This is a genomic window from Streptomyces sp. NPDC002044 (assembly GCF_040296725.1).
GTDB lineage: Bacteria > Actinomycetota > Actinomycetes > Streptomycetales > Streptomycetaceae > Streptomyces > Streptomyces antarcticus.
The window spans coordinates 1-56,748 of the sequence record NZ_JBEOXU010000030.1 but is presented as its reverse complement, the minus strand read 5'-3'; the positions used below and the strand labels follow the sequence as shown (position 1 = coordinate 56,748).

The following is a 56,748-nucleotide window of genomic DNA, read 5'->3' as shown; positions in this document are numbered from 1 at the left end:
CGACCGGCCGCACGTCGTGGCCCAGCTCGCGCAGCGCCCGTACGGTCTCGCGCAGGGCCCGCACGTGGTCGGGGTGCGGGGCGGCCCGGACCCGGCCCCCGCCCCGGGCCGGTCCACGCGGGCCCTCGTCGGGGAACTCCTCGCGCTGCGCGGCCAGGGGCGTACCGGGGAAGCGCACGCCCTGCTCTGCGAGGCCGCCGCGTGGCCCGCCGACCGGCTGTCCGGACTGGCCGCCGAGCTGGGCCGCGCCGGGCTCTCCGCCGACTGGTCCACCCTGCTGTGGGAGGCCGCGGCCTCGCTGCCGCCCGAGCGGCTCGCCGAGCTGGCGGCCGCCCTCGGCGAGGCCGGGCGCGAGGCCGACCGTGACCGCCTGCTGCGCCAGGGCGTGGCCCGGCCCGCCGCCGAGATCGCCGACGCGGCCCTCGCACTCGACGCGGCCGGCCGGGGCCGGGAGGCCGAGGCCCTGCTCGACGCCTTCGTACGCGTCCGCACCGCCGAGGAGGCCGCCGCCCTCGCGCGGCGCGCCCCGCAGTGGTTCGCCCCGCGGCTGCTCCGGGCGGCCGAGGCGCTGTCCGGGACCCGTCGGCGGGACCTGGCCCACGCGCTGCGCGTAGCCGGCATCGCCCCGGTGTAGGGCGTGTGCGGGACGTCCCGCCCGGTTCGCGGAGCCCGGCACCACGTCCCACACGCGCCCTTGCCGTCCCCACCGGACCAAGGGGCCTAAACCGGCCGCCCGGTGACCGGAAACGACCGCGGTCCGACGTATCTTGATCGACTACTCCAACCGCGCACGGCGCTCTTGCCCCACGCTGTGACGCGGCCTACGTTCTACTCCCTACGTACTCCGTCTACGTGCGTAGAGCCGTGGAAGTCGACGTCGGTTCCCCGTCGCGAGGAGCAGCTCATGGCCCAAGTCGTCCGCGCCGCACTGGTCCAGGCCACCTGGACCGGAGACACCGAGTCGATGATCGCCAAACACGAGGCGCACGCCCGCCGGGCCGCCGCCCAGGGCGCGAAGATCATCGGCTTCCAGGAAGTCTTCAACGCCCCCTATTTCTGCCAGGTCCAGGAACCCGAGCACTACCGCTGGGCGGAGGCCGTCCCCGACGGCCCCACCGTCCGCCGCATGCAGGACCTCGCCCGTGAGACCGGCATGGTGATCGTGGTCCCGGTCTTCGAGCTCGAGTCCGAGGGCTTCTACTACAACACCGCCGCCGTCATCGACGCCGACGGCAGCTATCTCGGCAAGTACCGCAAGCACCACATCCCCCAGGTCAAGGGGTTCTGGGAGAAGTACTACTTCCGGCCGGGCAACCTCGGCTGGCCCGTCTTCGACACGGCCGTCGGCCGGGTCGGGGTCTACATCTGCTACGACCGCCACTTCCCGGAGGGGTGGCGCGCGCTGGGCCTGGCCGGAGCCCAGCTGGTCTTCAACCCGTCCGCCACCTCACGCGGTCTCTCCGCGTACCTGTGGCAGCTGGAACAGCCCGCCTCCGCCGTCGCCAACGAGTACTTCATCGCCGCCATCAACCGCGTCGGCCAGGAGGAGTACGGCGACAACGACTTCTACGGCACCAGCTACTTCGTCGACCCGCGCGGCCGGTTCGTCGGCGAGCCCGCCAGCGACAAGGAGGAGGAACTCCTCGTCCGCGACCTCGACTTCGGGCTCATCGAAGAGGTCCGCACCCAGTGGGCGTTCTACCGCGACCGCCGCCCCGACGCCTACGGAGGGCTCGTACAGCCGTGACCAACCCGATCCCCCTGCACAGCCGCCACCGCACCGTCCTGCCCGACTGGCTCGCGCTCTACTACGACCGCCCCATCGAGCTCACCCACGGCGAGGGCCGCCACGTCTGGGACGCCGACGGCAACCGCTACCTCGACTTCTTCGGCGGCATCCTCACCACGATGACCGCCCACGCCCTGCCCGAGGTCACCAAGGCCGTCGCCGAGCAGGCCGGGAGGATCATCCACTCCTCCACCCTCTACCTCAACCGGCCGATGATCGAGCTGGCCGAGCGCATCACCGCCCTGTCCGGCATCCCCGACGCCCGGGTCTTCTTCACCACCTCGGGCACCGAGGCCAACGACACCGCCCTGCTGCTCGCCAGCACGTACCGCCGCTCCAACCAGATCCTGGCGATGCGCAACAGCTACCACGGCCGGTCGTTCTCCACCGTCTCCATCACCGGCAACCGCGGCTGGTCCCCGACCAGCCTCTCGCCGCTCCAGACGTACTACGTGCACGGCGCCGTCCGCAGCCGCGGCCCCTTCGCGGCCCTTCCGGACGCCGAGTTCACCGCCGCCGCCGTCGCCGACCTGGAAGACGTACTGGGCCAGGCACGCGGGGGAGTGGCCGCGCTCATCGCCGAGCCGATCCAGGGCGTCGGCGGGTTCACCTCGCCGCCCGACGGCCTCTACGGCGCCTTCCGCGAGGTCCTCGACCGGCACGGCATTCTCTGGATCAGCGACGAGGTGCAGACCGGCTGGGGGCGTACGGGCGACCACTTCTGGGGCTGGCAGGCCCACGCCCAGAACGGCCCGCCGGACATCCTCACCTTCGCCAAGGGCATCGGCAACGGCATGTCCATCGGCGGCGTCGTCGCCCGCGCCGAGGTGATGAACTGCCTCGACTCCCAGTCCATCTCCACCTTCGGGGGTTCCCCGGTCACCATGGCGGCCGGTGTCGCGAACCTCGCGTACCTCCAGGAGCACGACCTCCAGGGCAACGCCCGCCGCGTCGGCGGCCTGCTCCTGGAGCGGCTGCGCGCCGTCGCCGCGGCCGCGCCCGCCGTACGGGAGGTCCGCGGCCGGGGCCTCATGGCCGGTCTGGAGCTGACGAGGCCCGGCACCGACGAGGCCGACCCGCAAGCGGCCGCCGCCGTCCTGGAGGCCGCCCGCGAACGCGGCCTGCTGCTCGGCAAGGGCGGCGGGTACAACACGAGCGTGCTGCGCATCGCGCCGCCGCTCTCCCTCACCGTCGCCGAGGCGGAAGAGGGCGCGGACATCCTCGAACAGGCCCTGCGCAGCGTCCAGTAAGGGAACTCCATGAGCATCCGCACCCTCATCCGCGGCGGCCTGGTCGTCACCGCCGCCGACGAACTGCACGCCGACGTCCTCATCGAGGACGGCCGCGTCGCGGCCCTGGCCGCGCACGCCTCGGCGGCCGCCGGGGCCTGGACCGCCGACCGCGTGATCGACGCGAGCGGGAAGTACGTCATCCCGGGCGGCGTCGACGCGCACACCCACATGGAGCTCCCCTTCGGCGGCACCGCGGCCTCGGACACCTTCGAGACCGGCACCAGGGCCGCCGCCTGGGGCGGCACCACCACCATCGTGGACTTCGCCGTGCAGACGCCGGGCCACGCCCTGCGCGAGGGCCTCGACACCTGGTACGCCAAGGCGGACGGCAACTGCGCCATCGACTACGCCTTCCACATGATCCTCTCGGACGTCAACGAGGGCACCCTGAAGGAGATGGACCACCTCGTCGGCGAGGGCGTCACCTCCTTCAAACTGTTCATGGCCTACCCCGGCGTCTTCTACAGCGACGACGGGCAGATCCTGCGGGCCATGCAGCGCGGCGCCTCCAACGGCGGGCTGATCATGATGCACGCCGAGAACGGCATCGCCATCGACGTCCTCGTCGAACAGGCCCTGGCCCGCGGCGAGACCGACCCGCGCCACCACGGCGAGGTCCGCAGGGTGCTCCTCGAAGCCGAGGCCACCCACCGCGCCATCCAGCTCGCGCGGGTCGCCGGCGCCCCGCTGTACGTGGTCCACGTCTCGGCGGAGGAGGCCGTCGCGGAGCTGGCGGCGGCGCGGGACAAGGGGCTACCGGTGTTCGGGGAGACCTGTCCGCAGTATCTGTTCCTGTCCACGGACAACCTGGAGGAGCCCGACTTCCAGGGCGCCAAGTACGTCTGCTCCACGCCGCTGCGGCCCAAGGAGCACCAGGCGGCGCTGTGGCGGGGGCTGCGGACCAACGACCTCCAGGTGGTCTCCACCGACCACTGCCCGTTCTGCTTCCGCGGCCAGAAGGAACTGGGCCGCGGGGACTTCTCCAAGATCCCCAACGGGCTGCCGGGCGTGGAGAACCGCATGGACCTCCTCCACCAGGCGGTCCTGGACGGGCACATCAGCCGCCGCCGCTGGATCGAGATCGCCTGCGCGACCCCGGCCCGGATGTTCGGCCTCTACCCGCAGAAGGGCACGATCGCGCCGGGTTCCGACGCCGACATCGTCCTCTACGATCCGCACGCCGAGCAGGTCATCTCCGCCGAGACGCACCACATGAACGTGGACTACTCGGCGTACGAGGGCAGGCGGATCACCGGACGCGTCGACACCGTGCTCTCCCGCGGGGAACTCGTCATCGACCGGCGCGAGTACACCGGCCGGGCCGGTCACGGGGCCTTCATCCCCCGCTCCACCTGTCAGTACCTGTAAGGAGAGTCCCCGCATGGACTTCGGCCTCGTCCTCCAGACCGACCCACCGGCCTCTCAGGTCGTCAGCCTCATGAAGCGGGCCGAACGCAACGGCTTCCGCTACGGCTGGACCTTCGACTCGGCGGTCCTCTGGCAGGAACCGTTCGTCATCTACAGCCAGATCCTGGCCAACACGCAGAAGCTGCGCGTCGGCCCGATGGTCACCAACCCGGGCACCCGCACCTGGGAGGTCACCGCCTCCACCTTCGCCACGCTCAATGACATGTACGGCAACCGCACGGTCTGCGGAATCGGCCGCGGGGACTCGGCGATGCGGGTGGCCGGCCGGGCGCCCAACACGCTGGCCCGCCTCGGGGAGGCCATCGACGTCATCCGCGACCTGGCCGAGGGCCGCGAGACGCAGGTGGACGGCAAAGCGCTGCGCATCCCGTGGATCAAGGACGGGAAGCTGCCCGTCTGGATGGCCGCGTACGGGCCGAAGGCCCTGGCCCTGGCCGGGCAGAAGGCCGACGGGTTCATCCTCCAGCTCGCCGACCCCTACCTCACCGAGTGGATGATCGGGTCCGTCCGCGAGGCCGCCGTGGCGGCCGGCCGCGATCCGGCGGAGATCACCATCTGCGTGGCGGCTCCCGCGTACGTGGGCGACGACCTCGCCCACGCCCGCGACCAGTGCCGGTGGTTCGGCGGGATGGTCGGCAACCACGTCGCCGACCTGGTCTCCCGGTACGGGGAGCACTCCTCGATGGTTCCGGAGGAGCTGACCGAGTACGTCAAGTCCCGTCAGGGCTACGACTACAGCCACCACGGCCGCGCCGGGAACCCGTCCGCCGACTTCGTCCCGGACGAGATCGTCGACCGCTTCTGCCTCCTGGGCCCGGCCGAGGCCCACATCGAGAAGCTGCGGGTCCTGCGGGACCTCGGCGTCGACCAGTTCGCCGTCTACGACATGCACGACGCGCGGGAGGCCACGATCGACGCGTACGGCTCTGACGTCATCCCGTCGTTCGGCTGACTCCCGCACGCGGCGCGGGGCCCCGCGCCGCGCGCGGGGCCCCGCTGTGGACCCCGCGGGCCCTCAGCCGCCGGCGGCGGCTCTCAGCCGACGCCCGATCTGCACGTCCGTGTCGAGCGTGCTCAGCCGGACCGGATCCCGGGTCTCGTCGAGCACGATCACGTGCAGTACGGCGCCGACGAGGGAATCGTCGGCGGCCGAAGGCCAGACAGGGGTCTTGGCCTGATCGATGAAACCCCGGCTTCCGTCCGGCGATTCGACCTCCAGACCCCAAGGGCGTACCGCGGTAACGGTGACGTCTGTTTCGCCGTGCAGGACGAAGTCCATCTCGGTCATCCCTTCTTGCCCTGGATCCACTCGCGGTGCACCGTGAGCTTGTTGAACTCCTTGATCTCGCCGACGGGGATCACGAACTCGATGCGCACGCTTCCGCCCGGACCCTTCCGGTCGTACCGCTCCGCGTACTTGCCGAACGTGGCGAGGAACTCGGGAGCCATGTCGTAGCGGATCATGCCATCGGCGAACGGGCCCGCGCCAGTTCCCACGTACTCGGCAGCGATACTGCGCTCGCCGAAGTAGACGGCCGCGTCTCCGGTGGTGTGTGCGGCGGGGTTGGGGCCGTTCTTCTTCTCGTACTCCTTGTCGACCATTTTCGGCGTGCGGTAGATGGAGAGGCCGATCTCCGGACAGTCGTCGTCGTCCCCCTTGGGCTTGTCCTTGCCCGCGGCCGCCATGCGCATGAGGGACTGCGCGTGGGAACCCTTCCGCGTGTCCTTGTCCTTGTAGCGGTCCGCCAGGCAACCGGGGATGCCTCGCTGGACCTTCTCGACGATCTTTTCGCCCTTGGAGACGATCTTCTTCGCGCGGGCGACCTTGTCGAGGAAGGTGTTGATGCCGGCGATGGCCTTGGCGATCCGGGGGATCTTGCTGGCGATCTTGAGGACCTTGACCGGACCCAGGTTCTGGACGATGGCCCAGAGACAAATCGGGATGTCGGGGTCGTCGATGCAGGCCCTGATGTCTTCCAGGAAGAGTTCGACGAGGATCTCCCCGCCGTTCTCCAGCAGGTAGTCGATGAGGTTCTGCCCGGCGAGGGCACGGGCGGCGGCCAGTTCGTCGGCGGTGATGCCGGCCTCGTCGAGCGCCTTGCGTTCAAGGTCCGTCGGTGTGACGGGCGGGGCGGTCGCAGGCTCCTTCGTCCGGGCGGCCTCCTCGCGTTCCTTTCGTTTCAGCTCGCGCTGGTATTCCTCGGCCTTCTTCGCGGCGGCGTCGGCGTCGCGGGCGTGCTGGTTGGCGTTGGCGGCCGCCGTCTCCGCGGACTTGGCGTGCTGTTCCGCGGACTCGGCGAGGGTGGCGGCGTCGGCGGCGTCCTTCTCCGCCTGGGTGGCTGCGGCCCGGGCGGTGCTCGCCTCCTTCTCGGCGAGGGTGGCGGCGCTGAGCGCGGCGGCGGCCTGGTTCTCCGCGTCGGTGGCGGCGGCCCGCGCGCGTTCCGCCTCGGCCTCGGCCTGGGTGGCGGCGGTGCGGGCGGCCGCCGCGTCGGCGTAGGCGGCGTTCGCGGCCTGGCGAGCCTGCTGGGCGTCGGTCTGCGCCTGGGCATCGGCCTGGTTGGCCCGGGCTCCCGCCGCCCTGGCCTTGGCTCCGTCCTCGGCCGCCTGAGCCGCCGAAGCCGTCGCCGCCGCCGAGGAGCGCGCGGCGTCCGCGGTCGATCGTGCCGCCGCGGCGGCGGCCTTGAAGGCGGGAGCCACCTGGGCGTTGGCCCGGTTCGCGGCGGCCTCGGCGGCCTCCGCCGCCTTGACGGCCTCGGTGGCCTTCGCCTCCGCGGCGGCGGCCTGCTCCTTGCCCATCTTCAGGGCGGCGTTGGCCACCGTCACGGCGAAGTCGGCGCCGACGTCCGTACCCGCGAAGGGCGCTGCGAGGGCGATGGCGGTGTTGGCCGGGTCGGCGATGCCCGCGGCCGTGGTCCGGGCGGAGAAGGCGGCCGCCACCGCTACCCCGGCCTGGACCTGGGCCATGGCCGCCTCACGGACGGCCCCGTCGGCCTCTTCCTTCGTACGGTTGGCGGCCTGGAGCCCCTGGTTGGCGTGGAGGGCGGCGAGGCCGGCCAGCCGGGACGCCTCGTGCGCGGCGATGCCCGCGCGGCCCTCCTGCGCGGTTGCTTCGGCGGCCTTGCTGTTCGCCCGCTGGGCGGAGGCGCGTGTGAGGGCGGCTTCGCGCTCGGCCGTGTTCGCCGCGGCGTTCGCGGCGAAGGCGGCGGCCTCCGCCTTGTTGGCGGCGGCGTTGGCACGCGAGGCGTGCGCGGTGGCCTCACTGGAGGCGGCCCGGGCGCGGGCGGCGGCCCCCGAAGCCTCGATGGCGGCGGACCGGGACCGTGTCGCGGCGTCCGAGGCCGCGTTGGCCGCGCCGCGGGAGGCCAGCGCCGCCTTGCCGGACGCGTTGGCGTCCGAGCGCGCCTGGTCGGCGGCCTGCCGGGCCAGCTGGGAGTCCGAGGTGCCGCTCGCCGCGGCGGCCAGGGCCTCGGTGGCCTTGGCGCGGGCCTCGTCGGCGTTGTGCTGCCGTTCCGCCTCGAAGGCGGCGTCGCGCGCGTTGCGGGCCTTGGTCTCCTCCGCCTTGGCGTTCCTGTCCGCGTCGGCGGCCTTGCCCTCCTGCGTGGACGCCCGCGCGCGCATCTCGGCCGCGGTGGCCGCAGCCACCTGAGCTTCGGCCCGCTTCGCCGCAGCGGTGCGTGCCTCGGCTTCGGCCCGGGCCCGTGCCTGGGCCGCGACCTGCTGCTCCCGCTCGGCACGCTCGCGCGCGGCCGCTGCCAGGTTCCGTTCGCGCTTGGCGATGACGCGCTGTTCGTCGGCGATCCTGGCCTGGCGCTGAGCCTCCAGCCGGGCGTCCCGGGTCCGCTGGGCGTGCTCCCAGGCCGTCTTCTCGGCCTGCTCCGCCTCGATCCGGGCCTGGCGGCTCTTGGCCGCCGCGTCCGCCGCGGTCTTCGCCTGCTTGGCGGCCGAGGCAGCGAGACCCGCTGCCGCCTTGGCGTGCTGTTCGGCGTTGGCGCGCCACGCCTTGGCCTGCTTCTCGTGCAGTTCGGCCTGGTGCTGGGAGTTCAGACCCGCGGCGTCGGCCGCCGTGGCGTCGACCGCGTGCTGGGCGCTCTGCGCCGCCCGCGACGCGGCGTCGGCCGCCGCGTGGAGGCCGGCGGCGACCTCGGACCACTGGACCCCGTACGTCAGACCGGTCTCCACCAGGATCTCGGCCTGCACCTTGGCCTGCCCCGACGCGACCTGGGCCTGCTGGGCGGCGGTGTCGGCGAAGCCCACCTGACGGGCTACGTCCTTCTTGACCTCCGTGTAGTCCGACAGGCGCTTGCCCGCCCGGTCCGCCGCCAGCATCCGGTCGGCCTCACGCGAAGCCGAAGCCGCCAGACTCATCGCGTTGGAGGAGTTCTTCAGGGCCCGGACGGCATCCCCGTGCACCGCGATCAGCCTGGTACGGGCCTCGGCGGCGCGGGCGGTGTTCTCGGCCAGCCTGCGCAGCCGCTCCGCCGCCTCCAGAGCCTCCTTCTGCGCCTTCTCCTGCGCGGCCCGGTCCTCAGCGTCCTTCCGCGCCGCGACCAGGTAGCCCTTCTCCAGGAACTCGGCGATCACCCGGGCGTCACCGGAGGCCAGCGCCGTCTGAGCGGCGCTCCTGACCTGCGGCCCGCCCATCGCGGCGAGCATCTCCACCCGCTTGCGGTTCTCCGCCGCACGCTGCTGCTCGTTCTGCTCGGTGGCCTTGTCCCGCTGACGGGCGATGTCCGCACCGAACGCGAGGAAGTCCGCACGGTCCCGCGCGGTCCCGCCGAGCACCCGCTCGACCTCCGCGTTGAAGTACGGACCCCCCGTCCCCCGCAGAGCCTCCACCGCACGCCGGTTCCCGGCATCAGTGCTGTCCCGCTTGTCCTTGGCCCGCTGACGGGCTTCCGCCTCACCCCGCTCCAGGAACTCCCGGACCGCCTTCGGATCGGTGCTCTCCAGAGCCTTCCGCGCGGCTTGACGGACCTCCTCCTCGTCATCGAACTCGGCGTAGTCCTCCACCAGCTGCCGGTCCCGCTCGTCACTGACCCGCTCCAGCTCGGACCGGGGAGCCACGGGCGGAGCAGCCGCCCGCGCCCGGGCCAGCGCCGCGTTCCCACGCTGGACCACGTCCAGGGTCCGGGCGTCCAGAGCTCCGACCGCCGACCCCTCGGCACCAGCAACGGAACCCTGCCCCATCAGGCCCGTGAGCAGGGCCACGGCCATCGCCGTGGAAACCGCCCGGACTGCCATGCGTACGCGGCGGGGCCGCCACCTTCCGGCCGGAAAGTGGAATGGCTCTCTCATGGATGAATCCCCCAAGAAACGAAATGTCGTAGGCCCGGGCCCGGTGTAGGGCGCATGCCGAGCCGACGGCCGGCCCGCGCGCCTCGCGGGCGCGGGCCGGCCGTTGCTGTCATCGGGTACCCGGCCTCCGTGCGCCGCCCCGGCCGGCGAGAGACGCGCCGGGTCACGGTGGTGCCGATGACGGCGCGCATCTCGGCTCGGCGGACGGCCGTCGGCCGGTTCGTTGTACGGCGGGCTCCCCCCGGAGCCCGTGGTCGGCGGTGGGTGCGACGGCAGCGTGCCGGATAACACCCCGCCGTGGACAAGTGGTTGGTCAAGCCACCTACATGGACCATATCAACGCTCAGCGGATACCAGTGATCGATTTTCGGACACGACCTGGCGCGGCGGACCTCGCGCACGCCCGCGACCCGTGCCGCTGGTTCGGCGGCACGGGTCGGCAACCAGAGTCCCCGGCCCGCGCCGGGGCCGGGTCATTCCGCGTAGTCGTTGCCCTGGAGGTGGAGCGAGCGCAGGGCGGCCTCCAGCGCGAAGCGGTGGTCCGGGTCCGTGATGCGGTCGCCGAGGTGGGCGTCCAGGTTGCGCAGGCGGTAGCGGACCGTCTGCGCGTGGACGCCGAGCAGCTCGCCGACCTGTTCGGCGGGGGCCCGCGTGGCGATGTGGACGCGCAGCGTCTCGACCAGGCGGCCGCGCCGGGAGCCGCCCAGGGCACTGAGCGGGGCCAGTTCGCGGGCCGCGATGTGCGTCACCAGACCGGGGTCGGACAGGAGCCACAAGGTGGTCAGATGGTCTTCGCAGTGCACGACCGGGCCGTCGGGCACGATCCCGTCGTCGATGAGCTGTAACACCTTCCTGGCCCACCGGATGGAGTCGGCGGCCTGCGGCGGTGGCACGGTCAGGCCGATGACGGCCGGGGCGCCCGCGAGGGCGGATTCGAGCATCGCCAGGCGTTCGGGGGTGAGCGGCCCGGGGATCAGCAGGTGCGGCTGGGGGATGCCGAGGTCGGCGAGCACGTCCCGGTCGAGGCAGGCCCGTACGTGGTCGGGGGCCGGTGCGCGCAAGGCCACCAGCGTGCACTGCGAGGGGAGTTCCCAGGACGCCTGCTCGCACAGCTCGGCGATGGTCGCCTGCGGCAGGGGGGACCCGACCAGGATGAGATGGAGCAGTTTGCGGCGTAACGCCGATAACTCGGAGGGCGCACGCTCCTGGACTTCCGCGTATCCCTCGCGCGCGACCGCCTCCAGCTCGTCGACGTAGGCGAAGAGCGCGTCCGCGAAGGCGAGGATCAGCGAGGGGGACAGGTTGTACTGGCGGCCCATGGTCTTGGCGCGGCGCAACGCGATGCGTGCGCCGAGCCGGTAGGCACCCTGGAGGGTGTCGAGGTCACGGCCCTCGTACGCCTCCACCCGGCCGAACTTGCGCAGGAGTTCGTCGCGCAGGACCGAACTCGTGCCGGGGTCGGCGACGCGGTCCACGAACGTGGCCAGGGCCTGCTCCACGCCCTGTCGGATGGCGTCCGCGTTGGGGCCGTTGAGAAGGCGGGCGTACACCGGATAGGCGCGCTGGACCTCGACCCGTATCTCTTTGATGAGCCCCGGGACCTCGGGCCTCATCAAGGCCGCGAACTCCTTGGGGAGCGGGTCGAGCGGTTCGCCGAGGTCCGGTGGTTCTGGCATCGAGGGCATGACTGATCCCTTGCTCTCCTGCGCGCCCGGTGGGGGAGCGGCGTGACGGCGCCCTGCTGGCTGAAGGGCGCCGCGCGGCCGTCAGGTGCATACCTGTGTGAGGTGCTGACGCTAGGTCAAGTCCGCTGTGCTGTACACCGTTTGAACAGGAGATGCGCAGGAGGGCGGGTGGAGTCCGGCGAGTCGGCCGGGAATCGTCGTTGACTGACCGTTAGTTGACTGCCGAGTGCCAGTTGCGGGCGAGCTGCTTGCCCGCGTCGGGGGCGATCGTGCCCGGGGCGAAGAGCCCGCCCAGGTAGGTCTGGGTGTTGTTCAGGGTCAGGCTGTTCTTGCCCGCCGCCGACGGCAGGCCGGTCTTGAGGTTGACCGCCGCGTCGATCAGGCCGAAGAGCCCCAGCCCGCAGCCGCTGGCGCCGGGGACGGCGAACGTCGTGTCGTTCTGGGTGGAGCCGAGGAGGTTGAGGCGGCTCATCTCGCCCTCCTCGCTCGCGGTGCCGTCACCGTCGAACCGCTCCACGGCGAACGACGGGTAGGTCAGGTTCTTCGGCTTCAGGACGATCGGGTTGTTCTTGGTGCCGATGTAGCAGTTGCTGCCCAGGAACGGGTTCTCCAGGTGGATGCGGACCGGGATGTTCACGATCGTCTGGTCGGTGACGACACCCGCGATCTGGTCGAAGTCGTACGGGGTGCCCACCGACTCCAGGGTCGCGGTGATCTTGTTGAGCTTGCCGTCCGTGAGCTGCTTGCAGATGGCGGTGATGCCCGGGATGTTGCTCGGGCACATCAGCCCGAGGAGACCGCCGGGCACCGTCGCGGAGGCGGCGATGATCGCGCCGGAGGCGGGTGCGACGACGGTGCTGGTCCCGTCGGAGTTCTGGACGACGCCCATCTGGAGGTTGCTGTTGCCGGTGATGACCGTCGTGTTGCCGAGCTTGATGGACCCGCTGGCGGCGTAGGAGACGACGCACTGCGGTGCCTTGTCCAGGCCGTCCGCCCCGAGCATCGTCGCCGAGTCGACGGGACAGCGGGTGAACGGACCCCACGCGCCGTTGAGGTCCGGCGTGGCGGCGGTCGCCGTACCGAGGGAGGCGAACGCGCCGAACGCGGTCAGCGCCGAGACGGTGGCGAGCCGGGTACGTGCGGAGGCGAGTGGCATGGACGAGCCTTTCGGTGACGGGGGACGTTCGGGTCTGTGGTGCGGGGGTGCGGAACAGGGGACGGATCAGGGGTGCGGATCAGCGCTCCGGGGCGGGGACCACGTACGGCTGGCGGTCCTCGGTGCACTGGCCCTCGGTGGGGACCTCGACGCCCACCGCGCACGTCTGCCCCTGAATCTGCTTGACGTAGTTGCCGGGGCCCGAGATGGACGCGGTCAGCAGCCGGTCCAGGTCCTCACCGCCGGCGCCGCAGCCGGTGAAGGGAGGGATGGTCACCTCGCCCGTCAGCGGCCCGCCGGAGGTCAGGACGTAACCGGTGGCGTCCGTGCCGTTGATGAGCTGTCCCTTCCCGAGCATCACGAGGTGCGGGCCCGGGTACGTGGCGGGATCGGGCTCGGGGGAGCTGAGTGGGGTCTGCGTACGGCACGACGGGCCGACGTCCAGCGGCGTGCCGTTGACCTTGACGTCCAGGACGCGCAGGACCAGCGGGGCGCGTACGTACGTCTCCGCGATGTTGTCCGGGAAGACGAGCAGCACGTCCGACGCGACGGTCATGGGCCCCGCCTGCTCCAGGATCATGGTCGCCGTCGTCGGGGTGAAACCGAAGGTCAGGAAGGTGGACTGGAACGGCGGGGTCTGTTTGCGGCCCTGGTAGTCGAGATATGCCTCCGACTTCTGGAGCAGGTGGATGCTCCCGTCCGGAGGGAAGGCGATCTCCGGGTCGCCCTGCTCGATCTGCACGCACGACACCGGGATCAGGGAGGCGCCGCCCAGTTTGCGGACGTTGGAGTAGCCCGTGATGTACGCGTTGAGGGACTTGTCGGTCGGGTTCTGCTTGACGCAGGGCGGCGCCGGCGCTCTGGCGGCCGACGCGCCGGCGCGGGCGTCGCCGATCTTCGGAGCCTTGTCCTTGTCCTTCCCCTTGTCCATGCCTCCGTCCGCCCGGTCGGTGGGAGTTCCGGGCGCCGCCGGCCCCTTCGGGGTGCCGGGGGCCGTCGGGGACGCCGGCTCCGTCGGGCGCCCGGACGCCGGGGCCGTGGGGGCCGACGGGGAGGGCGAACCGCTCGGGGCCGGGGTGGAGGTGGCCGGAGCGACCGGCACGGTGGCCAGCAGGCCGTGGCCCTCCGCGTCCTTCACCAGGGTGCAGGTGAGGGAGAGGGACGCGGGCGTGGCGGGCGCTCCGTCGGCCGTGCCGAGGGCGAGGTCGATGCCGAGGTCCGCGGCCGTGAAGGTGAGGTCGCCGTCGGCGGCCGCCGTTACGGCCGGGGCGTCGCCGGTGGTGGTGAGGGTCAGCGGGCCCGTGGCGGGAACGGCGACGGGCGGGGCCCCGGCGGTGCCGCGCCAGAGGGCCTGCGCCGAGGCCCCGCGCTGGGCGACCTGGAGCGCCAGCCTGGTCTCGGGCAGCACCGTGGCGGCCTTGAGGGCCGTCAGGTCGGCGACGGCCGCGGCCGGCAGCTCGACCGCCGTGGTCACCCCGGTGGGCAGGATCTTCTCGCCGGCCGTGGCCCGGCCGGGGAAGGTGGCCGTCACCCGGACCGCGGCGCGCTGGTGCCCCGAGGGCAGCGCGCAGTCGTAGGACAGCTTCGCGGTGATCTCCTGCGAGTCCACCGCGGCGGCCGCCGACGGGATCAGGGGGGCGAGCGCCGCGAGGGCGGCGAGCGCCGCACCGCGCGCGCGGACGCGCCGTGTCTCCGGGACGGGAGGGTGGCCTCTCATCGCTTGCTCCGCTCGGGCGTCGTGCGGGGCGCCGACGGCCGGCGCGGCCGGTCGGCGTGTCTGGTCGGCGTGTCTGTTCGGCGTCGAGGGGCGGCGCCGAGGGGCGGCGCCGAAGGCCGGCGTCGGGGGTCGGTGTCGGGAGTCGGCGAACGCCCGGCCGGTGTCACCGGCCGGGCGCACGGACCCGGGGGAGTGCCGGTGGCACTCCCGCACGCCTTACGGGTTGGTGCCGACGATGGTCGGGATGATCGCGGTGCCGGTCTTCTTGACCAGGTAGGCACCGGTGAAGATCGGCTTGGCGCCGACCGGGACGGCGCTGCCGCAGTTGGTCGACGAGACGACGTTGAGCTGACCCGAGGTGCTGGCGACCGCGAGCTTGCCCGTCGAGTTGGTATACGTGGCGGCCGCCTTGCCCGTCACGCGGAAGACGCAGGCACCGACGGTGACCTTGGCGTCGACATTGCCGATGTAGCCCTTGGTGACGCCGGTCGCGGCGGTGTAGTCCTGAGCCACCACGGTCCACGGGGTGGTCGGAACGGTGGTCACGTTGCCCAGGACGCTCGTGCAGGGCGAGCCGCTGGCACCGAAGTTGATGGCGCTGATCGAGCCGACGGTGGCCGGGTTGCCGGTGGCGCTGGCCATCGTGCCGGAGGCACCCGACGTCGTACACGTCATGGCGATGCCGTTGACGCTGAGGACGATGTTCCCGCTGTTCGTCGCCGTGTAGGTCGACGGGGACGGGTTGACGGTCCACGTGGTGGACGGCACGGCCGATGCCGGGCCCACGGTCAGGGTGAACGCGGCGGCGGCGGCACCGGTGACGACGGCGAGGTTTCTGATGGTCTTCTTCATGGCTCTGGGACTCTCCTTGGGGATTGACCGGCAGAGGTGGGCCGCAGCTGTGCGATGGGGGAGACACAGAGGACCCGCGGCTCGGTGTTCCTCGGCCGCGACGCTGACGTTACTTGCGGGAAACTTGGCTGAACAATGGCGCAGTTCAAGATTCTTTGAAGAGCCCGAATTACCTGTTCGCCGCGTGAGCGGTCCTTGATGCCGCCTTAGTCTCCGGGTGCGCAATGTCGACAATTTCGATCGATCACGCACCGCGCTGCCATTTTTTCGCCGGGGCCGGTCGTATGAATCTCGATATGGAGAGGAAGTGCTCTCCGTCATGACAAGCGGCGGTGCGCATGTGTCATCCGCGTGACAAGGAATGCCGGAGTGCGGGAGGCGCCGCGAAAAACTCGGACCTGCGTATTGCCGTCGGATGTTACCCAGCCGTAGCGTTCCGGGTGCGACGCTCTACCCCTGGTTGGCGGCCCCTGACGGCAGCAGTCCTGTCCGATGGTCTGGGCCCGGTCTCCCGCCAGGGCCGGCACCTTTCGGCAGGGCACCGCGGAGCCGGTTCGCGGCCCCGCGAGACCCCGGACTGTCTCACCGGAGACAAGTGACGCACCCGGATTTGTCCACGCGGTGACACATTCCGGGGCGCCGGGCCGAATTGATGTCACACCTATTGTCCCGATGATCGTGAACGACCTAACGTGCGGCCTGCGAAGCGCACGCGACACGCCTGCTGGAGGTGATATGGGAATCGAGGTGGCTGTTGAGGGTCTGACCATGTCCTTCGGCAAGCAGAACATCTGGCAGGACGTGACCTTGACCTTGCCCGCGGGTGAAGTCAGCGTCATGCTCGGCCCTTCCGGTACCGGGAAGACGGTGTTCCTCAAATCGCTCATCGGTCTGCTCAAACCGGAACGGGGACGCGTCCTCGTGGCGGGAGTCGACATGGTGAACAGCTCCGAACGCGACATATACGAGGCCCGCAAACTCTTCGGCCTCATGTTCCAGGACGGCGCGCTCTTCGGATCCATGTCCCTCTTCGACAACATCGCCTTCCCGCTGCGCGAGCACACGCGGAAGAAGGAGTCGGAGATCCGCCGGATCGTCATGGAGCGCATCGACGTCGTCGGGCTCGTCGGATCCGAGGGCAAGCTCCCCGGAGAGATCAGCGGCGGCATGCGCAAGCGGGCGGGACTGGCCCGCGCGCTCGTGCTCGACCCGCAGATCGTGCTGTGCGACGAGCCGGACTCCGGACTCGACCCCGTCCGCACCGCCAACCTCTCGCAGCTGCTGATCGACCTCAACGCACAGATCGACGCGACGATGCTCATCGTCACCCACAACCTCGACATCGCCGCCACCGTCCCCGACAACATGGGGATGCTCTTCCGGCGCAACCTCGTCACCTTCGGTCCGCGCGAAGTGCTGCTCACCAGCGACGAGCCGGTCGTGGCGCAGTTCCTCGCGGGGCGGCGCGAAGGTCCCATCGGGATGTCCGAGGAGAAGGACGCGGCCACGCTCGCGGCCGAGGCCGCCGTCCCCGCCGCCGCGCCCGCCGCACCCCGGGTCATCGTTCCGCAACTGGAGCCCTCGCCCGGACTGCCGCAGCGCCAGGCGGCCCTGCGGCGCCGCGAGCGCGTCCTCGGCATGCTCGACACCCTGCCGCCCGCCGCCCGCGCCGCCATCGAGGACACGTACGCGCGCGGGGCGCAGGCGCCCACTCTGAGGCTGCCGGCCACCGGGAGCGCTTCGTGATCACGGGCGGGCTGCGCCACACCGGCCGTCTCTTCGCCCTCGCGGCCGAGGTGGGCCGGTCCATCTTCAGACGGCCCTTCCAGTTCCGGGAGTTCGTCGAGCAGTTCTGGTTCATCGCCAGCATCACGATCCTGCCGGCCGCGCTCGTCTCCATCCCGTTCGGCGCGGTGATCGCCCTCCAGGTCGGCTCGCTCACCCAGCAGCTGGGCGCGCAGTCGTTCACGGGAGGCGCCAGCGTCCTCGCCGTCATCCAGCAGGCGAGCCCGCTCATCGTCGCCCTGCTCATCGCCGGCGCGGGCGGCTCCGCCATCTGCGCGGACCTCGGCTCCCGCAAGATCCGCGAGGAGCTCGACGCGATGGAGGTCATGGGCGTCTCACCCGTCCAGCGCCTGGTCGTGCCGCGGGTCCTGGCGACCATGGGCGTGGCCGTGCTCCTCAACGGCCTGGTGTCCGTCGTCGGGACCCTCGGCGGCTACTTCTTCAACGTCATCCTCCAGGGCGGCACCCCGGGCGCCTACCTGTCCAGCTTCTCCGCTCTCGCCCAGCTCCCCGACCTGTACATCAGCGAGTTCAAGGCCCTCGTCTTCGGATTCATCGCGGGCATCGTCGCCGCCTACCGCGGACTCAACCCGCGCGGCGGCCCCAAGGGGGTCGGCGACGCCGTCAACCAGTCCGTCGTGATCACGTTCATGCTGCTGTTCTTCGTGAACATGGTGCTGACGGCCGTCTACCTGAACATCGTCCCGCCGAAGGGAGGCTGAGGCCGATGGCCTCCCCGTTCGTCTGGCTCGACCGGTCCGGCGACCAGTTCCTGTTCTACGTCAAGGCACTGGCCTGGATCCCGCGCACGCTGCGCCGCTACCTCAAGGAGGTCCAACGGCTGCTCGCCGAAGTGGCCTTCGGCTCCGGCGGACTCGGGGTGATCGGCGGCACCATCGGCGTGATGATCGCGATGACCCTGTTCACCGGCACGGTCGTCGGCCTCCAGGGGTACGCGGCGCTCGACCAGATCGGCACCGCCGCGTTCACCGGGTTCATCTCCGCGTACTTCAACACGCGCGAGATCGCCCCCCTCGTCGCCGGGCTCGCCCTCTCCGCGACCGTCGGCGCCGGCTTCACCGCCCAGCTCGGCGCGATGCGGATCAACGAGGAGGTGGACGCCCTCGAAGGCATGGGCATCCGCTCCATCCCGTACCTGGTCACCACCCGCATCATCGCGGGCGTCGTCGCGATCATCCCGCTCTACGCGATCGGCCTGCTCTCGTCCTACCTCGCCTCCCGGTACGTGACCGTCCTGTTCAACGGCCAGTCCCAGGGAACGTACGACCACTACTTCAACCTGTTCCTCTCCCCGACGGACGTCGTGCTCTCCGTCCTCAAGGTGTTCATCTTCAGCGTCATGGTGATCCTCGCCCACTGCTACTACGGCTTCCGCGCCTCCGGCGGCCCCGCCGGAGTCGGCGTCGCCGTGGGCCGCTCCGTGCGCAACGCCATCGTGATCATCAGTGTCACCGACTTCTTCCTGTCGCTGGCCCTGTGGGGCGCGACCACGACCGTGAAGGTGGCGGGGTGAGCATGAGCAGCCCACGGGGCACGACCCTGAGCCGCCGGTCCGCCGGAGTCGTCTTCCTGCTGGTCCCCGCCCTCCTCGTCTGGCTGGCGATCGCGGTCTACGACAAGCAGTTCACCGACAGTGCCCCGATCACCGTCGAGACGGGCAGCGTCGGCAACGAGATGCACCCGGGCGCCGAGGTCAAGCTGCGCGGCGTCGTCATCGGAGAGGTCCGCTCCATCGAGGCCACCGGCACGGGAGCCCGCCTCACCCTCGCGATGGACCCCGGCACCCTCGGCCGGGTCCCCTCCGACGTACGCGCCCAGATGCTGCCGACGACCCTGTTCGGCGAACGGTTCGTGGCGCTCGTCGCGCCGCCGGCGCCCTCGCCGCAGCCGATCGCCGCCGGGGCCGTCATTCCGGAGGACCGCTCCGGCAACGCCGTGGAACTCCAACAGGTGCTCGACAACGTCCTGCCCATGCTCACCGCGGTCCAGCCGCAGAAGCTCTCCGCCACCCTGTCCGCCGTGTCCCGGGCCCTCGAAGGGCGCGGTGACACACTCGGTGACACGCTCGCCCAACTCGACGCCCACCTCGCGAAGTTCAATCCGGAGCTGCCCGCGCTCAACCGCGACCTCCAGGAACTCGTGAAGGTCAGCAACCTGTACGCGGACGCGGCCCCGGACATCATCACGGCGCTCACCGACTTCACCACCACCAGCGGCACCCTCGCCGAGAAGGAGGGCGAGCTGGCCGGCACCCTCGGGGCCACCACCCGCACCGCCCAGGACGTCACCGCCTTCCTGCGCCAGAACAAGGACAACATCATCCGGCTCAGCGCCACCGGCCGGCCCACCCTGGAACTGCTCGCCGAGTACTCCTCGTCCTTCCCCTGCACCCTGCGCACCCTCGCCGAGTTCGTACCGGCCATGGACAAGGCGCTCGGCAAGGGCACCGACCAGCCCGGGCTGCACGTCAACGTGGTCACCGTGCCCTCGCGCGGCGCCTACGCACCCGGCCGCGACACCCCCTCCTACACCGCGGGCGGCGGTCCGCGCTGCTACCCCGTGCCCTACCTCGGCATCCCCGCCGCACCCGCCGCGCGGGCCACGGCGGCGGCCGAGCAGAGCCTGGGACCCGCCAACTCCCCGCAGGAGAACGACTTCCTGAACGAACTCCTCGCTCCCGCCGCCGAGAAACGGGCCGGCGACCTGCCCGACTGGAGCAGTCTGCTGGCCGGACCCGCCTACCGAGGCACGGAGGTGATCCTCAAGTGACGAACGACCTCGCCCACACCCGACGGCGGCCCCTCACCGGCCCGCTGGTCAAGTCCCTCGTCTTCGTCCTGGTCACCGCCCTCGCCACGACCGTGCTCGCGCTCAGCATCGCCAACACCGGCGTGGGCTCGGACACCCGCTCCTACAAGGCGCTGTTCACCGACGCGACCGGGCTCATCGAGGGCGACAGCGTGCGGATCTCCGGAGTGAAGGTCGGCGAGGTGACCGGCGTCCGTGTCGTCGACCGGCGCACCGCCCAGGTCACCTTCCGCGTCCGCGACGACCGCACGCTCCCCGGCTCGGTGACCGCGGCCGTGAAGTACCTCAACATGGTCGGGCAGCGCTACATCGCCCTCGACCGGGGCAGCGGCGATGTCGGCGCCGCCCTGCGGCCCGGTGCCACCATCCCGCTGGACCGCACCACACCCGCGCTCGACATGACGCTGCTCTTCAACGGGTTCAAGCCGCTCTTCGAAGGTCTCTCGCCCGCTGACGTCAACGATCTCGCCGGTTCGCTCATCCAGGTCCTCCAAGGCGAGGGCGGCACCGTCGACAGCCTCATCCGGCACATCGGCTCGCTCACGCACACGGTCGCCTCCAAGGACAAGGTGATCGGGCAGGTCGTCACCAACCTCAACACCGTCCTGGACACGCTCAACAGCCGCGAGGCCGCCTTCGGCGACCTCGTCGTCACCCTCCAGAAACTCGTCACGGGCTTCAACGACGACCGCAAACCCCTCGGCGAGGCCGTCCAGGCCATGGGCGACCTCACCACCGCGACCGCGGGACTCCTCCAGGACGGACGCGCCCCCCTGAAGCAGAGCATCGGCGAACTGGGCCGCCTCTCCAGCACCCTCGGCGACCGCACGCCGCAGATCGAGGACTTCCTCGACAGGACGCCGGCCAAGATGACCGCCCTGGCCCGGCTGTCCTCGTACGGATCGTGGTTCAACCTCTACCTCTGCGAGGCCCGCGTGAGCGGTGTGAGCACCTCCGACGGCTCCAAGCCGCCGACCGGCATCACCGTCACCGAATCGAGGTGCCGAGGATGAGCCGCCCGCCCCGGTTCACTCCCCTCAGGGCCCGCAACCCCGTCGCGCTCGCCGCCGTCGGACTCGTCGTGCTCGCCCTGCTCGCCGCCCTCGCCTACCACGCGGACCGCCTGCCGTTCGTCGGCACGGGCACCACCTACAGCGCCGACTTCACCGAGGCCGCCGGTCTCGGCACCGGCGACGAGGTGCGCATCGCCGGGGTCAAGGTCGGCTCGGTCACCGGCGTCGCCCTCGACGGGCCCAAGGTGAAGGTGACGTTCGAGGCCGGCGACGCCTGGATCGGCGACCGCTCCACCGCCGCCATCGCCATCAAGACCCTCCTCGGCGACAAGTACCTGGCCCTCGACCCGCTGGGCGCCGGACGCCAGGACCCCCGCAGCCGCATCCCGCTGGCGCGCACCACCTCCCCGTACGACGTGACGCAGGCGTTCCAGGACCTGAGCGGCACCGTCGACGCCATCGACACCAAGCAACTCGCCGAGAGCTTCGAAACCATCTCCGACACCTTCAGGAACTCGCCGCCGAACGTGCGCAGCGCCGCCACCGGCCTGTCCGAACTGTCCAAGTCCGTCTCCAGCCGCGACGCCCAGCTCACCCGGCTCCTCCAGGGCAGCCGGACCTTCACCAAGACGCTGGAGGGCAAGAAGTCCAGCTTCGAGACCCTCCTGGAGGACGGCGGTTCGCTGCTCGGCGAGCTGAAGCAACGGCGTGACGCCATCCGCGCCCTGCTCAAGGGCAGCCGGGACCTGGGCACGCAGCTCAGCGGCATCGTCGACGACAACGACCGGCAGCTCGGACCCACCCTGAAGGCGCTGAGCCGCGTCACCAAGGTCCTGGAGGAGAACAGCAGCCAGCTCGACAAGACCCTCGCCCTCGTCGGCCCGTACTACCGGCTGGTCGGCAACACCCTCGGCAGCGGTCACTGGTTCGACAGCTACCTGTGCGGAGTCGTGCCCCGGAACTACCTGCCCGAGGCGTCACAGCCCACGACCGGATGCCTACCGCCGCAGCAGACCCCGGCGGCGGCCCAGGGGAGCGGTGAACGATGACCACACCCAGAAGGCCCCTCGCCATCGGGCTCGCCCTCGTGGTGCTCGCGGCCGTCGGACTCGTCGGCGTACGCCTCCTCGGCTCCGACGGCACCCGGGTCACCGCCTACTTCGACCGCGCCGTCGGCGTCTACGCCGGATCGGACCTCAGGATCCTCGGGGTACGGGTCGGCGAGGTCGAGTCCGTGGAGCCCGAGGGCACCCGGGTGCGCGTCCGCCTCCGCGTCGACGACGGCGTGCGCGTCGCGGCCGACGCACGGGCCGTCATCGTCGCCCCGAGCATCGTCGCGGACCGGTACGTCCAGCTCACCCCGGCGTACAGCACGGGCCCGGCCCTCGCCGACGGAGCCCGGCTCGCGGCGTCCCGCAACCGCACCCCCGTCGAGATCGACCAGCTGTACGCCTCGATCACCGACCTCGGCAAGGCCCTCGGCCCCGACGGCGCCAACGCGACCGGCGCCCTGTCCGGGCTGCTCGACACCGGGGCCGAGAACCTCAAGGACAACGGTGACGCGATCGGCACGTCCATCCGGGAGTTCGGGAAGGCGGCCAAGACCCTCGACGGCAGCAGCGACGACCTGTTCGCCACCCTCGGCCAGCTCCAGACGTTCACCACCATGCTGAAGGACAACGACGGTGACGTCCGCACCGCCCAGGAACGCCTCGACGACGTGGTGACCTTCTTCGCCGCGAACAAGGACGACCTCGCCGGCGCCCTCGCCGAACTCGGCAAGGCCCTGGCGCAGGTGAAGACCTTCCTCCAGGACAACCGCGCCGAGCTGAAGCAGAACGTCGACCGGCTCGTCCCCCTCACCCAGGCCCTCGTCGACCAGCGGGCCTCCCTCGCAGAAGCCCTGGACGTGGCCCCGCTCGCGGCGGCCAACGTGGTGGGCGCCTACAACGAGGACACCCGCACCCTCGACGGCCGGGCCAACCTCAACGAGATCAGCATGGGCGGACCGCTGCTCCCGCTGCCCGTGACCGGCGGCTCCTCGGCCACCGGCGGAAAGGGGGACCGGTGAAGCGTCGCAGCCCCTTCCCCGGCAAGGGCGCCGGGGCCAGGACCGGCGGCATCGTCGCCCTCGGCGCGGTCGTCGTGCTCACCGTGACCCTGCTCCCCGGACTGCCGCGCTTCGACGGCATCGAGAACCTGCCGCTGCCCGGCGGCGCGGACCTCGGCTCCCACCCGTACACGGTCACCGCCGAACTGACCGACGTCCTCAGCCTCGTCCCGCAGTCCGCGGTCAAGGTCAACGACGTCGCCGTCGGCCGCGTCACCGGGATCCGCCTCGGGACCGGCAGCTGGACGGCGCGCGTCACCATGAGGATCAACGGTGACATCCGGCTGCCCGCCGACGCGGGCGCCCGCCTGCAGCAGTCCAGCCTGCTCGGCGAGAAGTACATCGAACTCACCGCCCCCGCCGGGGACACGGGCGGTCCGCGCCTCACCGACGGCAGTACGATCCCGCTCTCCCGCACCAGCCGCAACACCGAGGTCGAGGAGGTCTTCGGCGCGCTGTCCCTGCTGCTCAACGGCGGCGGCGTCAACCAGCTGAAGACCATCTCCAAGGAGCTGAACTCGGCGCTCGGCGGACGCGAACCCGAGGTCCGCTCCATGCTGGAGCGGGTCAACACCCTCGTCACCGACCTCGACGCCCACCGGGACGACATCACGCGGGCGCTCGACGGAGTCAACCGGCTCTCCGCCACCCTGGCCGGGCGCAAGGAGGACGTGGGCAAGATCCTCACCGGCCTCGCACCCGGCCTCAAGACCCTGGAGGAGCAGCGGGGTTCGCTCCTGACCATGCTGCGCGCCCTCGACACGCTGTCCGACGTCACCGTCTCCACCGTCCGCGCGAGCAAGGACGACATGGTCGCCGACCTCAAGGCGCTGGCGCCGACCCTGAAGGCGCTCGCCGACGCCGGCACCGACCTGCCCGACTCCCTCCAGGCGCTGCTGACGTACCCCTTCACCGACGAGGTGATGCGGGGCGTCAAGGGCGACTACCTCAACACCTACCTGTACCTCGCCGCCGTACCCGGCACGCAGGTCATTCCGCCGCTCGTCCCGCAGGCCACACCCACGCCCACGCCCGGACCCACCCCGCCGGGCGATCCGGAGACCCCCCCGGAAGACCCGGACACCCCGCCGGAAGACCCGGAGACCCCGCCGGCCGATCCGGAGACCGCCGCCCGCGGGGGCACCCCCGGGACCGGGCCGGCGAAGCCGAGGTCACCGCTGCCGCTGCCGCCCGTCCACAGCGTCACCCCGGCCGGGCCGTCCGCCACTCCGGGCGCGCCGAGCACCGCGACCGGAGCCGAAGCCGGAGGGAAGACCCCGTGATCACCCTCGCCGTACGGCTGAAGAACCTCGCGTTCCTCGTCATCGCCGTCCTCGTCCTCGGCTTCCTCGGCATCCGCTACGCCGACCTGGGGCGCCACGTCGGTATCGCCGACCACTACACCGTCAACGTCCACCTCGCCCGCACCGGTGGCCTGTTCCCCCACTCCGACGTCACCTACCGGGGCGTCTCCGTGGGCCGCGTCGGTGCCATCGACCTCACCGAAGACGGGGTCGTGGCCCGGCTGCGCATCAAGAAGTCGGCCGCCCGCGTCCCCGCCGACGCGAAGGCCGTCGTCGCCGGACTGTCCGCCGTCGGCGAGCAGTACATCGACCTGCGGCCCGAGAGCGACCAGGGGCCCTACCTGGCGGAGGGGGCCCGGATCGACCAAGCCGACACCGAGGTGCCCGCACCCGTCACCGACCTCCTGACCAGCATGAACGACCTCACCCGGTCCGTTCCGCTCGACTCGCTGCGCACGGTCGTCGACGAACTGGGCAAGGCGTTCGAGGGGCACGGCGACGACCTCCAGGCCCTGATCGACAGCGGCAGCGCGTTCGTCCAGGCGGCCGACCGCTCCCTGCCCGCGACCACCCGCCTCATCAAGGACGGCGAGGTCGTCCTGCGCACCCAGGCCGAAGAGGGGCAGGCCATCCGCGACTTCGCGACCGGCGCGCGCGACCTCGCCGTCACCCTCAAGGGCTCCGACAGTGACGTGCGCCGCCTCCTCGCCGTCACCCCGGACGCGGCCACGCAGGTCAGCGGCCTCCTGCGCGACCTCGATCCCAGCCTCGGCGTGGTCCTCGCCAACCTGCTCACCACCTCGGAGATCGCCGTCACCCGGCAGCGCGGCATGGAGGAGCTCCTCGTGAAGTTCCCCGCGGCCGTCTCCGCGGGCGCCACCACCGTCGACGCAGGACGGATGAACCTCGGCATGGCCGTCACCTTCTTCAAGCCCCTTCCCTGCACTGCCGGTTACGGCGGTACGCGCTACCGCAACGGCCTCGACCTCGGTACCGCACCCGCCCTGAACACCGGAGCGTCCTGCACCGGTCCCGCCTCGTCCGGGACGAACGTGCGCGGCTCCGCGAACGCCCCGAAGGGCGGTGCCGTCCCCGCCCCGGCCCGGCCCGGCTCCCTGCCCTCGGGCAGCGCCGGCTCCGCCGCCGCGCCGGCCGCCGCGCCCGCCCTGCCCGGGGCGCTCGGTCTGCCGGCCCAGGACGGCGGGCCCACCGACATGGCCGGGCTGCTCGGCCTCGCAACCGGGAGCGGCCGGTGAGGCGGGCGCGCGTCCTCGCGGGCGCGGGACTGGCGGTGGCGCTCGCCTTCTGCGGGACCGGCGCCTGGACGTACGCACAGGCCCGCACCGACGACGCCCTCGCCTTCAGCCGCGAGCGGGACGCCGTCCTCGCCCAGGGCCGCGGCCACCTCGCGGTGCTCAACACCCTGGACGCGTCCACGCGCGAGCACGCGGAAAGCGGGATCAAGGCGTGGCGCGACGCCTCCACCGGGCCGCTGCACACCGAACTGAGCGCCACCCGGGCGACGACGGGCGCCTCGGCGCGCGCCACCGTCACCGAGGCGGCCGTCACCGCGCTGGACGCCCGGGCCGGTACGGCGAAGCTCATCGCGACCGTGCGCGTCGACGTCACGCCCCAGGGCGCCTCGAAGACGACGAGCGACCGCAAGCGGCTCGAAGCCGTACTGGAGCGCACGGGCGACGACACGTGGAAGGTCAGGGCGCTGAGCGCCGTTCCGGTGGCCGGCGCGGACGCCGCCGGGACGGCGCCGCCCACCGGGGGGAGTGAGGCCAGGTGACGCGGCTGCCGGGGAACACCACACAGGAGGACGCGCGGAGCGGGACGCCACAGGTCCCGCCGGGTCCGGAGACGGCGGACACGGCCGGCGATGGTCCGGAGGCGGCGGACGGTCCCGGCGGCCGGGGTGACCCGGACGGCGGGGGCTCAGGCTCCGGCTCCCGGTTCGGCGGCCGGTGGCACACGGCCGCCTTCGCGGCGGCCGTCGCCGTCCTGCTCCTGGGCGGGAGCGCCTTCTTGTACGGCGCGCACCAGCTGCGCTCCACCCCGTCCGCGCAGAACCGTGCCCTCACCGACACCGTGGCCACCGAGCGGGTGAGCGGCGAGGTCGGCGACGGCCTGGCCAGGATCTTCTCGTACACCCCCGCCGGCGCCGACGCCACCGCCCGATCGGCGCGGACGGTGCTCGGGGGACGGGCCGCCCGGCAGTACGAGGACCTGTTCGCGCAGCTCCGCACGAACCTGGAGACACAGAAGATCACCCTGAACACGCAGGCCGTCCGCACCGGGGTGATCGAGCTCGACGGTGACACCGCACGGCTGCTGGTGCTCCTCGACCAGACCTCGCGGCGGGACGAGGGCGCCGGCACCTCGGCCGCGGCCCAGCTGACCGTCACGGCCCGCTTCCAGGACGACCGTTGGCAGATCGTCGACATCAAGGCCCGCTGAGAGATCGGCGGGAGACGGGACCACCCCATGAAACTCGCGGTCCGCGCCCTCGCGGGCACCCGGCCGATCCTGGCCGCCGCCCTCGCGCTCACCCTGATCGCGGGCGGCTTCGCCGCCTGGACCGGCCTGGGCTGGTACGAGGCGAGCCACGACGAGTCCGCCGCGTACGCCGTCCAGCGCGACCGGGCGCTCGCGGCCGCGGAACAGGCCGTGCAGAACCTGAACACCCTCGACCACACCAAGGTGGACCAGGGCCTCGACCTGTGGGAGTCGTCCACGACCGGTGACCTGCACAGCCAACTGGTGCAGGGACGGGCCGAGTTCGCCAGTCAGGTCAAGGCCGCGAAGACGGTGACGACGGCCCGGGTGCTGTCCGGCGCCGTCACCGAACTGGACGACCGCGCGGGCCGGGCCAGGGTGCTGGTCGCCCTGCGGATCACGGTGAAGGCGGCCGACGACAAGAGCAGCGAGAAGGACAGCCGCATGCTCGGTGAACTGACCCGCACCGGGACCCACTGGAAGCTCAGCGCGCTGGGTCAGGCGCCCGTGGGCGGCACGGCGTCCGGCTGACCGGCCGCCGCCCCGCGAGAGCCACCCGCATCCGAGAGGACACGCACGATGTCGACGACCCGCCACCTCATCAACCGCCAGCGCCGCCGCCAGGGCGTCGGCGGCCAGCCGGTCCCCGCGGCGCGCGCCTCCGGGGCCACGGGAACGGAGGAGGCCCTCGCCGGCGCGTCCCGCCCGCCTGTGGGCGGCCCGCGCGCGCCCGCGGCACCGCGGACACGGGCGGCGGGGGAGGCGGAAGGCGCGGGGAAGGCCGCGGGCGCGAAGCCCGCGGCGATGGCGGGACAGGGCGAAGGGGCCGGTGCGGCCGGGACGCGCCGGGGCGGTGGAAAGCTCCTCGCCCCCCTCCTGATCCTCTGCGCCCTCACCGTCCTCCTCGGGGCCTTCGCCGGCTTCGCCCAGAGCCGGGCCGCGGCGCTGCGGGACGATCCGGTACGCGGCAACACCGCGCTCACCGACCTCGCCCGCACCAGTGAGATCAAGGGACAGGCCGCCCAGGCCGTGGCCTCGCTCTTCTCGTACGACCACGCGAAACCGGCCGCCTTCGAGAGCGCGTCGAAGACCCTGCTCACCGGCAAGGCCGTCACCCAGCACCGTGCGCTCTTCGGCGACGTCCTCGTCCAGGCCGGGAAGCAGAAGACGGTGATCACCACGACGGTCACGGACAGCGCGGTCGAGCGCATCGACGGCGACCGGGCGCGCGTCCTGATCTACGCGGACCAGAGCAGCGTGGGCACGGCGGGGACCGAGAACAAGACCCCGCAGGACCAGGGCGTCTACGCCGGAGCGATGCTCGCCCTGGACCTCCTCGCGCGCGACGGGCGCTGGCTCGTGGAGGGCATCGACACCTTCGGCCGCTGAGCCGGGACGGCGGCCCGCCGGCCGCACCATCGGTGCGCTTCTCCAACCCTGGTGGGAGAACGGGAGGTGGAGGCACGCCCGCACCGCCGCGGATAGGCTGCGGCGATGCGCATCCGCCCCTCGCACACGGACGTCCTGACGGCCGCCGCGCAGACCGGCGTGGCCGTGCTGCTGGGCCGGGAAGCCGTCCAGCAGGGCTGGCCCGCGCTCGACCTCGCGGGATTCCTGCTGGTGGGGCTCGTCAACGTGCCGGGCGCCGTCCGTACGAAGGCGCCCCTCGCGGTCTGCCTGTTCGTCCTGGCGGCGTGGTTCGCGTACGTCACCGCCGGCTACTGGCCGGTGGTCAACTCCTTCGGCCCCATGCTCGCCGTGTACACGGTGGCCGCGCTCCGCCCCGTACGGACCTCACTGGCGTGCGCCGCCCTCATGAGCGCCGTGTGGATCTACGCCGGCCTGCTGGGGCACGGGCCCGGCGGCGGCTCGATGGCCGCGGTGCTCGCCCAGGCCGTCGTCTTCCCCGCGGTGCTGTGGCGGTTCGGGCTCATCGCGCGCCGGTCGGCCGCCCTGGCCCGGCAACTGCGCCGGGAGCAGGACGAACGGGCCCGGCGGGAGGTCGCCGAGGAACGCGGCCGGATCGCCCGCGAACTGCACGACATCGTGGCCCACCACATGTCCGTCATCTCGGTGCAGGCGGGGCTGGCGGGCTTCGTCTTCACCTCCGCGCCCGCCACCGCGCGCGCCGCCCTGGACACCATCCAGGACACCAGCGCCGAGGCGCTCGACGAACTGCGGCGCATGCTCCACCTGTTGCGGGCCGGGGACCACGACGAGGAGACGGACGGCGCCGAGCCCGGCGGCCGGGACGCGCCGATGCCGGGACTGTCCCGGCTGGGGGAGATGGCCGAGCGGGTCCGGGCCGCGGGTGTGCCGGTCGAGCTGCGCGTCACGGGCGAACCGCGGCCGCTGGCCCCCGGGGTGGAACTGTGCGCGTACCGGGTGGTCCAGGAGGCACTGACCAACGTGCTCAAACACGCCCGGCACGCCCGCGTGAGCGTCGCCCTCGACTACGGGCCCGCCCACATATCCGTCGCCGTCACCGACGACGGCGAGGTGGCGGATCCGGCCAAAATCGCGCAGGGGAGCGGACACGGGTTGATCGGCATGCGCGAGCGGGCCAAGCTCTACGGAGGAACGATCACCATCGGGCCCCGCAGCGAGGGAGGGTACGCCGTGTGCCTCACCCTGCCGACCTCCGCGCGGACCGCACCGCGGGCGGACGACCTCCCGGCATGACCGGAGGCACACCGCTGAAGGTGCTCGTGGCCGACGACCAGTTCCTCATCCGGGCCGGCCTCGTGGGCCTCCTCGAAGCCGCCCCCGGGCTGGAGGTGAGCGGGCAGGCCGCCGACGGCGCCGAAGCGGTCGAACTCGCCCTGCGCCTGCGGCCGGACGTCATCCTGATGGACATCCGGATGCCCGGCACGGACGGCATCACCGCCACCGAGCTGATCCTCGCCCGGGCCCCGCGGCCCGCACCGCGCGTACTGATCCTGACCACCTTCGACCTCGACGAGTACGTGTACCGCGCGCTGAGGGCCGGCGCCTCGGGGTTCCTGCTCAAGGACTCGGGGCCGCAGCGGCTGCTCGACGCGATCGCCGCGGTGGGCAACGGCGACGCGCTGTTCGCACCGACGGTGACCCGGCGGCTCGTGGAGGCGTTCGCGATGCGGGGAGCCGGCCGGGAGGGCCGCGCGGAACGGACCGGCGCCGCCGCGCTGGAGGCGCTCACCGGCCGGGAGACCGAGGTGCTGGAGCTGGTCGGCCGGGGGATGGCGAACACGGAGATCGCCTGGAGGCTGTTCATCAGCGAGGCGACGGTCAAGAGCCACCTCAACCGCACGATGAGCAAGCTGGGGCTGGAGAGCCGCGCGCAGGCGGTGGTGGCGGCCTACGAGAGCGGCCTTGTGGTACCGGGCGGCCACACCTGAGGCCCCGGGCCCCGACGGCCACAGCTGACGCCCGGCCGCCCCCCGGCCGCCCCGCCGGAGGCCGGGCACCGGCCCCCGGTTCACCGCACGGCCACCCGGTGTCCCGCGGGCCGTCCGGAACCGGCGGTGGGGTTTGTCGGTCCGGCGTGCTTTGCTGGGGGCATGATCGATGAGTTCCTGGCCCGTGGCCTGTCCGATGTCGAAGAAGCCGTCCGCAAGGCGGCGGCGATAGAGATCATGCCGAGGTTCCGGCAGCTCGCCGACCACGAGGTCGACCAGAAGAGCGGTCCTCACGACCTGGTGACCATCGCGGACCGTCAGGCCGAGGAGCACCTCACGGCCTCACTGACGCGGCTGCTGCCCGGCTCGGCCGTGGTCGGCGAGGAGGCCGTGCACGACGATCCCGCCGTGTACGGAGCGCTGCGCGAGGACGCCCCGGTGTGGATCGTCGACCCGGTCGACGGCACCCGCCAGTTCGTCAACGGCGACCCCGCCTTCTGCACCCTGGTCGCGCTCGCCCACCGCGGCGAGATCCTGGCCTCCTGGACCTACGCCCCGGCGCTGGAGGAGCTGTCCACCGCCATCCGCGGGCAGGGGGCGTACGTCAACGGTGTCCGCGTCCACAGCGGTTCGCCCGATCCGGGCACCGACCTGCGGGTCGCCACCGCCCACCCGCTGTACACCTCCGAGGCGGACAAGCGGGCGCTGGCCCGGCTCGAGGTGCCCGGGGTCGCGGCCCGGCCCTGCGGCTCGGCGGGCCTGGAGTACCTGCGGGTGGCGCGCGGCGAGATCGACGGCCTGGCCTTCACCTGGCCCTCCGCCTGGGACCACGCGGCCGGACTGCTGCTGGTCGCCGAGGCGGGCGGTTCCCAGAGCACGGTCGACGGGGTGCCCTTCCGGGTGGACCGCGACAACGCGCTGCCCTTCGCGGTCGGCCGGGACGAGGCCACCGCGATACGCATCCGGGAACTGCTCCGGGGCGCGTAGCGGACCGGCCGCCCCGAGGGGCGCCATATCCTGGTGGCGCAGACGCCGCCGGACGAAGGAGTCGCAAGTGTCGTCGATTCTCGATGCGGTCGTGGTGGGGGCGGGGCCCAACGGGCTGACGGCCGCCGTCGAACTGGCCCGCCGCGGCCTCTCGGTGGCCGTCTTCGAGGCCGCCGACTCGATCGGCGGGGGAGCGCGGACCGAGGAGCTGACCCTCCCCGGCTTCCGGCACGACCCCTGTTCGGCCGTGCACCCGCTGGGCATCGGCTCGCCCGTCTTCGCCACGATGCCCCTCAAGCGGTACGGGCTGGAGTGGCTGCACGCCCCGCTGCCCATGGCGCACCCCTTCGACGACGGCACCGCCGCGGTCCTGTCCCGCTCCGTCGCCGAGACGGCGGGCTCCTTCGGGCCACGGGACGCGGGCACCTACCGTCGCCTGGTCGCGCCGTTCCTCGGCAAGTGGGACACCCTGGCGCGGGACTTCATGTCGCTGCCGGCCACCGCGCTGCCCCGTGACCCCGTCACGCTCGCCCGCTTCGGGCTGGCCGGGCTGCCGCCCTCCACCTGGCTGCTGCGGCGCTTCCGCGACGAGCCCGCGCGCGCCCTGTTCGCGGGACTCGTGGCGCACGTCAACGCCCCCCTCGGCGGGATCGGCACCGGCGCCGTCGGCCTGGTCTTCGCCCTGGCCGCGCACGCGAACGGCTGGCCGCTGCCGCGCGGCGGCTCCCAGTCCATCTCCGACGCCCTCGCCGCGTACCTGCGCGACCTCGGCGGGAGCGTCCACACGGGCGTCGAGGTCAAACGCCTCGACGAGCTGCCGCCGGCCCGCGCGTACGTCTTCGACACCTCGCCGACGGCGCTCGCGCGCATCGCCCGCCTGGGCAACGCCTACGACGGCTACCGGTACGGTGCCTCCGTCTTCAAGATCGACTACGCGCTCGACGGCCCGGTCCCCTGGACCGCCGAGGAACCGCGCCGGGCCGGCACCGTGCAGATCGGTCCGCGCGGCCGGGACATCGACGCCGCCCTCCAGCTGGCCTCGGGCGGCCGGGCCCCCCGTACGCCGTTCCTCATCACCGCGCAGCCCAGCCTCGTCGACCCCGGCCGGGCGCCCGCCGGCAAGCACGTGTTCTGGGCGTACGGACACGTCCCCGCGCGCTGGGACGGCGACCTCACCGACGCCGTCGAACGCCAGCTGGAGCGCTTCGCACCCGGCTTCCGCGACCTGGTGCTGGCCCGCGCCACGGCCGGACCGCCGCAGCTGGCCGCCAAGAACGCCAACTACGTCGGCGGGGACATCGCCTGCGGCGCCGCCTCCGGACTCCAGCTCCTGCTGCGCCCCAAGCTCAGCCTCTCCCCGTACACGACCGCGCACCCGGCCGTCTTCCTCTGCTCCTCGGCGACCCCGCCGGGCCCGGGGGTGCACGGCATGTCGGGCCACAACGCGGCCAAGGCCGTCTGGCGCCACCTGCGCAAGGGATCCTGAGCGGCGGGCCCGGGCGGGCGGGGCCGCCGCCCGGCCCCGCCCTGCCGCCCGGCCGCCCGTCCGCCCGCGACGCAGAGCCCGCCGGCGACGCCTCGGATAGGGTGAATCGAAGGAATCGGGCCCCCCGGGTGAGGTCGGTGCGTTGGACACTTACCAGTCGACGAGCGAGGTGCCGGAGCAGCCGGCGGCGGCTGTCGGGTACGCGGGTGTGCTCCGCGAGCTGCTGCCCATCGCCCTGTGGCGGGAAGACGCCGACGGGCGGATCGTGGAGTGGTCCCTCGCCGCCCAGGACCTGCTCGGGCACCGCCCCGAGGACATCCTCGGCCGCCCCGGGACCTCCGTACTCGTTCCCGAAGCCAACCGCGGCCTGGCCGACGAGCTGACCCGCCGCGTCCAGGCCGGGGAAACCGTCGTCGGGACCCTGCCCGTGCGCCACCGCGACGGCCACCGCGTGGCGATGGAGATGTGGATCGTCCCCGCCGCCGACCCCCAGGGGCGTACCGGGGCGATGCTGATCGCCGTGGAGACCTCCGAGGTCCTGCACATGCGGGACTCCCTCGCCGCCCTCCAGAGCCTGTTCACCCAGTCGCCCATCGGCCTCGCCACCCTCGGCCCCGACCTGCGGTTCCTGCGGGTCAACGACGCGCTGGCCCGGATGAACGGCGTCTCCGCCGCCGACCACCTGGGCAAACGCCTCACCGAGGTGGTGCCCGGGGTCAACGCCATCGCGCTGGAGGCGACGATGCGCCAGGTGCTCGACAGCGGCACGGCCGTCGTCGACGTCCGCCGCACGGGCCGCACCCCCGCCGACCCGGGACACGACCGGACGTGGTCCTGCTCGTACGCCCCGCTGCTGGACGGCGGCGGGCGGCCCCTGGGCGTGATCGCCTCCCTCATCGACATCACCGAGGGCCAGTGGGCCCAGGCCGAGGCCGGCCGGGCCCGGGGCCGGTTCGCCCTGCTCGCGGAGGCCGGCACGCGCATCGGGACCACACTGGACCTGAAGCAGACCGCCCAGGAGATCGTCGAGGTCCTGGTACCGCAGCTCGCCGACTCGGCCGACGTACAGCTCCTGGAGGCCGTACTCGAACCGGACGACGCCGGCGGCTCCACGCGCGGCGTCCTGCGCCGGCTGGCCGCCCGGTTCCCCGACCCGACGGCCCCCACCGCGAAACTCGCCGCGGGCCAGACCTTCCAGATCCCCCGGGGCACGGTCTACGAGCGGGTCATCGAGGGCGGGCGGGCCATGAACCTCTACCGCTCCGACGTCCCCGCGCTGATCACGGACCCGCGCGCCGAGGCCCTGCGCGCCTACCTCGCGACCCTCGGCTCCGCCCGCCTGATCCCCCTGGTCGCCCGGGGCACCGTGCTCGGCGCCGTCGCCGTCACCCGGGTCCGGGAGCGGGAGCCGTTCGACGACGAGGACTGCGTGCTGGTCGACGAGCTGGTCGCCCGCGCGGCCCTCAACATCGACAACGCCCGGATGTACACCCGCCAGCGGCAGGCCGCCCTGACCCTCCAGCGCAGCCTCACCAACAGCGAGCTGCCCCGGGTCGCCGGTCTGGAGCTCACCGGGCGTTACCTGCCCGCCAGCGACCACGACGTCGGCGGGGACTGGTTCGACGTGATCCGGCTGGCCGGCGGGCGCACCGGTCTGGTCATCGGCGACGTCATGGGCCACGGCATCCACGCGGCGGCCGTCATGGGGCAGCTGCGCACGGCCGTACGCACCCTCGCGCGCCACGAGGTGGCCCCGGCGCGGATGCTCCGGTCGCTCGACGCCGTGGTGGCCGACCTGGGGGAGGACGAGATGGCCACCTGCGTGTACGCCGTCCACGACCCGGTGACCGGGGTGTGCGAGATCGCCCGCGCGGGCCATCCGCCGCCGGCCGTGGTCACCGCGGACGGGACGATCACCTTCCTCGACGGCCCGCCCGGGACCCCGCTGGGCACCGGCGGGCAGGACTTCCGCACCGAGGAGGTGCGGCTGCCCCCGGGCACCCTGCTCGCGCTGTACACCGACGGCCTCATCGAGGCCCGGGACCGCGACCTGGACCAGGGCATGGACCAGCTGGCGCTGGCCCTGGGGGACGTGCGGCAGCCCCTGGAGGAGCTGTGCGACGGAATCCTGGCGGAGCTGCTCCCCGGCGCCCCGCAGGACGACGTGGCGGTGCTGCTGGCGCGCACCCTGCCCGTGTGATTCTGCCCGGGTGCCCGTGACCGTGCCCGTGCGACCGTGAGCGGCGCGGTGTGACCGGTGACCGGTGACCGCCTGCGGTCGGTGACGCGGACGGCCCGGGCGGCGGCCACCACGGCCCGCGTCACCAGGCCAGGTCCTCCAGGGCGTCCAGGTCCAGCGGCGCCGGCGCCGGGGGTTCCGCGCCGCCGGTCAGCGGCAGCTCCGCCCAGATCACCTTGCCGCGCTCGGTGTAGCGGGTGCCCCACCGGTCGGCGTACTGCGCGACGAGGAACAGCCCGCGCCCGCCCTCGTCGGTGGTGGCCGCGTACCGCAGGTGCGGGGAGGTGCTGCTGCCGTCGGAGACCTCGCAGATCAGGCTCCGGTCGCGCAGCAGCCGCACCCGGACGGGCGCGCTCCCGTACCGGATGGCGTTGGTGACCAGCTCGCTGAGGATGAGCTCGGTGGTGAAGGCGATCTCCTCCAGCCCCCAGGCGGTGAGCTGCGCCGACCCCGCGTTGCGCACCCGCGACACGGCCGACGGCTCCCCGGGCACCTCCCACTCGGCGATCCGGCCGGCCTCCAGCCGCCGCGTGTCGGCGATCAGCAGGGCGATGTCGTCGCTCGGCACCGGGAACAGCATCGCGCCGAGCACGTCGGCGCACGCCTGGTCGGGGCTCCGGCCCGGCCGGGACAGGGCCTCGGCGAGCAGGCGCAGCCCGGTGTCGAAGTCCCGGTCGCGGTCCTCGACCAGGCCGTCGGTGAACAGCGCGAGCCGGGTCCCCTCGGGCAGCCGGAGTTCGGTGGCCTCGAAGGGCATGCCGCCGACACCGAGGGGGAGACCGGCCGGCAGCTCGGGGAACTCCACGCGCCCGTCGGGGTGGACCAGGGCGGGCCCGGGGTGACCGGCGCTCGCCATCACGCACCGGCCGGAGACGGGGTCGTAGACGGCGTACAGGCAGGTGGCGCCGGTGACGGCGGCGGGCTCCTCGAGGAACTCCGTCCCGCCGTCGCCTTCGCCGGGTCCGGGTCCGGCGAAGGTTCCGTCGGAGCCGCCGCCGGGGACGTCGGCCGGGCCCGGACGGGTCTCGCTCTGGTCGATCCGGTTGATCAGCTCGTCCAGGTGCCCGAGCAGTTCGTCGGGGGGCAGGTCCAGGGTGGAGAAGTTGTGCACCGCGGTCCGCAGCCGGCCCATCGTGGCCGCCGCGTGCACCCCGTGCCCGACGACGTCCCCGACGACCAGCGCCACCCGGGCCCCGGGCAACGGGATCACGTCGAACCAGTCCCCGCCCACCCCCGCCGTCGCCGGCAGGTAGCGGAAAGCCGCGTCCACGGCCGTCTGGTCGGGCAGCACCCGGGGCAGCAGGCTCCGCTGGAGCGTCACGGCCGTCGCGTGCTCCCGCGTGTAGCGGCGGGCGTTGTCGATGGAGACGGCCGCGCGCGCCCCGAGCTCCTCGGCGAACGACAGGTCCTCCTCGTCGAACGCCTCCGGGGTGTCGGCGGCCCGCCAGAAGTTGGCCATGCCCAGGACCACCCCCCGCGCCTGGAGCGGTACGGAGATCAGCGAATGCAGCCCGTAGTCGAGGGCCACCCGGGTCCCGGCAGGGTCCTGGGCCCGCCACCCCATGGTGGCGTTCAGATCGGCCGCGAGCACCGCGTGCCCGGCGCTCAGCGCCGCCGACATCGGGGCCGTCGACACCACGAAGCGGATGACGTCGCCGACCGGCTGGAGCGGCTGGTCGGTGCGTACACCGGTCATCGCCGCCCGGCGCATCTCGGTGTACACGCCGTCGGCGCGGCCGGGCTCGTCCCCGCGCAGCACCGGCTCCAGCAGCTCCACGGTGACGAAGTCGGCGAAGCGCGGCACGGCCACCTCCGACAGCTCCTCGGCGGTCCGCACCACGTCCAGGGTCGTGCCGATCCGCACCCCGGCGTCGTACAGCAGCTGCAGCCGCTCCCGGGCCACCTCGGCCCGGCCCGAGAGCGCGGCCAGCTCGGTGGTGTCGCGCAGGGTCATGACGCTGCCGGAGGGCCGGCCCGCGTACGGCTCGGTGGGCCGTACGTTGACGGCGAGCAGCCGGTCGCCGGCGAGGTGGACCTCGTCCGTGGCGACCCGTCCGGAGACGAGCAGTTCGGTGGTGCGCGGGTCGAGGCCGAGGCCGGTGACGTGGAGCTGCTCGGAGTCCGCGGGCAGGTTCAGGAGGCGGCGGGCCTCGTCGTTGGCGAGGATCAGCCGGCCGTCGGCGCCGATGATGAGCACGCCCTCGCGCACGGCGTGCAGGACCGCCTCGTGGTGCTCGTTCATCCGGTTCATCTCGGCGGCGCCCAGGCCGTGCGTCTGGCGGCGCAGCCGGCGGCTGACGAGCGCGGCGCTGCCGGTGCCGAGCAGCAGGGCGCAGACGGCGGCGCCCAGGAGCAGCGGGAGCTGGTCCTCGACGACCTCGGAGACGTTCTCCACCTCGATGCCGGTGCTGACCAGGCCCACGACGGCGCCCCGCGCGTCCCGTACGGGCACCACGGCCCGGACCGCGTCGCTGGGCGCTCCCTCGAAGGACTCGGTGAACGACTGCCCGGCGGCGGCGCGCGAGAGGTCGCCGGTGGCGCGCCGGCCGATCAGCTCGGGCCGCGAGTCGGTGTAGCGGATCCCGGAGGTGTCCATGACGGCGATGAAGTCGATCCCCGAGGCCCGGCGGGCGGCCTCGGCCAGCGGCTGGAGCCCGAGCGTCGGGTTCGGCGCCCTCAGTGCCTCGGGCAGGCCGGGAGCGTGCGCGAACGCCTCGGCGGCCGCGAGCGAGCGGTGGCGGGCGTCGCGCTGGCTGTCGAAGCGGGCCTGGACCACCAGGGCCACCGAGGCGGCGGTGATCAGCAGCAGCACGATGACCGCCTGCAGGGCGAAGACCTGACCGGCCACACTGCGCGCGCCCAGGGTCAGGCGCGCGAGCAGCCGCGCACCCCACCCGGTCGGCTGGCGACCCTTACGTCCGGTCATGAGCCATTTCTAACACTGTCGCGGTGGTTTGGCGGTGGCTGCGGGGACACCCGCGGCCGCACGGCACCCGCGCCGGGTCCTCAGGCGGCGCCGGGGCCGCCCCCGTACGGGCCCGCGCGGGCTCCGGCCCGGGAACGGCCGGGGGCCCGGACCCCCGAAGGGGCCCGGGCCCCCGGCCACCGAGCCGGGGACCGGTACGCCGGTCCGCGGAAACCGGGTCCGTCAGAGGATGTCGGCGGCGATGCGCGCCGCGACCCGCTCCAGCAGGGGGCCCGCGTTCGGGATGGACTTGGCCGGGTCGGGCTCCAGGTCCGTCAGCGGGTACGCCCGGCGGATGCCGGCCGCCTCCAGGGCCTCCTGGCTCAGCAGCAGGCGCCCGCAGACCGCGACCACCGGCTTGCCCGCCGCGCGCGCGGCTGCCGCCACGCCCGCCGGGGCCTTGCCGTGCAGGGTCTGCTCGTCCAGTGAGCCTTCGCCGGTGATGACCACCGTGGCCCGCTCCAGCGCCGTAGCGAAGCCCAGCACCTCCAGCATCAGTTCGATACCGGGGCGGAACGTCGCGCCGAGCAGCAGCGCTCCGTAGCCGATGCCACCGGCGCCGCCCGCGCCCGGGAGCACCGCGCACTCGGCGGCCTTCGCGCCGATCGACTTCTCCAGCACCACCGCGAAGTGGGTCAGCGCCGCGTCGAGGGCCGCCACGTCCTGCGCGGAGGCGCCCTTCTGCGGGCCGTAGACCGCGGGCGCGCCCTTGGGGCCCGTCAGCGGGTTGTCCACGTCGCTGGCGAGGACGAAGTCCACGTCGGCGAAGCGCGGGTCCACCCCGGACAGGTCCGCGGAGGCCAGCGAGGCCAGCGCGCCGCCGCCCGGGCCGACCGGTTCGCCGTTCGCATCCAGGAACACCGCGCCCAGCGCGGCCAGCATGCCGGCCCCGCCGTCGGTGGTGGCGCTGCCGCCCACGCCGAAGACGATCGAGCGGGCGCCCGCGTCCAGGGCGGCCTTGAGCAGCTCGCCCGAGCCGTACGTGGTCGCGGTCAGCGCCGCGAAGGTGCCCGCCGGCAGCAGCTGCAGCCCGGAGGCTTCCGCCATCTCGACCACCGCGGTGCCGTCGCGCAGCGCGAAAGCGGCCGTGACCTGGTCACCGAGGGGCCCGGTGACCCGTACCTCCCGGCGTTCGAAACCGGCCGCCACGGCGGCCGCGACCGTACCGTCGCCGCCGTCCGCGACGGGGAGGGTCTCGATCTCCACGCCCGGTACGGCCTTGCGAAGGCCGGCCGTCACCCGCTCCGCGACCTGCACGGCCGTGAGCGAACCCTTGAATTTGTCCGCGGCGATGAGCACGCGCGCGGCCTCAGTTACTGCTCCGTCCGTCACTTGCCATTCCCTTGCTATCGAACAGTGCAGTCGCGCCGCCATGAGCCTATCCGGAGGATCCTCCTATGCCCATGGGTGGCCTGGGCCACACCCGGCGCACCATTGTCCCAAAGAGGTATACAAGCCCACATAGTGGGGCCGTATGAGCGCGGAATCGCTGGAACAGTCACGTCCGGATGTCCCGGGCGGGGCATCCGCCGGCCCGGTGGACGCCGCGCCCGACCGCAGCGTCGTCCCCCGGGGGATCCTGATGGCCGCGGTCGCCGCCGTGCTGCTCGTCGCGGGCGGCCTGAAGTTCGCCACCCGCGGCTGCGGCGCGTCGCCGACTCCAGGGGCCGCGACCGCGAGGACGGAGGCGATGCGGGGTCCCCGGAGGTGTGAACGGACGCGGGCGGTACGGAGGGTGTGGTTCCGACTCTGCCGCGGCCGGCGCGGAGGATGCGGTTCCGCCTCCGCCGCGGGCCGGTGACCGATTGATCCGCAATGGCGCCCTTCGGGAGGGGGCCTCCACCCGCTCGGGCCGCGTGGGTAGGGTGGCGTCGTGACCACCACCGATGACTACGCCACCTACATCGCGAGCCTGCCCCGGGTGCTGGCCGGAGCCGCCGCCCTCTACCGCGACGCGGAGGGCCGGGTGCTGCTCGTCGAGCCCAACTACCGTGCCGGCTGGACCCTTCCGGGCGGCACCATCGAGTCGGACCGCGGTGAGTCGCCGCGTACGGCCGCCCGCCGCGAGAGCGCCGAGGAGATCGGCATCGACGTGCCGCTGGGCCGGCTGCTCGCGGTGGACTGGACCCTCGGCGCGGGCCGCCCGCCGCTCGTCGCGTACGTCTACGACGGCGGGGTGCTGGACGCCGGGCAGCTGGCCTCCGTCACCCTCCAGGAAGAAGAACTCCTCTCCTGGCGGCTGGTCGACCCCGCCGAGCTGACCGCGTACCTGCCCGGATCCCTCGGCCTGCGCACCACGGAGGCCCACCGTGTCCTCCAGTCGGGCGAAGGCGCCGCGGAGCTGGAGAACGGCCTGCGGCCGGCAGCCGGCTAGGACGACCCGGGCCCGCCCGGAGCCCGACGCCCGGAGACGTCATCCGGAGCCCCCGCAGGCCCGCCCGCGCCGCCCGGCGACACCGCGCCCCCTTCGACCAGGACACGATTCAGCAGATGATCACGATGTACGCCTGGCCCAGCACCGCCGACGGCCCGGACGCCCTCCCCATGGTCCACTTCACGACCGACGAACAGGCCGGCGCCGAGGTCACCCCCGAGGGGACGCCGGTCTGGCTGTTCGACTCCGCGATACGCGACGGCGGCTGGGCCCAGTTCACCGACTTCGAGGGCTGGTCCGTCCCCGCCCCCGGATGGCAGGCCCTCTACCGCCGTGAGGACGACTTCCTCGCCGTCACCGGACCGGGCTCCTGCGAGGGCTGGTACGAGGGCGGGCTCGGCGCCGAACCCGACTGGGTCGAGGCGGCCGCCGTCCAGCAGAGCGTGGTCCTGCTCGCCGCCCCCGTCCAGCACCCCTCGCTCTACGCGTACGCCGTGGAGGCGGGCGCCGCCTTCGCCCTGCTGATCCCGCTCGCCGTCGTCTGAGCGGAGCCGGCCGGCCGCCTTTCGTACACTCACGGACATGGCATGCCGCATCAGTGAGCTGGTCCTCGACGCCGCCGACCCCGAGCGGCTCGCCGCGTTCTGGAACGAGGTCCTCGGCTACGTGGAGCTCGGCCGGGAGGACGACGGGAGCATCGAGATCGGCCCGCCCGACGACGGCCCGCGGCCCACCCTCGTCCTCAGCCCCAGCAGCTCCCCGCGACCGGGGAAGCTCCCCCTGCACCTCGACGTCAGCGCCACCGACCGCGACCAGGACGCCGAGCTGGAGAGGCTGCTCGCGCTCGGCGCCCGGCCCGCCGACGTCGGCCAGAGCGGCACCGAGACCTGGCACGTCCTGGCCGACCCGGAGGGCAACGAGTTCTGCCTCCTGCGGACCCGGATCCGACCCGCCTGACGACGCGTCCCGACACCCCCTAGACCAGCCGGCCCGCTCCCGACTCGAAGTCCAGCAGCCGGACCTTGCGCTCCAGACCGCCGCCGTAGCCCGTCATGCCGCCCGAGGCCCCGATCACCCGGTGGCAGGGGACGATGATCCCGATCGGGTTCTTTCCGTTGGCCAGGCCGACCGCGCGGGAGGCGTTCGGCTTGCCGAGCCGGTCCGCCAGCCGCCCGTACGACCAGGTCTCGCCGTAGGGGATGCGGACGAGCTGGTCCCACACGCTGCGCTGGAAGGCGGTGCCCTCCAGCCGGAGCGGCAGGTCGAACGCGGTGAGCTCGCCGGCGAAGTACGCGGCCAGCTGCCGCACCACCTCGGGGAAGGGCTCCTCACCGGCGGCGACCCGCTCACCGAACGACTCCTCCGCCGGCCGGTGCCGCTGCTCCGTCATGTACAGGCCGCTGAGGACGCCGTCCGACGCGACCAGGGTGAGCGGTCCGTACGGGCTGTCGACAACGGTGTGCTGCTTGCCGCTGGTGCTGCTGGGGTTCATGGTCGTACGCGCCTTTCAGGCGGGGAGGTGGTTGACGGGGTGGTCGTCGGTGGCCCACAGGTACTGGACGGCGTAGGCACGCCAGGGCCGCCAGCCGGCCGCCCGGGCGGTCAGCGCCGCCGGGGTGGACGGCAGCCCCAGGCCCCGCGCGGCCCGCCGGACGCCGAGGTCGGAGGCGAGGAACGCGTCCGGGTCGCCGAGCGCCCGCATCGCGATCACCTCGGTGGTCCACGGCCCGAAGCCGGGCAGCGCCGAGAGCCGGGCGCGGGCCGCGTCCCAGTCGCTGTCGATGCCGAGCGGCAGCGAGCCGTCGGCCAGTGCCGCGACCAGGGTGGTGAGCGTGGCACGCCGGCTGCGCGGCAGGGCCAGCGTCTCCGGGTCCAGCCCGGCCAGCGCCTCCGGGGACGGGAAGAGGTGCGTCAGCCCGCCGTGCGGGTCTTCGACGCGTTCGCCGTGCGCGGTCACGAGCCGGGCCGCGTGTGTGCGCGCCGCGGCCGTGGACACCTGCTGCCCGAGCACGGCCCGTACGGCGAACTCCGCCGCGTCGACCGTACGGGGAACCCGGCGCCCCGGAGCCTTGTCCACCAGCGGAGCCAGCAGCGGATCGGAGCGCAACTGCCCGTCCACCGCCTCCGGGTCCGCGTCCAGGTCGAGCATCCAGCGGCAGCGGCTGATCGCGATGGTGAGGTCGCGCAGGTCGGTCAGGGCCAGCCGGCAGGCGATGTGGTCGGGCCGCGGGGCCAGCGCCACCACACCCGTGCCGTACGGCAGGCGCAGGGTGCGCCGGTAGGCCCCGTCGCGCCACTCCTCGACCCCGGGCACCGCGGTCGCGGCGAGGTGTCCGAACAGGTTGTCGGGATTGAGGGGGGCGCGGAACGGCAGCCGCAGGCTGATCGTCCCGGGGAGGCGGGGCTGCGCGTCGGGCCGGCGGCTCGCCTTCGCCGCGCGCTCCCGCAGGTCACTGGGGGAGAGGGCGAAGACCTCGCGCACGGTGTCGTTGAACGTGCGGATCGAGGAGAACCCGGAGGCGAAGGCCACGTCGCCCATGGGGAGTTCGGAGGTCTCGATGAGCAGCCGGGCGGTCTGCGCGCGCTGCGCCCGGGCCAGGGCGAGCGGGCCCGCGCCGAGCTCGGCGTTCAGCTGCCGTTCCACCTGGCGGGTCGAGTAGCCGAGGCGGGTGGCGAGACCGGGCACGCCCTCGCGGTCGACGACCCCGTCCTGGATGAGCCGCATCGCGCGGGCCACGGCATCGGCGCGGGCGTTCCACTCGGGCGACCCCGGGCTGGAATCGGGCCGGCACCGCTTGCAGGCGCGGAAACCGGCCTGCTGGCAGGCGGCGGCACTGGGCAGGAAGGTCATGTTCGCGACCTTGGGCGGTACGGCGGGGCAACTCGGCCGGCAGTAGATCCGGGTGGTCAGGACGGCGGTGAAGAACCATCCGTCGAAGCGGGCGTCCTTCGACCGCACGGCTCTGACGCAGCGCTCGGTGTCGGTGTGCATGAGTCCAGGATCCCCGTACGGGGAGAGGTCGGCTGGCGGTTTTCCGACATCGAGACTACGCGGCCTGGCGGGTCACCGGTCCCGGTGGAGGGCTCCACCGCGCTCCCGCACGCCGCCGCCACGGCAGCCTCCGCGGCCGGTCCGGCTACCGCGGCCGGTCCGGCTACCGCCGCGGCCCGCCCGTGCCCGGGGCCCGCCGCCCCCTGGTCACCCGCCCGCCTGGTCACCCGCCCGCCTGGTCACCCGCCCGCCGGAGCCGGGCCCGCCGCCAGCCGGTGGGCGTCCCGGGCCAGGGTCAGGGCGATCAGGTCGTGCGGGCGCGACAGGGAGCGGGACGTGAGGTGCTCCAGCCGCCGCAGCCGGTTGAACACCGTGTTGCGGTGGCAGTACAGCCGGGTCGCCGCCCGCCCCGCCGAGCCCTCGGCCGCGAGCCAGGCGTCCAGCGTCTCCAGCAGCACCGCCCGGTCCGCCGGGTCCAGCTCCAGGAGCGGGCCCAGCACCGCCTGGACCAGTTCCCCCGCCAGCTCGGGCTGGCGCACCACCAGAGCGGCCGGCAGCCGGTCCGCGAGGCGCACCAGGGTCCGGTCGTCCGGCGCGCACGTGCGCAGTGCCGTCTCCGCCAGCCGCCGCGCCCGGCCCAGCTCCGCCAGGCCCTCCACCACCGGGCTGATCCCGCCCGGGCCCGGGCACCGGTCGGCGAGCTCCCCGTACAACTCGTCGAGCGAGGACTCCCCGAGGGACACCACCGCCAGCTCCAGTTCCGCCCGCATCCGCCAGAACATCCGCATCCCGCCCGCCGCCGCCACCCGGTGCACCGAGTCCCGCCGGTCCACCGGGAGCACGACCACCGCGTACCGCCCCTGCTCCGGCAGGTCCAGGCCGGCCGCCGCGCGCGCCGCGAGGCCCGGCGCCGCGGTGCCCTCCAGCAACGCGTCCAGCAGCGCCTGCACCCGCTCGTCACAGCGCCGCCGCAGCTCCAGCTCACCCGCCCGGTAAGCCTCCGCCGTGGCCGCCGCCTGCTGCTCGATCCCGGCCCACATCGCGCCCGCCGTCCGCGCCAGGACCGGCAGGGCGTCGGGCGTGTCCTCCGTGACGATGTCCAGCAGCGCGTCCCAGGTCAGACGGCCCGCGCGCCGGTACGCGTACAGCAACAGGTCGAGCGGCAGGCCCTGTTCGGCGCGCCTGCGCCCCAGCTCCTGCGCGTACGCCAGGTCCTTGCGCGGGTCGCAGCGGCGCGCGGCGAACGCCTCGATGCCGTACCGCATCGCCTCGGACACCTGCTGCCAGTGCTCGTCGCGCGGCACCGCCAGGTCGAACAGCGGCGAGTGCTTCGCCAGATCGCCGATCAGCCGTTCCGTCAGCGCCGGAACGCGCTCCAGCAGTACCTCGGCCGCCGCCAGCAGTACCGACCATTCCGCTTCCGTGCGCGCCCTGCGTCCGCCCATGGCCGCCGAGGATGTCACCCCCCGGCCGCCGCCGTAAGGGGCCGCGTCGACAGGTCTGTGCCACTGCACAACGCCACCCCGCCCCCGGCTGGTCATCCGCAGCGATTGCGCTTGCGGCCGTGGACGCCCGTCCCGCCCGGTGCTGGTCTGTGCGCCAGCACAACGTCGAAGAAAGGAGGGCATGTGGCTTCGCTCCAAGTGCGCGCTCTGTCCGTCGGCTACGGGCCGGTACGGGCGCTGCGCGACGTGTCGCTCGACGTGCCCGAGGGCGCCGTCGTCGTCGTACTCGGCGGGAACGGCGCGGGAAAGACGACCCTGCTCCGGGCGGTGTCCCGGACGCTGGCCTTCCACCGGGGCGCCGTGACCGGCGGGAGCGTCACCTTCGACGGCAGGGCGCTGGACGGGATCTCCCCGGCCCGCGCGGTGGCCGCCGGGGTGGTGCAGGTCCCCGAGGGGCGGCAGGTGTTCGCCCGGATGACGGTCGCGGACAACCTGCGGGCCGGAGCCCTCGGCTCCCGGGCCGGCTCCCGCGCCGACACCGCCCGCTCGCTGGCCCGCGTCCACGAGCTGTTCCCGGTCCTCGCCGGGCGCTCCCGGCAGCGCGCCGGGCTGCTCTCGGGCGGCGAGCAGCAGATGCTGGCACTGGGCCGGGCACTCATGGCCCGGCCCCGGCTGCTGCTCCTCGACGAGCCCTCGCTGGGGCTCGCGCCGAAGATGGCCGCCACCATCGCCGAGACGATCACCGAGATCAACGCCTCGGGCACCTCGGTGCTCCTGGTGGAGCAGAACGCCGCCCTCGCGCTGCGGCTCGCCTCCCACGCGTACGTCCTGGAGGTCGGCGAGGTCACCCTGTCCGGACCGGCGGCCGAGCTGGCCGCCTCCGACGAGGTCCGCCGCCGTTACCTCGGCATCACGGACGAGGCGGCCCCGCCCCCTGCGGCGACCCGCCCGCTGGCGAGGTGGTCGGCGTGACCGCGCCCGAGACGCCGCAGCAGGCGGGGCCCCCGCCGCTCACCGTCAGCGACGTCACCGTCCGCTTCGCCGGCCTGACCGCCCTCGACGCGGTCTCCTTCACCGTCGAGCCGGGCAGCGTCCACGCCGTCATCGGCCCCAACGGCGCCGGCAAGTCCACCTGCTTCAACGTGCTCTCCGGGGTCTACCGGGCCGCCTCCGGCAGCGTCCGCTTCGGGGACAGCGAACTCACCGGCCTCGCCCCGCACGCGGTCGCCGCCCTCGGCATCGCCCGCACCTTCCAGAACCTGGCGCTGCCCCCGCACACCACGGTCGCCGACAGCCTGCTCCTCGGCCGCCACCGGCTGATGCGGTCCGGTTTCCTCGCCAGCGGCCTGCGGCTGCCGTCCGCCGCCCGCGAGGACCGGCGCCACCGCGAACGGGTCCGCGAGATCGCCGCCTTCGTCGGCCTGGAAGCCGACCTGGCCGCCCCCGCGGGCTCCCTCCCGTACGGCAAACAGAAACTCGTGGAGCTCGCCCGGGCCCTGTGCATGGAGCCCCGGCTGCTGCTCCTGGACGAACCGGTCGCCGGGATGACCGCGGACGAACGGCAGCGCACCGCCGCCGTCGTCGCGGGCGTCCGGGACGGCCTCGGCATATCGATCGTGCTGGTCGAACACGACATGGGGGTGGTGATGCGGCTCGCGGACGCGGTGACCGTACTCGACTTCGGAAAACGGATCGGCGGCGGGACACCCGCCCAGGTGCAGAGCGACCCCGCGGTCGTGCGCGCCTACCTGGGCGAGGAGGAACCGGCCGCGTGACCACCTTCCTGGAACTGCTGCTCGGCGGCCTGTCCATGGGCTCCGTGTACGCGCTGATCGCCCTCGGCTTCGTCATCATCTTCAAGGCCACCGAGGTCGTGAACTTCGCCCACGCCTCCCTCCTTCTCGCCGGCGGGTGGGTGACGGCCGTCCTCCACGACGACATCGGCTTCTGGCCCGCCCTCGTCGTCGGCATCGCCTCGGCCGCCGCGGTCGGCGCCGCGGTGGAGTTCCTCGTGATGCGGCGCTACCGGGGCCAGGACCAGAGCGTCCTGGCCATCGTCACCATCGGCGTGGACATCCTGATCACCACCGACCTCACCCGACGGATCGGTACGGACGTCCTCGCGCTCGGCGACCCGTGGGGCGACGCCGTCGTCCACCTCGGCCCGGTCACCCTCCCGCAGACCCGGATCGCCGCCCTCGTCTCCGCCACCGTCCTGATCGGCGCGTTCCTGCTGGTCTTCCGGTACACCGCCTGGGGGGTCGCCATGCGGGCCGCCGCCGAGAAGCCGGAGACCGCCGCCCTGATGGGCGTCCGGCTGGGCCGGGTCTCCCTCGCCGCCTGGGCGGTCGCCGGGGCCCTGGCCGCCGTGGCCGCGCTCTTCCTGACCGTCTTCCCCACCCCCGGCCTGGAACGGGCCACCTCGCTGGCCGCCCTCAAAGCCTTCCCCGCCGCCATCCTCGGCGGCCTCGACTCCACCACCGGAGCCCTCGCGGGCGGTCTGATCGTCGGCGTCACCGAGGCCATGGCCACCGGGTACCAGAGCCAGCTCGCCTTCCTCGGCCGCGGCATCGGGGATCTCGCCCCGTACCTCGTCATGGTCGCGGTCCTGTTGCTGCGCCCGGCCGGCCTCTTCGGAACGAAGGAGCCCGCCCGTGTCTGAGCACGAGACCGCGGTACCCGGCCCGCAGGGCGCCCCCACCGGCCCGGCCGGGCCCGCGGCCCCCACGACGCCCGCCGCCGCGCCGGGCCCCGGGGCGCCCGCCGGGCCCACCACCACCTCCGGCCGGGTCCCCGCGCAGCCCGGCGGCGGTCGCAGCCGCACGACCGTCCGCGGGCTCCGGCCCCCGGCGGCGCGGTACCGCCTCCGGTACGCCCTGTGTGCCGCGGGGGGAGCCGTGCTGCTGGCCCTGCCGTTCTACCTGGACCGCTTCTGGCTCCAGGCCGGCCTGTTCGCCATCGCCGCCGCCATCGGCGCCATCGGCCTCAACCTGCTCACCGGATCCACCGGGCAGCTGTCCATGGGGCACGCCTTCTTCCTGGCCGTCGGCGCGTACGGCTACTGCGTCCTGGCCGGCGAGGGCGGCCGCTCCGGCGGCCACCAGCTGATCGGGCTGGGCCTGCCGAGCTGGCTCGCCGCCGTCCTCGCCGTCGCCCTCGCGGGCGCCGCCGGGGGCCTCTTCAGCCCCATCGCCGGCCGCCTGCGCGGCGCCTACCTCGGCATCGCCACCCTCGCCCTGATCTTCATCGGCCAGCACGTGCTGTTCAACGCCACCGCCCTCACCGGCGGTTTCAACGGCCGCCCCGTCGAGCCGCTGTCCCTCCTCGGCGTCACCTTCGACGACACCGAGACCGTGATCGCGGCCGTCCCCTTCCAGTCCGCCGAGAAGCTCTGGTACGTGGCCCTCGCCGCGCTCCTGTGCTGCGCCCTGTTCGCCCGCGGCGTCCTGCGCGGCCGCCCCGGCCGGGCCCTGAACGCCATCCGGGACCACAGCATCGCCGCCGGGGTGATGGGCGTGCCCGTGGCCCGCCACCGCGCCGCCGTGTTCGTCCTGTCCTCCATGTACGCCGGCCTCGCCGGGGTCCTGCTCGCCCTGGTCTTCCAGCGGACGGTCCCCGACTACTTCGGCATGGTCCTGTCCCTCGAGTACCTCGCCATGATCGTGATCGGCGGCCTCGGGACCGTCGCCGGCGCCGTCGTCGGCGCGGCCTTCGTCTCCCTGCTGCCCCAGCTGCTCACCCGGTACAGCGACGCCCTGCCCCTGGTCACCGCCCCCGGCAGCGGCGGCGTGTCCCCGGGCGAGGCGTCCCGCTACCTGTACGGCGCGGCCGTCGTCGCGGTGGTCCTGTTCCTCCCCGGCGGCCTGGCCCGCCTGCGCCCCTCCCAGCCCGCACGCCCCCCGAAGGAGCCAGCGTGACCAGAGCCCGTACGACCGCCCGCCCCCGCAAGCGCGCGCGACTCGCACCGGCGGCCCTCGCGGCCGCCCTCGTCCTCACCGGCGCCGCCGGATGCAGCGCAAAGGCGGGCGGCGGCGCCGGTGACAAGCAGGGAGAGGACGGCCTCAAGACCGGCAAGGGCGTCTCCGCCACCGCCATCCGGCTCGGCGCCCTCACCGACATGACCGGCGTCTACGCCTCCCTCGGCAAGAGCGTCACCCAGGCCCAGCAGCTGTGGGTCAAGCAGGCCAACGCCGCCGGCGGCATCTGCGGCCGGCAGCTGGAGCTGACGGTCCGCGACCACGGCTACGACCCGCAGAAGGCACTCGCCGGCTACACGGAGCTGGAGCCCGAGGTGCTCGGCTTCGCCCAGTTCATCGGGTCCCCGTTCGTCGCCGCCGTCGAGGACCGCGTCGACGGCCAGGACAAGGGCCTGGTCATCCCGCAGGCGTGGTCCGCGTCGCTGCTGGGCAGCCCGTACGTCCGCACGGTCGGCGCCACGTACGACATCGAGACGGTCAACCTGATCGGCTACCTCCTCGAACAGAAGCGGATCGCCTCCGGCGACAAGATCGGGCAGGTCTACTTCGAGGGGGACTACGGCGAGAACGCCCTGGCGGGGGCCAAGCACGCGGCCGCGGAGGCCGGGCTGACCGTCGTGGAGCAGAAGATCAAGCCCACCGACAACGACATGTCCGCGCAGGTCGCGGCCCTCAAGCAGGCCGGGGTCAAGGCCGTCGTGATCAGCGCCGGACCCCGGCAGGCGGCCTCGCTCGTCGGCGTCGCCGCGGCCGGTGGCTGGAACGTCCCGGTGGTCGGCAACAACTCCGCGTTCTCGCCCCAGCTGCTCGCCACCCCGGCGGGCGCGGCCCTGCAGAAGGACTACTACGTCGCCGCGTCCACGCTCCCCATCGGCTCCACCGAACCCGGACCGGCGGCCCTCGCCGCGGCCTACAAGGCGGAGTACCCGGGCGCGGCCCTCGACAACGGCGTGGTGGCCGGGTACTCGGCCGCGGGCGTCTACGGAGAGGCGCTGAAGACGGCCTGCGCCGGCAAGGACCTCACCCGGGAGGGCGTCGGCAAGGCGCTGCTGACCCTGAAGACCTACGACGGCGGCTTCGGGATCACGCACGACTTCTCCGACCCGAAGGCCCCCTCGACCCGGCAGAGCGTGATCATGAAGCCGGACGAGAAGACCCCGGGCGGTCTGAAGGTGGTCAAGGAGGCCGGGGTCGTCCCGGCGGCGGAGAAGTACACCCCGGCGGGCTGACCACCCCCGTACCCGTACCTCCCCGGCCGTGTGGCCGGGGAGCCCTCACACACCCCCTCCCGGCCTTCGCAGGGCCCGTACGGGCCCTCCCCGGCCCGTGGCGTCCTCCGCGGCCGGGAGGGGGGGCGGGGGGCGCCTGGGGCGGTGTACGGTCCCGGATCCCCGGCGCCGCGTACGCCGCGCCGGTGGGCCGTACGACAAAAGGGCCCCGGATGCCGTCTGGCATCCGGGGCCCTCTCACACGTCGAGCACAGCGCTACGGCTGGGTGGCCCGCGCCTCGCGGCGGTTGTGCCGGAAGGTGTTGGCCCTCCGGGTGGTCGCGAACAGCGGGATGGTCGCCGCCAGCGCGATCTGCAGGGCGCAGCCCGTCTGGAGCAGCAGCTGGCCGCCCGGGGCGTCGAACGCCCAGGCCGCCAGCAGGCCCATCGCACCGACGATCCAGCTCAGCATCGCCACCGCGAGGACACCCCGCGGCTTGGGGTACTCGACCCGGCTCACCATCAGCCAGGCCACCCCGATGATCGCCAGCAGCGTCGGGACGAACGGCAGCTCCAGCAGCACGATCGAGACGACCGTGAGCGCGCCGAAGGGGCTCGGCATGCCCTGGAACATGCCGTCCTTCAACGTCACACAGCTGAATCTCGCGAGCCTGAGCACCACGGCCAGGAGCACCACGATCGCGGCCAGCGCCGACATCTTCTGGTGCGCGTCGTCGGCGACCATGCCGTAGACGAGCACGAAGTACGCGGGAGCCAGGCCGAAGCTGATCAGGTCGGACAGGTTGTCCAGCTCGGCGCCCATCGGCGAGCTGCGCAGCTTGCGGGCCACGATGCCGTCGAAGAGGTCGAAGACCGCGGCGAGCAGCATCAGTATCACTGCCGTCGCGGCGCTGTGACGGGCCATGCCCGACTCGTTGCTGCCGGTCAGGTGCGGGATGAGGATTCCGGTGGTGGTGAAGTACACCGCCATGAATCCGCACGTCGCGTTGCCGAGGGTGAGGGTGTCCGCTATCGACAGCCGCAGCGAGAGCGGCATGTCGTCTTCGGCGGACTCCTCCTCGGAGGACTCCGGAACCCAGCCGGCGGCGGGAGTCTCAGGGTCAGTCACGGTCAATTCGGGTCACCCCCGCGGTGGTGGCCTGACCGACCTCGACCGCGACCTCGACACCCTCGGGGAGGTAGATGTCGACTCGGGACCCGAAGCGGATCAGACCGATGCGTTCGCCCTGCTCCACCTTGGTACCGGCCGGCAGGTAGGGCACGATGCGACGGGCGACGGCGCCGGCGATCTGCACCATCTCGATGTCGCCGAGCTCGGTGTCGAAGTGCCAGACGACGCGCTCGTTGTTCTCGCTCTCCTTGTTGAACGCCGGAACGAATCCGCCGGGGATGTGCTCCACGGACGTCACCGTGCCCGCGAGGGGCGCCCGGTTGACGTGGACGTTCAGCGGGCTCATGAAGATCGCGACGCGGGTGCGTCCGTCCTTCCACGGCATGATGCTCTGCACCACACCGTCGGCGGGCGAGATGACGCGGCCCTGGGTGATCTCACGCTCGGGGTCGCGGAAGAACCACAGCATGCCCGCCGCGAGCGCGGTGACGGGCACGGCCGCCGCGGCCCAGCGCCCGGACGTGCGAGCCCGGGTGAGGCTGAGCGCCGCGGTGGCGACGGTCGGCAGAAGCCACGGCGATGCTCCGCGCGCGAGGCGTACGCCAAGGAGGCTGTCGCGAGGTGCAGAGGTTTGGCTGTGGGGCATGGATGACCTTCGTAGCGGGTGATTGCCGCGCCGCAAACAGGGGGACGGGACGGCGGCTTTACTGGAATGCTATCGGTTGCGCGCAACAACTGGGCAAGCCAGAAGCCGAGTCGATGGCCGTCGGCCAGTGACCGGTAGTGACTCTTCTGCGACGAACCCATGGACGATTCGCCGCAAAAGGTACTTTCAGCCCTGGAGCCGGTACTCCTCCAGCAGGCGTCGCCCGATGATCATTTTCTGGATCTCGGCGGTACCCTCGCCGATCAGCAGCATCGGAGCCTCGCGGTAGAGGCGCTCGATCTCGTACTCCTTCGAGAAGCCGTAGCCACCGTGGATACGGAAGGCGTCCTCCACGACCTCCTTGCAGTATTCGGAGGCGAGGTACTTCGCCATCCCTGCTTCGAGGTCGTTTCGTTCCCCGGAGTCCTTTTTGCGTGCTGCATTCACCATCATCGCATGGGCGGCTTCGACCTTGGTAGCCATCTCCGCCAGCTTGAACTGGATGGCCTGGTGCTCGGCGATCGCCTTGCCGAAAGTGTGACGTTGCTGGGCATATGACACGCCGAGTTCGAAAGCACGCTGAGCGACGCCACAGCCACGCGCCGCCACATTCACGCGGCCGACCTCGACCCCGTCCATCATTTGGTAAAACCCTCGGCCGGTCTGGCCTCCGAGGACCCGATTGGCCGGAATGCGCAGTCCGTCCATGATGAGCTCGGTCGTGTCGACGCCCTTGTAGCCCATCTTGTCGATCTTGCCCGGGATCGTCAGGCCCGGACGGACCTCACCGAAGCCCGGCTCCTTCTCGACGAGGAACGTCGTCATCGACTTGTGCGGGGCCGTGCCCTCGGGGTGTCCTTCGTCACTCCGGACGAGAACGGCCACCAGAGTGGACGTGCCGCCGTTCGTCAGCCACATCTTCTGGCCGTTCAGGACGTACTCGTCACCGTCCTTCACCGCCTTGGACGTGATGGCCGACACGTCGGAGCCGAGCGCCGGCTCGGACATCGAGAACGCGCCGCGCACCTCGCCCAGCGCCATCCGCGGCAGGAAGTGGTCCTTCTGCTCCTGCGTGCCGTGCTGCTTGAGCATGTACGCCACGATGAAGTGCGTGTTGATGATGCCCGAGACGGACATCCAGCCCCGCGCTATCTCCTCGACGCACAGGGCGTACGTGAGGAGGGACTCACCCAGGCCGCCGTACTCCTCCGGGATCATCAGGCCGAACAGGCCGAGCTCCTTGAGGCCGTCGACGATGTCCTGCGGGTACTCGTCGCGGTGCTCCAGCTGCGTCGCGACCGGGATGATCTCCTTGTCGACGAACTCCCGGACGGTCTTGAGGATCTCCCGCTGGACGTCCGTGAGCCCGGCGGTCTGGGCGAGTCGGGCCATGGCTACTTCACCTGTTCCTTCAGCGTGGGGCGGCCGGGCTGCTCGCCGCCGCGCTCCTTGATGTACGTCTCGGTCGGGACCATCACCTTGCGCCGGAAGACGCAGACGAGGGTGCCGTCCTGCTTGTAGCCCTTGGTCTCCACGTAGACGATGCCGCGGTCGTTCTTCGACTTCGACGGGGTCTTGTCGAGGACCGTGGTCTCGCCGTAGAGCGTGTCGCCGTGGAAGGTCGGTGCCACGTGGCGCAGCGACTCGATCTCCAGGTTGGCGATGGCCTTGCCGGAGACGTCCGGGACGGACATGCCCAGCAGCAGCGAGTAGATGTAATTCCCGACGACCACGTTCTTGCCGAAGTCGGTGGTGTTCTCGGCGTAGTTGCTGTCCATGTGGAGCGGGTGGTGGTTCATGGTCAGCAGACAGAAGAGGTGGTCGTCGTACTCGGTGACGGTCTTTCCGGGCCAGTGCTTGTAGACCGCCCCGACCTCGAATTCTTCGTACGTGCGTCCGAACTGCATCGGGATCAGGGCCTTTCTAGTTGACGGGGATCTCGAACTTGGTGGTGCGCTCCATGCCCGCCGCGCGGCCCTTGCCCGCGATGACCAGGGCCATCTTGCGGCTGGCCTCGTCGATCATCTCGTCGCCGAGCATCGCCGAGCCCTTCTTGCCGCCGGCCTCGGAGGTGCACCAGTCGTACGCGTCGAGGATCAGCTCGGCGTGGTCGTAGTCCTCCTGCGAGGGGGAGAAGACCTCGTTCGCCGCGTCGACCTGGCCGGGGTGCAGCACCCACTTGCCGTCGAATCCCAGCGCCGCCGCCCGGCCCGCCACCTCGCGGTAGGCGTCCACGTCGCGGATCTGGAGGAAGGGGCCGTCGATCGCCTGGAGGTTGTGCGTACGGGCCGCCATCAGGATGCGCATCAGGATGTAGTGGTAGGCGTCCGCGCCGTATCCGGGCGGCTGCATGCCCACGACCAGCGTCTTCATGTTGATCGAGGCCATGAAGTCGGCCGGGCCGAAGATGATCGTCTCCAGCCGGGGGGAGGCGGCGGCGATCTCGTCGACGTTCACCAGGCCCTTGGCGTTCTCGATCTGCGCCTCGATGCCGATCTTGCCGACCTCGAAGCCCATCGTCTTCTCGATCTGGGTCAGGAGCAGGTCCAGGGCCACGATCTGCTGGGCGTCCTGGACCTTCGGCAGCATGATGCAGTCGAGGTTCTGGCCCGCGCCCTCGACGACGGTGATCACGTCGCGGTACGTCCAGTGGGTGGTCCAGTCGTTGACGCGCACGACCCGGGTCTTGCCCGTCCAGTCGCCGTTGTTCAGCGCGTCCACGATCGTGTGGCGGGCGCCCTCCTTGGCGAGCGGCGCGCAGGCGTCCTCCAGGTCCAGGAAGACCTGGTCGGCCGGCAGGCCCTGGGCCTTCTCCAGGAAGCGCGGGTTCGACCCCGGGACCGCGAGGCAGGAGCGGCGCGGGCGGAGACGGTTCACCGGGTGGATCGGCGTGGTCATGCGGGGACCTCCGTGCTTGCAACGATGTCGGTGCTGATGAGGGGCTCGAGCTTGTTGGCCTTGCGGATCTCGTCGACGATACGTCCGATGATCTCCGTGATGCCGAAGTCCTTCGGCGTGAACACGGCGGCGACTCCGGCCGCCTTCAGCGTCACGGCGTCGGCGTTCGGAATGATGCCTCCGACGATGACGGGGATGTCACCCGCCCCCGCCGCGCGGAGCCGTTCCAGGACATCCGGGACGAGCGCGCAGTGCGAGCCGGACAGGATGGACAGTCCCACGCAGTGGACGTCCTCCGCCAGCGCCGCCGAGGAGATCTCCTCGGGTGTCAGCCGGATGCCCTGGTAGACCACCTCGAAGCCCGCGTCGCGGGCCCGGACGGCGATCTGCTCGGCGCCGTTGGAGTGCCCGTCCAGTCCCGGCTTGCCCACCAGCAGGCGCAGCCGGCCCGCGCCGAGCTCGTCGGCCGTACGGGAGACCTTCTCGCGGACGAGGGCCATCGGCGTGCCCGCCTCGGCGGTGACCGCCACCGGGGCCGAGGAGACCCCGGTCGGCGCGCGGAACTCTCCGAACACCTCGCGCAGGGCGATCGACCACTCGCCGGTGGTGACGCCGGCGCGGGCGCACTCCAGGGTGGCCTCCATCAGGTTCTCGGTGCCGGCCGCGGCGTCCTTCAGCCGGTCCAGGGCCTGGCGGACCGTCGGGAAGACGAACGGGTCGCCGTTGCCCTGCCGGTCCGAGGACTCCTGGCGCTCGGCCCGCCAGCGCCCGATCCGCTCGACGATCTGGGCCTCCACGGCCCCGTCGACGGTCATGATGGCGCCGTCCAGGTCGGAGGTGAGCGGGTTCTCCTCCGTCTGCCGGAAGCAGTTGACCCCGACGATCTTGTCCTCGCCGGCCTCGATCCGGGCCCGCCGCTCGGCGTGCGAGGAGACCAGCTGGGACTTCAGGTAGCCGGACTCGACGGCCGCCATCGCGCCGCCCATCTCCTGGATCCGGTCGATCTCGGACAGGCACTCGGCGACCAGGGACTCGACCTTCGCCTCGATGACGTGCGATCCCTCGAAGATGTCCTCGTACTCCAGCAGGTCGCTCTCGTGCGCCAGGACCTGCTGGATGCGCAGCGACCACTGCTGGTCCCACGGCCGGGGCAGCCCCAGCGCCTCGTTCCAGGCGGGCAGCTGCACGGCGCGGGCGCGGGCGTCCTTGGAGAGGGTGACGGCCAGCATCTCCAGCACGATGCGCTGGACGTTGTTCTCCGGCTGGGCCTCGGTCAGGCCGAGGGAGTTGACCTGGACGCCGTACCGGAAGCGGCGCTGCTTGTCGTTCTCGATGCCGTAGCGCTCGCGGGTGATCTTGTCCCAGATGCGGCCGAAGGCGCGCATCTTGCACATCTCCTCGATGAAGCGGACGCCCGCGTTCACGAAGAAGGAGATCCGGGCGACGACCTCGCCGAACCGCTCCTCGGGCACCTGGCCCGAATCGCGCACCGAGTCCAGCACGGCGATGGCCGTGGACATCGCGTACGAGATCTCCTGGACCGGGGTGGCCCCGGCCTCCTGCAGGTGGTAGCTGCAGATGTTGATCGGGTTCCACTTCGGGATGTGGTTGACCGTGTAAGCGATCATGTCCGTCGTCAGGCGGAGGGACGGTCCCGGCGGGAAGACGTGCGTCCCGCGCGAGAGGTACTCCTTGACGATGTCGTTCTGGGTGGTGCCCTGGAGCTGGGAGATGTCCGCTCCCTGCTCCTCGGCGGCCACCTGGTAGAGCGCCAGCAGCCACATGGCGGTGGCGTTGATCGTCATCGAGGTGTTCATCTGCTCCAGGGGGATGTCCTGGAACAGCCGCCGCATGTCGCCCAGATGGGAGACCGGGACCCCGACCCGGCCCACCTCGCCGCGGGCGAGGATGTGGTCCGGGTCGTAGCCGGTCTGCGTCGGCAGGTCGAACGCGACCGACAGGCCGGTCTGGCCCTTGGCGAGGTTGCGGCGGTAGAGCTCATTGGACGCCTCGGCCGTGGAGTGGCCGGCGTACGTCCGCATGAGCCACGGACGGTCCTTCTGGCGCTCTGTCATCTCAGGCTGTCCCTTTGGCCTTTGAGGCGTCTCAGACGTTGCGGAAGCGGTTGATGGCGTCGAGGTGCGTCGCGCGCATCTCGTGGTCGCGCACGCCCAGGCCCTCTTCGGGGGCCAGGGCGAGGACGCCGACCTTGCCCTGGTGGAGGTTGCGGTGGACGTCGTAGGCGGCCTGGCCGGTCTCTTCCAG

At 72.6% G+C, this 56,748-nt stretch carries 47 protein-coding genes and 2 pseudogenes; 31 read left to right on the top strand and 18 right to left on the bottom strand.

Annotated features, from left to right (window positions below; all coding sequences use genetic code 11):
• The 5 genes and pseudogenes from ABT106_RS11035 to ABT106_RS11015 form a co-directional block, all read left to right on the top strand.
• A pseudogene (locus ABT106_RS11035) lies at positions 1-634 on the top strand (hypothetical protein); the annotation flags it as partial.
• Between the two features lie 270 nt (positions 635-904).
• Positions 905-1,747 (top strand): nitrilase-related carbon-nitrogen hydrolase, encoded by an 843-nt coding sequence (locus tag ABT106_RS11030; protein ID WP_351275260.1) that lies wholly within the window; start codon positions 905-907, stop codon positions 1,745-1,747.
• Positions 1,744-3,039, top strand: coding sequence for an aspartate aminotransferase family protein (locus tag ABT106_RS11025; RefSeq protein ID WP_351275258.1), 1,296 nt, complete (start codon positions 1,744-1,746; stop codon positions 3,037-3,039). Before ABT106_RS11030 ends, ABT106_RS11025 begins: the two co-directional genes overlap by 4 nt.
• A 9-nt stretch (positions 3,040-3,048) precedes the next feature.
• A complete protein-coding gene (gene hydA, locus ABT106_RS11020; RefSeq protein WP_351275256.1) occupies positions 3,049-4,449 on the top strand; it encodes a dihydropyrimidinase in 1,401 nt (466 codons plus the stop codon).
• 13 nt (positions 4,450-4,462) lie between these two features.
• Positions 4,463-5,461: a TIGR03842 family LLM class F420-dependent oxidoreductase gene (locus ABT106_RS11015; RefSeq protein WP_351275254.1), complete on the top strand. Its 999-nt coding sequence runs from the start codon at positions 4,463-4,465 to the stop codon at positions 5,459-5,461.
• Positions 5,462-5,524: 63 nt separating this feature from the next.
• Here the strand turns inward: ABT106_RS11015 and ABT106_RS11010 are convergent, their stop codons facing one another.
• The 6 genes from ABT106_RS11010 to ABT106_RS10985 all read right to left on the bottom strand — a co-directional run bounded on the left by ABT106_RS11010 (position 5,525) and on the right by ABT106_RS10985 (position 15,214).
• Complete coding sequence (locus tag ABT106_RS11010) at positions 5,525-5,788, bottom strand: hypothetical protein (RefSeq protein WP_351275252.1); 264 nt, start codon at positions 5,786-5,788, stop codon at positions 5,525-5,527.
• A gap of 5 nt (positions 5,789-5,793) precedes the next feature.
• A complete protein-coding gene (locus ABT106_RS11005; protein WP_351275264.1) occupies positions 5,794-9,723 on the bottom strand; it encodes a hypothetical protein in 3,930 nt (1,309 codons plus the stop codon).
• A 554-nt stretch (positions 9,724-10,277) separates the two neighbouring features.
• Entirely contained in the window at positions 10,278-11,489 is a 1,212-nt protein-coding gene (locus ABT106_RS11000) for a PucR family transcriptional regulator (RefSeq protein ID WP_351275250.1), read from the bottom strand.
• A gap of 211 nt (positions 11,490-11,700) precedes the next feature.
• Positions 11,701-12,645: a hypothetical protein gene (locus tag ABT106_RS10995; protein WP_351275248.1), complete on the bottom strand. Its 945-nt coding sequence runs from the start codon at positions 12,643-12,645 to the stop codon at positions 11,701-11,703.
• 79 nt (positions 12,646-12,724) lie between these two features.
• Complete coding sequence (locus tag ABT106_RS10990; protein WP_351275246.1) at positions 12,725-14,362, bottom strand: DUF6801 domain-containing protein; 1,638 nt, start codon at positions 14,360-14,362, stop codon at positions 12,725-12,727.
• Positions 14,363-14,578: 216 nt separating this feature from the next.
• A complete protein-coding gene (locus ABT106_RS10985) occupies positions 14,579-15,214 on the bottom strand; it encodes a hypothetical protein (RefSeq protein WP_351275244.1) in 636 nt (211 codons plus the stop codon).
• Positions 15,215-15,949: 735 nt separating this feature from the next.
• On the opposite strand from ABT106_RS10985, the gene ABT106_RS10980 reads away from it, so the two are divergent.
• From ABT106_RS10980 to ABT106_RS10895, 18 genes are all read left to right on the top strand, one after another.
• A complete protein-coding gene (locus tag ABT106_RS10980; RefSeq protein ID WP_351275242.1) occupies positions 15,950-16,960 on the top strand; it encodes an ABC transporter ATP-binding protein in 1,011 nt (336 codons plus the stop codon).
• Positions 16,957-17,721, top strand: a complete 765-nt coding sequence (locus ABT106_RS10975) for an MlaE family ABC transporter permease (RefSeq protein WP_351275241.1) — start codon at positions 16,957-16,959, stop codon at positions 17,719-17,721. Before ABT106_RS10980 ends, ABT106_RS10975 begins: the two co-directional genes overlap by 4 nt.
• A gap of 5 nt (positions 17,722-17,726) precedes the next feature.
• Positions 17,727-18,533, top strand: a complete 807-nt coding sequence (locus tag ABT106_RS10970; RefSeq protein ID WP_351275240.1) for an MlaE family ABC transporter permease — start codon at positions 17,727-17,729, stop codon at positions 18,531-18,533.
• Positions 18,534-18,535: 2 nt separating this feature from the next.
• Complete coding sequence (locus ABT106_RS10965) at positions 18,536-19,789, top strand: MCE family protein (protein WP_351275239.1); 1,254 nt, start codon at positions 18,536-18,538, stop codon at positions 19,787-19,789.
• Positions 19,786-20,841, top strand: a complete 1,056-nt coding sequence (locus tag ABT106_RS10960) for an MCE family protein (protein WP_351275237.1) — start codon at positions 19,786-19,788, stop codon at positions 20,839-20,841. Before ABT106_RS10965 ends, ABT106_RS10960 begins: the two co-directional genes overlap by 4 nt.
• Positions 20,838-21,890, top strand: coding sequence for an MCE family protein (locus ABT106_RS10955; RefSeq protein WP_351275235.1), 1,053 nt, complete (start codon positions 20,838-20,840; stop codon positions 21,888-21,890). Before ABT106_RS10960 ends, ABT106_RS10955 begins: the two co-directional genes overlap by 4 nt.
• On the top strand, positions 21,887-22,912 hold the full coding sequence (locus ABT106_RS10950) for an MCE family protein (RefSeq protein ID WP_351275233.1): 1,026 nt from the start codon (positions 21,887-21,889) through the stop codon (positions 22,910-22,912). Before ABT106_RS10955 ends, ABT106_RS10950 begins: the two co-directional genes overlap by 4 nt.
• A complete protein-coding gene (locus tag ABT106_RS10945) occupies positions 22,909-24,234 on the top strand; it encodes an MCE family protein (RefSeq protein WP_351275231.1) in 1,326 nt (441 codons plus the stop codon). Before ABT106_RS10950 ends, ABT106_RS10945 begins: the two co-directional genes overlap by 4 nt.
• On the top strand, positions 24,231-25,511 hold the full coding sequence (locus ABT106_RS10940) for an MCE family protein (protein WP_351275229.1): 1,281 nt from the start codon (positions 24,231-24,233) through the stop codon (positions 25,509-25,511). The genes ABT106_RS10945 and ABT106_RS10940 overlap by 4 nt, the downstream gene beginning before the upstream one ends.
• Positions 25,508-26,050, top strand: a complete 543-nt coding sequence (locus ABT106_RS10935) for a hypothetical protein (RefSeq protein ID WP_351275227.1) — start codon at positions 25,508-25,510, stop codon at positions 26,048-26,050. The genes ABT106_RS10940 and ABT106_RS10935 overlap by 4 nt, the downstream gene beginning before the upstream one ends.
• Positions 26,051-26,055: 5 nt before the next feature.
• Entirely contained in the window at positions 26,056-26,718 is a 663-nt protein-coding gene (locus ABT106_RS10930) for a hypothetical protein (RefSeq protein ID WP_502979300.1), read from the top strand.
• A 27-nt stretch (positions 26,719-26,745) separates the two neighbouring features.
• A complete protein-coding gene (locus ABT106_RS10925) occupies positions 26,746-27,288 on the top strand; it encodes an Rv1363c family protein (RefSeq protein WP_351275223.1) in 543 nt (180 codons plus the stop codon).
• A gap of 48 nt (positions 27,289-27,336) precedes the next feature.
• Entirely contained in the window at positions 27,337-28,146 is an 810-nt protein-coding gene (locus tag ABT106_RS10920; RefSeq protein ID WP_351275221.1) for a hypothetical protein, read from the top strand.
• A gap of 105 nt (positions 28,147-28,251) precedes the next feature.
• A complete protein-coding gene (locus ABT106_RS10915) occupies positions 28,252-29,439 on the top strand; it encodes a sensor histidine kinase (RefSeq protein ID WP_351275219.1) in 1,188 nt (395 codons plus the stop codon).
• Positions 29,436-30,134 carry a response regulator gene (locus tag ABT106_RS10910; protein ID WP_351275217.1) on the top strand — a complete coding sequence of 233 codons (699 nt, stop codon included), beginning with the start codon at positions 29,436-29,438 and terminating at the stop codon, positions 30,132-30,134. The genes ABT106_RS10915 and ABT106_RS10910 overlap by 4 nt, the downstream gene beginning before the upstream one ends.
• 162 nt (positions 30,135-30,296) lie before the next feature.
• Entirely contained in the window at positions 30,297-31,121 is an 825-nt protein-coding gene (locus ABT106_RS10905) for an inositol monophosphatase family protein (RefSeq protein ID WP_351275215.1), read from the top strand.
• Between the two features lie 67 nt (positions 31,122-31,188).
• Positions 31,189-32,607, top strand: coding sequence for a phytoene desaturase family protein (locus tag ABT106_RS10900; RefSeq protein ID WP_351275213.1), 1,419 nt, complete (start codon positions 31,189-31,191; stop codon positions 32,605-32,607).
• 142 nt (positions 32,608-32,749) lie between these two features.
• Positions 32,750-34,807 (top strand): SpoIIE family protein phosphatase, encoded by a 2,058-nt coding sequence (locus ABT106_RS10895; RefSeq protein ID WP_351275211.1) that lies wholly within the window; start codon positions 32,750-32,752, stop codon positions 34,805-34,807.
• A gap of 121 nt (positions 34,808-34,928) precedes the next feature.
• Here the strand turns inward: ABT106_RS10895 and ABT106_RS10890 are convergent, their stop codons facing one another.
• Together ABT106_RS10890 and ABT106_RS10885 are read right to left on the bottom strand one after the other, a co-directional pair.
• The gene (locus ABT106_RS10890; protein WP_351275209.1) at positions 34,929-37,772 is read right to left on the bottom strand and encodes a SpoIIE family protein phosphatase; all 2,844 of its coding nucleotides are present in this window, start codon (positions 37,770-37,772) and stop codon (positions 34,929-34,931) included.
• A gap of 222 nt (positions 37,773-37,994) precedes the next feature.
• A complete protein-coding gene (locus tag ABT106_RS10885) occupies positions 37,995-39,143 on the bottom strand; it encodes a glycerate kinase (protein ID WP_351275207.1) in 1,149 nt (382 codons plus the stop codon).
• A 541-nt stretch (positions 39,144-39,684) separates the two neighbouring features.
• On the opposite strand from ABT106_RS10885, the gene ABT106_RS10880 reads away from it, so the two are divergent.
• From ABT106_RS10880 to ABT106_RS10870, 3 genes are all read left to right on the top strand, one after another.
• Positions 39,685-40,185, top strand: coding sequence for an NUDIX domain-containing protein (locus ABT106_RS10880; protein WP_351275205.1), 501 nt, complete (start codon positions 39,685-39,687; stop codon positions 40,183-40,185).
• A 116-nt stretch (positions 40,186-40,301) separates the two neighbouring features.
• Positions 40,302-40,730 carry a hypothetical protein gene (locus ABT106_RS10875; RefSeq protein WP_351275203.1) on the top strand — a complete coding sequence of 143 codons (429 nt, stop codon included), beginning with the start codon at positions 40,302-40,304 and terminating at the stop codon, positions 40,728-40,730.
• A 37-nt stretch (positions 40,731-40,767) separates the two neighbouring features.
• The gene (locus ABT106_RS10870) at positions 40,768-41,142 is read left to right on the top strand and encodes a VOC family protein (RefSeq protein ID WP_351275201.1); all 375 of its coding nucleotides are present in this window, start codon (positions 40,768-40,770) and stop codon (positions 41,140-41,142) included.
• A gap of 19 nt (positions 41,143-41,161) precedes the next feature.
• Here ABT106_RS10870 and ABT106_RS10865 read toward each other — a convergent pair whose 3' ends face one another.
• The 3 genes from ABT106_RS10865 to ABT106_RS10855 all read right to left on the bottom strand — a co-directional run bounded on the left by ABT106_RS10865 (position 41,162) and on the right by ABT106_RS10855 (position 44,622).
• Complete coding sequence (locus tag ABT106_RS10865; protein ID WP_351275199.1) at positions 41,162-41,677, bottom strand: methylated-DNA--[protein]-cysteine S-methyltransferase; 516 nt, start codon at positions 41,675-41,677, stop codon at positions 41,162-41,164.
• Positions 41,678-41,692: 15 nt separating this feature from the next.
• Positions 41,693-43,177, bottom strand: a complete 1,485-nt coding sequence (locus tag ABT106_RS10860) for a DNA-3-methyladenine glycosylase 2 family protein (RefSeq protein WP_351275197.1) — start codon at positions 43,175-43,177, stop codon at positions 41,693-41,695.
• Positions 43,178-43,416: 239 nt separating this feature from the next.
• Positions 43,417-44,622 (bottom strand): PucR family transcriptional regulator, encoded by a 1,206-nt coding sequence (locus ABT106_RS10855; RefSeq protein ID WP_351275195.1) that lies wholly within the window; start codon positions 44,620-44,622, stop codon positions 43,417-43,419.
• 183 nt (positions 44,623-44,805) lie between these two features.
• Here ABT106_RS10855 and ABT106_RS10850 point away from each other — a divergent pair, with 183 nt between their 5' ends.
• From ABT106_RS10850 to ABT106_RS10830, 5 genes are all read left to right on the top strand, one after another.
• Complete coding sequence (locus ABT106_RS10850; protein ID WP_351275193.1) at positions 44,806-45,594, top strand: ABC transporter ATP-binding protein; 789 nt, start codon at positions 44,806-44,808, stop codon at positions 45,592-45,594.
• Positions 45,582-46,397, top strand: coding sequence for an ABC transporter ATP-binding protein (locus tag ABT106_RS10845; protein WP_502979298.1), 816 nt, complete (start codon positions 45,582-45,584; stop codon positions 46,395-46,397). Before ABT106_RS10850 ends, ABT106_RS10845 begins: the two co-directional genes overlap by 13 nt.
• Entirely contained in the window at positions 46,394-47,284 is an 891-nt protein-coding gene (locus ABT106_RS10840) for a branched-chain amino acid ABC transporter permease (protein ID WP_351275189.1), read from the top strand. The genes ABT106_RS10845 and ABT106_RS10840 overlap by 4 nt, the downstream gene beginning before the upstream one ends.
• 214 nt (positions 47,285-47,498) lie before the next feature.
• Positions 47,499-48,539 (top strand): branched-chain amino acid ABC transporter permease, encoded by a 1,041-nt coding sequence (locus tag ABT106_RS10835; RefSeq protein ID WP_351275262.1) that lies wholly within the window; start codon positions 47,499-47,501, stop codon positions 48,537-48,539.
• Positions 48,536-49,828 (top strand): ABC transporter substrate-binding protein, encoded by a 1,293-nt coding sequence (locus ABT106_RS10830; RefSeq protein ID WP_351275187.1) that lies wholly within the window; start codon positions 48,536-48,538, stop codon positions 49,826-49,828. The genes ABT106_RS10835 and ABT106_RS10830 overlap by 4 nt, the downstream gene beginning before the upstream one ends.
• Positions 49,829-50,084: 256 nt before the next feature.
• Here the strand turns inward: ABT106_RS10830 and pssA are convergent, their stop codons facing one another.
• The 7 genes and pseudogenes from pssA to ABT106_RS10795 all read right to left on the bottom strand — a co-directional run.
• Complete coding sequence (gene pssA, locus ABT106_RS10825) at positions 50,085-50,942, bottom strand: CDP-diacylglycerol--serine O-phosphatidyltransferase (protein WP_351275185.1); 858 nt, start codon at positions 50,940-50,942, stop codon at positions 50,085-50,087.
• Positions 50,929-51,585, bottom strand: a complete 657-nt coding sequence (locus ABT106_RS10820; RefSeq protein ID WP_351275183.1) for a phosphatidylserine decarboxylase — start codon at positions 51,583-51,585, stop codon at positions 50,929-50,931. The genes pssA and ABT106_RS10820 overlap by 14 nt, the downstream gene beginning before the upstream one ends.
• 186 nt (positions 51,586-51,771) lie before the next feature.
• A complete protein-coding gene (locus tag ABT106_RS10815; RefSeq protein WP_267720682.1) occupies positions 51,772-52,977 on the bottom strand; it encodes an acyl-CoA dehydrogenase family protein in 1,206 nt (401 codons plus the stop codon).
• Between the two features lie 2 nt (positions 52,978-52,979).
• Positions 52,980-53,492 carry a MaoC family dehydratase gene (locus ABT106_RS10810; protein ID WP_267720681.1) on the bottom strand — a complete coding sequence of 171 codons (513 nt, stop codon included), beginning with the start codon at positions 53,490-53,492 and terminating at the stop codon, positions 52,980-52,982.
• Positions 53,493-53,508: 16 nt separating this feature from the next.
• Positions 53,509-54,483 (bottom strand): HpcH/HpaI aldolase/citrate lyase family protein, encoded by a 975-nt coding sequence (locus ABT106_RS10805; RefSeq protein WP_351275180.1) that lies wholly within the window; start codon positions 54,481-54,483, stop codon positions 53,509-53,511.
• Positions 54,480-56,558 carry an ethylmalonyl-CoA mutase gene (locus ABT106_RS10800; protein ID WP_351275178.1) on the bottom strand — a complete coding sequence of 693 codons (2,079 nt, stop codon included), beginning with the start codon at positions 56,556-56,558 and terminating at the stop codon, positions 54,480-54,482. Before ABT106_RS10800 ends, ABT106_RS10805 begins: the two co-directional genes overlap by 4 nt.
• 31 nt (positions 56,559-56,589) lie before the next feature.
• Positions 56,590-56,748, bottom strand: a pseudogene (locus tag ABT106_RS10795) (crotonyl-CoA carboxylase/reductase); the annotation flags it as partial.

What these genes read in the sequence shown, in the direction of transcription:
- ABT106_RS11030 (WP_351275260.1), top strand. Translation starts at nt 905, where the DNA reads ATGGCCCAAGTCGTCCGCGCCGCACTGGTCCAGGCCACCTGGACCGGA.
- hydA (WP_351275256.1), top strand. Translation starts at nt 3,049, where the DNA reads ATGAGCATCCGCACCCTCATCCGCGGCGGCCTGGTCGTCACCGCCGCC.
- ABT106_RS11015 (WP_351275254.1), top strand. Translation starts at nt 4,463, where the DNA reads ATGGACTTCGGCCTCGTCCTCCAGACCGACCCACCGGCCTCTCAGGTC.
- ABT106_RS11010 (WP_351275252.1), bottom strand. Translation starts at nt 5,788, where the DNA reads ATGGACTTCGTCCTGCACGGCGAAACAGACGTCACCGTTACCGCGGTA.
- ABT106_RS11005 (WP_351275264.1), bottom strand. Translation starts at nt 9,723, where the DNA reads ATGGCCGTGGCCCTGCTCACGGGCCTGATGGGGCAGGGTTCCGTTGCT.
- ABT106_RS11000 (WP_351275250.1), bottom strand. Translation starts at nt 11,489, where the DNA reads ATGCCCTCGATGCCAGAACCACCGGACCTCGGCGAACCGCTCGACCCG.
- ABT106_RS10995 (WP_351275248.1), bottom strand. Translation starts at nt 12,645, where the DNA reads ATGCCACTCGCCTCCGCACGTACCCGGCTCGCCACCGTCTCGGCGCTG.
- ABT106_RS10990 (WP_351275246.1), bottom strand. Translation starts at nt 14,362, where the DNA reads ATGAGAGGCCACCCTCCCGTCCCGGAGACACGGCGCGTCCGCGCGCGC.
- ABT106_RS10985 (WP_351275244.1), bottom strand. Translation starts at nt 15,214, where the DNA reads ATGAAGAAGACCATCAGAAACCTCGCCGTCGTCACCGGTGCCGCCGCC.
- ABT106_RS10980 (WP_351275242.1), top strand. Translation starts at nt 15,950, where the DNA reads ATGGGAATCGAGGTGGCTGTTGAGGGTCTGACCATGTCCTTCGGCAAG.
- ABT106_RS10970 (WP_351275240.1), top strand. Translation starts at nt 17,727, where the DNA reads ATGGCCTCCCCGTTCGTCTGGCTCGACCGGTCCGGCGACCAGTTCCTG.
- ABT106_RS10965 (WP_351275239.1), top strand. Translation starts at nt 18,536, where the DNA reads ATGAGCAGCCCACGGGGCACGACCCTGAGCCGCCGGTCCGCCGGAGTC.
- ABT106_RS10955 (WP_351275235.1), top strand. Translation starts at nt 20,838, where the DNA reads ATGAGCCGCCCGCCCCGGTTCACTCCCCTCAGGGCCCGCAACCCCGTC.
- ABT106_RS10950 (WP_351275233.1), top strand. Translation starts at nt 21,887, where the DNA reads ATGACCACACCCAGAAGGCCCCTCGCCATCGGGCTCGCCCTCGTGGTG.
- ABT106_RS10925 (WP_351275223.1), top strand. Translation starts at nt 26,746, where the DNA reads ATGAAACTCGCGGTCCGCGCCCTCGCGGGCACCCGGCCGATCCTGGCC.
- ABT106_RS10920 (WP_351275221.1), top strand. Translation starts at nt 27,337, where the DNA reads ATGTCGACGACCCGCCACCTCATCAACCGCCAGCGCCGCCGCCAGGGC.
- ABT106_RS10915 (WP_351275219.1), top strand. Translation starts at nt 28,252, where the DNA reads ATGCGCATCCGCCCCTCGCACACGGACGTCCTGACGGCCGCCGCGCAG.
- ABT106_RS10910 (WP_351275217.1), top strand. Translation starts at nt 29,436, where the DNA reads ATGACCGGAGGCACACCGCTGAAGGTGCTCGTGGCCGACGACCAGTTC.
- ABT106_RS10905 (WP_351275215.1), top strand. Translation starts at nt 30,297, where the DNA reads ATGATCGATGAGTTCCTGGCCCGTGGCCTGTCCGATGTCGAAGAAGCC.
- ABT106_RS10890 (WP_351275209.1), bottom strand. Translation starts at nt 37,772, where the DNA reads ATGACCGGACGTAAGGGTCGCCAGCCGACCGGGTGGGGTGCGCGGCTG.
- ABT106_RS10875 (WP_351275203.1), top strand. Translation starts at nt 40,302, where the DNA reads ATGATCACGATGTACGCCTGGCCCAGCACCGCCGACGGCCCGGACGCC.
- ABT106_RS10870 (WP_351275201.1), top strand. Translation starts at nt 40,768, where the DNA reads ATGGCATGCCGCATCAGTGAGCTGGTCCTCGACGCCGCCGACCCCGAG.
- ABT106_RS10865 (WP_351275199.1), bottom strand. Translation starts at nt 41,677, where the DNA reads ATGAACCCCAGCAGCACCAGCGGCAAGCAGCACACCGTTGTCGACAGC.
- ABT106_RS10860 (WP_351275197.1), bottom strand. Translation starts at nt 43,177, where the DNA reads ATGCACACCGACACCGAGCGCTGCGTCAGAGCCGTGCGGTCGAAGGAC.
- ABT106_RS10855 (WP_351275195.1), bottom strand. Translation starts at nt 44,622, where the DNA reads ATGGGCGGACGCAGGGCGCGCACGGAAGCGGAATGGTCGGTACTGCTG.
- ABT106_RS10820 (WP_351275183.1), bottom strand. Translation starts at nt 51,585, where the DNA reads ATGCCCCACAGCCAAACCTCTGCACCTCGCGACAGCCTCCTTGGCGTA.
- ABT106_RS10815 (WP_267720682.1), bottom strand. Translation starts at nt 52,977, where the DNA reads ATGGCCCGACTCGCCCAGACCGCCGGGCTCACGGACGTCCAGCGGGAG.
- ABT106_RS10810 (WP_267720681.1), bottom strand. Translation starts at nt 53,492, where the DNA reads ATGCAGTTCGGACGCACGTACGAAGAATTCGAGGTCGGGGCGGTCTAC.
- ABT106_RS10805 (WP_351275180.1), bottom strand. Translation starts at nt 54,483, where the DNA reads ATGACCACGCCGATCCACCCGGTGAACCGTCTCCGCCCGCGCCGCTCC.
- ABT106_RS10800 (WP_351275178.1), bottom strand. Translation starts at nt 56,558, where the DNA reads ATGACAGAGCGCCAGAAGGACCGTCCGTGGCTCATGCGGACGTACGCC.